The organism is Murinocardiopsis flavida (genome assembly GCF_003014485.1).
Taxonomy (GTDB): Bacteria; Actinomycetota; Actinomycetes; order Streptosporangiales; family Streptosporangiaceae; genus Murinocardiopsis; species Murinocardiopsis flavida.
This window is the reverse complement of the sequence record NZ_PYGA01000018.1, coordinates 1-55,977: the sequence shown is the minus strand read 5'-3', so window position 1 is coordinate 55,977 and position 55,977 is coordinate 1. Positions and strand designations below refer to the sequence as shown.

Here is a 55,977-nt window from a genome sequence, read left to right as displayed (position 1 = left end):
GGATGCCGTGCACGGCGAGCGGGATGACCTCGCCGCCCACCTCGAACGCCTGCACCCCCAGTGTGTCGAGCACCGCCGAGGTGACGTCGCCGCCGCTGGTGTAGAGCCCGGTCGGGAGCGCGTGCGCGCCGAGGTCGCGTTCGATCCCGCGCAGCACCCCCTCGACCAGCTCGGCGATCTGGCGCGGCAGCGCACGCCGGTCCCGTATCGGCAGCTCCACGACGTCGGCGGCCGACCCCGCGGTGCGCAACACCACCAGTTGGGGGAAGCGGGACGCCTCCAGCGCCTCGGCGAGCCGCAGGGCGACCTCGGACCGGTGCCCGGGGTCGGCGCCGAACCGGGCGGCGTCGACGTCGACGAACCGCACCGGGCCCGTGCGGGCCACCGCGTCGAGTTGCCGCCGCGTCAGTTCGGTCGCGCTGCCGACGACGCCCAGCAGCGGGCCGCGGGTCCCGGCCCGGCCGCGGAGCCGCAGTTCGTCGGCCAGCAGCGCGCCGGCCGGGCCGGGGTCGACCGACACCCACACGGTGCCGTCGCGGCGGTGCGCCTCGGCGGCGGCCGCGGCGATGTCGGCGAGGTGCTGCTCGGTGAACGCGTCGCAGACGAGGACGGGTTCGCCGCCTGCCAGCAGGTCGGCGGTGAGCATCGCGTGGGTGATCTGCCGGATGGGCACGTGCCGCACCGGCAGCGCGCTCTGCTGGGCGATGATCTCGGCGACGTCGCTGGTGTGCATGGGGCTCAGCGGGTCGACGGCCAACTCGGTCCGCTCCAGCGGGACGCCGTCGAGGAGTTGCAGTCCGTCGACCGTCACCCGCCCCGAGGCGGGGAACGCCGGGACGAACAGGGCGCGGACCGGGGTCGTGTGCGGCACCCGGTCGCGCACCGCGCGCCAGGCGGCCTCCAGTTCGGCGCCGATGTTGCCGCGCAGGGTGGTGTCGGTGCGCTTGACCACGAGCCCCACCGGCCAGACCGCCTCGATGACGTCGGTCACCAGGTCGGCGGCCTGGTCGGGCGGCAGGTGGCGGCTGTCGAGGTTGGCGATGACGACGTCGTAGTCGGTCATGGCGTCGGCGACGTGTTCGGGCGCGACCGTGCCCACGCGCATCCCGGAGCGCGCGAACCGCGCACCGGTGGCGTTCGCCCCGGTCAGGTCGTCGGCGACGACCAGTACTTCGGCCATGTCGGCACTCCCTTCAGCGCGCTCGTCCAGTGGTGTCCAGTGTCGTCCATCAGCCCAGGATCAGCGCCGCGATGGCGAGCAGGGGCAGCGTCGCGAGCCACAGGACCGTGGTCATCCCGCTCCACATCTTCATCGCCGGGATGCCGGAGAGTCCGGTGAACCGGGTCACGACCCAGAAGTAGCTGTCGTTGAAGTAGGAGAACACGATCGAGCCGGCGCAGGCCGACAGGACCGCGAGTGTGGGGCTCACACCGGCCGCCTCGACGATGGGCGCGCTCAGGGTCGCGGAGGTGATGATGGCGACGGTCCCCGAGCCCTGGGCGACGCGGACGAAGCTGGCGATGAGGAACGGCATGAGGAACATCGGCACCGGCCAGCCGGACACGGCCTCGGCGAGGGCGTCGCCGACACCGGAGCCGCGCAGGACCTCGCCGAACGCGCCGCCCGCCCCGGTGATGAAGACGATCATCCCCGCCGACGCCGCGGCGGCGGTGAGCCAGCCGACCACGGTCGCGCGCTTGGTGCCGCGCGGCGGCAGCAGGTAGACGGCCACCACGAGGCCGATGAGCAGTGCGACGGCGGGTTCGCCGACGACGGCGAAGATCGAGTGGACCCGCGACCCCTCGGCCACCGCCGCGCTGACGGTGTTGCCGATGATCAGCACCAGCGGCAGCAGCAGCGGGATGCTCGCGCGCAGCGGGTTGATGCCGGGGTCGGCCGGTTCGTCGGCGATGTCGCGGCCGCGCACCGTGATGCCCGTGCCGCCGCTGCGCGGCTCGCCGTGCGCCTCGGCGCCGCTCTCGCCCACCGCGACCAGCGACGGGTCGAGCTCGCGCTCCAGCTTCGGACCGATGTAGCGGGCGTAGGCGACCACCACGGGCAGCAGCAGGACGGAGAACACGATCCCGGCGAGGACCACGCTGCCCATGTCGGCGTTGAGCAGGCCGACGGCGGCGAGGGGCCCGGGGGTCGGGGGTACCATGTGGTGGGTGACCGACAGGCCGCCGGCCAGGGCGAGGCTGACCACGACGAGCGGCTTGCCGTACTTGCGGGCGAGCGACTTGGCGAGCGGGTGCAGGATGACGAACCCGGAGTCGCAGAACACGGGGATCGACACGACGGCGCCAGTGGCGGTCATGGCGACGTCCTCGCGGCCCTTGCCCATCATCCGGACGAACATCTTGGCGAGCGCGTCGGCGCCGCCGCTCTCCTCCAGTACCTTGCCGATCATCACGCCGAGCGCGATGACGATGCCGATCCCCGCGAGGGTGCTGCCGAACCCGTCGGTGATCATGGTGAGCAGCTCGGCCGGCGGGACCCCGGCGATCATGCCGGTGACCATCGCCCCGGCGAGCAGGCCGATGAACGCGTCCAACCGGGACCAGAGGATCACGGCGACGACGGCGGCGACGCCGAGCAGCAGCGCGCCTATCAGGTGCAATTCCATCGGGTACGGCCTTTCGGGGAACTGTGCGGCGGATCGGCCCGTGCCGCCGGGGCGGCGGCCCTGCGCAAACGAGCAGGGGTTACGGGGAGGTGCGGGGCGGGAGGACGACGGACTCGCACTGGGGGTCCGCGTCGAGCGCCGCGCGTGCGTCGTCGCTGATCGCGCTGTCGGTGACCAGCGTGTAGGGGCCGGGGATCAGGGCCCAGTGGTGGAACGGGGCCGCGCCGACCTTGGCGGAGTCGGTGACCAGGACGGTCCGCCGGGCGCTGCGCATCAGCAGCTCCTTGAGGCCGCCGATCTCGGGGTTCGGGCAGTTCAGCCCGCGCCCCGGATCCAGCCCGTCGACCCCGACGAACACGATGTCGGCCGTGACCCGTTCGAGGACGGCGCGGGCGTGGTCGCCGACGAGGGAGCCGCGCCGGCGGCGGAGGCGGCCGCCGACCACGGTCAGGTCGACCCCCTCGGCGTGCTGGAGCGCGATCATCGGGCCCATGCCGTTGGTGATGACGGCGAGCCCGCTGCGCTCCGCCAGCCGCTCGGCGATGAACGTGGTGGTGCTCCCGGCGTCGAGGATGACGACGTGGTCGTCGTCCACGAGCCCGGCGGCGTGGTCGGCGATGGCGCGCTTGGCAGGGGCGTTGCGCCGCTGCTTGTCGGTCCAGGACAGCTCGGCGGCACCGGCCGGGACCGGCACCGCGCCCCCGTGGGTGCGCACCACCCGGCCCGCCTGCTCGAGCTCGGTGAGCGCGCGCCGCACGGTCGACGGGCTGATCTCCAGGAGGACCGCGAGGTCCTCGACCCGTTGCACGCCGTCGACCACGGCGTCGAACAGGCGCTCATACCGTGCCATGGCCACTTCCGCCTAGATTGAGCAGTTCAACGCGCCCATAATGACTGAAATGAGCAGTTAACGCAACAGTAATCCCAGATGAACGCCATCAGTGCGCGAAATGCGCACGGGGCGTGGGGATGCGAGATGCCCGAGGATGCCGGGTGCGCAGGGATGCCGGGTGCGCGGGAATCCGGGCGGTGCTCGGAGGCCGGGCGGTGCGCGCAGCGGGGGCGCGGATGCGCGCGGATGCGCGGCGTGACGAGGGCACAGCGAGGCGGGGCGCGGGGCGACGGGCGGCGCTCAACGGCGCGAGCGCAGCCCCAGGCCCGCCAGCGCCGCCGCGGCGCACAGCGATGCGACATAGGCGACGACCCCGTGCCAGCCGAACCGGTCGTAGCACAGCCCGCCGATCCAGCCGAACACGCTGGACCCCAGGTAGTACGCCAGCGTGTACAGCGCCGCCGCCTGCGCGCGCACACCGGGCGCCGCGCGGCGGCCGACCCACGCCGACGAGGTGGTGTGCGCGGCGAAGAAGAAGAACGTGAACAGCAGCAGGCCGACGGCGACCGCCCACAGCGAGCCCGCCAGCAGGACGGCCGCGCACAGCGCCATCGCCGCGACCGCGCCCAGCAGCACGGCGTGGCGGCCCACCCGCTCGATGACCCTGCCGGTCAGCGAGGAGCTGAGCGTGCCCGCCAGGTAGGCGAGGAACAGCAGCGCGACGACCGTCTGCGACAGGTCGAACGGCGGCCCGAGGACGCGGAATCCCAGGTAGTTGTACACCGTCACGAAGGCACCCATGAGCAGCAGCGCCTGAGCGTACAGAGCGAGCAGCCCCGTGTCGGAGAGCGCGGCCCCCACTCGGCGCGCGAGCCCCGGGCCGGCGGTGGTGCGGCGCCGGAATCCGTGCGCCTGCGGGATGGCGACGACGAACACGGCCAGCGCGGCCAGGCCGAGCAGGCCGTCGGCGCCGACACCCCAGCGCCAGCCCGCGACGTCGGCGACCGCCCCTGCGAGCAGCCGCCCGCTCATCCCGCCGATAGTGTTGCCCGCGATGTGGAACCCCGCCGCGCGGCCCAGGTCCGCCGGGTGGATCTCCTCGGCGAGGTAGGCCATCGCCACAGCGGGCAGTCCGCCCAGCGCCGCGCCCTGCACGGCGCGGATCAGCAGCAGCAGCCACAGCTCCGGCGCGAACGGGGCAGCGAGGCCCAGCAGCGTCGACACCACCAGGGACGCCGTCATGATCCGGGCCCGCCCGAAGCGGTCCGCCAGCCCGCTCCACACCACGACGAACGCCGCCAGCCCGCCGGTCCCGAAGGAGACCGTGAGGGCGGTCTGCGCCGCCGAGGCGTCGAAGGTCAGCGCGAGCGAGGGGAGCAGCGCCTGCACCGAGTACAACTGGGCGAACGTCGAGATGCCCGCCGCCGTCATAGCGATCACGACGCGGCGGTACGCCGCGTCGCCCGCCCGGTGGCCGCGCCACTCCCCGGCCGCCGAGGGCGCACTCGATCCGCTCATCACCATGACCGTAGGAAACGCGCTTTCATGCGTCCAATACATGAGTTCGCACAGACGCATACTGTTCTGTATGACCTCAGCTCAGAGTCATGACGACGGGCCGTTCACGGGGCGCGATCCGGGCGGCATCCTCGCACCGCGGCTCCGCGTGTTCGAGGCTGTCGCGCGCACCGAGCACATCACCCGCGCAGCGGAGGAACTGGGACTCCCGCAGCCCACCGTCAGCAGGGCGCTGGCGCGGATCCAGCGCGAACTGGGCCTGGCGCTCATCGAGCGCACCGGCCGCGGCGTCCGGCTGACCCGGGCGGGCAGGACCCTGCTCCCCTACGTCCGCCGCGCCCTCAAGGAGCTGGCCGCCGGCGGCGCCCAGCTCACCGACCCCGACACGGGCACGGTGACGCTGGCGTTCCTGCCGACGCTCGGCGCCGAGGTGGTCCCGTCCCTCATCCGCGCGTTCCGCGCCGACCACCCGCAGGTCCGCTTCAGCCTGCGGCAGGAGGTCTGGGGTTCGGCGGTGCGCAGCCTCCGCGAAGGCGGCGTCGACCTCGCGCTCACCTCGCCGGTGCCGACCGAGCGCGGACTGTCGGTGCGGGTACTGCACACGCAGCCGCTCGTGCTCGTTGTCCCGGCCGGGCACCCGCTGGCGCGCGCCGAAGAGACGCCGATCTCCGCTGTGGGCACCGACCAGCTCATCGCGCTGAACCGGGGCCGCGGCATCCGGCACCTGACCGACGGCCTCTTCCACCGGGCCGGGCTGGAGCCCAGGATCGCCTTCGAGACCGACGAGGTGGGCACCGTGCGCGGCCTCGTCGCCGCGGGACTGGGGGTCGCCGTGCTCGCCGCCCGGCCCCACTCCCCCCTCCCGGGAACGGTCGAGCTGCGCATCACCGATCCGGGCGCCGAGCGCTCCATCGGTGTCGTGTGGCACCCGTACGAGGGCGAGCCGGCGACCGTCGCGTCGTTCCGCGCCTTCGTCCTCGCCGAGGGCGAACGCCTCGTCGCCGGCGGCCTCGCATGAACCGCGCCAACGGACCTGCACGCCTCCGCACCGACGCAGACCACCCGGCATGACCTCCGGCTTCGACGACCGCCGGAGAACCGGGTCCGCAGCAGCGACGGCCGAAGCACATCCTCTGAGTCGACTGCCGGACCGGTGCCCTGGGCAATCGTTGGGCCGCCTGCGGGACCGGCACTCCGGCCGGTTCCCTCAGTCGAGGGGGACCACTGCGCCCTCGCGTACGCTGCGCAGCGCCGCCTCGATCACCGCGATGCCGTGCACGACCTCGTGCAGGTTGACGGGCAGCGGGTCGCCCTCGCCGACCGCCTCCCTGACCGCGGCGTAGAACGCCGGGTAGTCGCCGCGCTCGGAATGCACCCGGTGCAGGTCGCCGTCCGTTCCCGCGAGGCCCCACCGCTCCTCCGGTTCGACGCCCCAGTCGTCGCCGCCCGGCCGCTCCCCTGCCCCCAGGCGGGCCTCCTGGGAGTCGAGGCCGTGGACGGTGTAGGCGCCCTTGTCGCCGAGCGCCCGAAAGCGCGGCCCGAGCTGCGCGGCGAGCGCGCTCATCCACAGGTGCGAGCGGACACCGCCGCGGTGGCGCAGGGCGAGGAACGCGTCGTCGTCCGCGCCGCCCCGGAGCGCGTCGACCTCGGCGTAGACGCTCGCGACCGGCCCGAACAGGTTCACGGCCTGGTCGATGAGGTGCGGACCGAGGTCGTAGAGGATCCCGCCGCCCTCGTCGGCGCCGCCCTGCTCCCGCCAGGTGTCCTTGGCGTGCGGCCGCCACCGCTCGAACCGCGACTCGAACCGGTGCACGCGCCCCAGCGCGCCGTCGTCGATGAGCCGCCACACGGTGAGGAAGTCGGAGTCCCACCGGCGGTTCTGGAACACGGTGAGGACCTGGCCGAGGCTGTCCGCGAGGTCGGCCAGCTCCGCCGCGTCGGCCGAGGTGACGGCGAACGGCTTGTCCACCACGACCGCCAGGCCCGCCTTCAGCGCGGTGCGCGCCAGCGGCGCGTGCGTGCTGTTGGGGGTGGTGATGACGGCGATCTCGAACTCGCCCGAGCGGCGCCACAGCTCACCGGTGTCGGCGATGACCTCGGTGCCGGGATAGCGCGCCCGCACGGCGGCGGCCCGCCCGGGGTCCCCGGTGACCACGGCGGACAGCCGCAGGCCCGGGGTGGCGTCGATCAGCGGGGCGTGGAAGACCTCGCCGCCCTTGCCGTAGCCGAGGAGGACGACGTGCAGTTCGGGACCTGATCCCGCGCCAGGAGTCATGGCCCCATTATCCAAGCCGCGGGCGCCGCCCCGGAGCGGCCGGGGTCCGCGGCGCGCCGGGCCCGCGGGCGCCGCCGTCCGCGCCGCACCGGACCCGCGGTGGTCGGCGGCCCTGGCGCGCCGGGCGCAGTGGCGTCCGGTGTCCGCGGGGCACCGGGGCCGCCGTCGCCGTCGCCGTCGTCGCAGCAGCGGTCGGACGCGGCGCGCCGGTGCGCCGTCATTCGGGTCCGAAGAGGTGGTTGCGCACGGCGAACAGCGCCGCCTCCATGCGGCTGTGCAGCCGGAGCTTCTCCAGGATGCTGCGAACGTGGTTCTTCACGGTGTTGTCGGAGATGCCCAGCCGCCCGGCGATCCCCCGGTTGCTCAGCCCGCGCGCCACCAGGCGCAGCACCTCGTTCTCGCGCGGTGTCAACTCGGTCCCGGCGTCCTGCGCGCCGGCGCCGCCGCCCGCGGCGGCCAGCTCCGCGAACTCGGCGATGAGCTTGGTCGCCATGGACGGGTCGATGAACGACTGCCCGCGCACCACCGAGCGGACCGAATCGGCCAGCGCCTCCACCGCGACCGTCTTGAGCAGGTAGCCGCTCGCCCCCGCTTTCAGCGCGGCGAACAGGTCCGCCTCCTCGTCGCTGATGGTGAGCATGAGGACCTTGGTCCGCGGCGCCGCCCGGATCACCTCGGCGCACGCCTCGATGCCGTCGACACCGGGCATGCGCACGTCCATGAGGACGACGTCGGGGGCGAGGGCCGCGACCATCCGCACGGCGTGGCCGCCGTCGGCGGCCTGCCCGACGATCTCGATGCCGGGCTCGCCCGCCAGCACCGACGCGAGGCCGCGCCGCAATATGGCGTGGTCGTCGGCGAGCACCACCCGGATCGCGGCCTCCGCAGCGTCCGGAGCCGGCCCATTCACTCCGGGGCCCCTCCCTGCCGTCGGTACCGGTGGCTCCGGCACTCCTGCACAACGTAGAGGGGCCGGGGATGCGGCGGGCGCGAATCGCCGGATCGTCGCGGCAGTCCGGCCTGCGTCGAAACACAACCGTTATACGCGAGATCGCCCGCCGCTGTGGACATCGGGCCGCAAAGGCACTTGCATCAGTCGTCAGAGCCTGGTCTATACCAGCCGACCGGGCCCGCTGGAGGTTTGCACATGCCAATGACTCCGCGCCGCCGCGTCCTGCTCGCGGCGACAATCCCCCTGGTCCTCGTGTCGACCGGCTGCTCATACCTGTCGGGCGGCGGCAGCGCCGCCGACCCCGGCTCCGCCGACTGCAAGGCGTTCTCCGACTGGCAGGGGCACGACGGCAAAACCGTGGAGATCTACGCCTCCATCCGCGACGAGGAGGGCGAGCGGATGCAGGAGGCGTGGCAGAAGTTCTCCGACTGCACCGGGATCACCATCAAGTACGAGGGCAGCGCCGAGTTCGAGGCGCAGATCCAGGTGCGGGTCGACGGCGGCAACGCCCCCGACATCGCGTTCTTCCCCCAACCCGGCCTTCTGGAGCGGTTCGCCGCCGCGGGCGACGCGAAGCCGCTGCCCGACACGGTGCGCAAGCGCGCCGAGGACGGCTACCCGAAGGACTGGCTGTCCTACGCCACCCACGACGGCGAGATGTACGGGACGCCCCTCGGCGCGAACGTGAAGAGCCTCGTCTGGTACTCACCCAAGCTCTTCGCCGAGGAGGGCTACGAGGTCCCGAAGACCTGGGACGCGCTCATCAAGCTCAGCGACAGCATGGCGGACACCGACGTCAAGCCGTGGTGCGCCGGCATCGAGTCGGGCGAGGCCACCGGGTGGCCGGCCACCGACTGGGTGGAGAACGTGATGCTGCGCGAGAACGGCCCCGAGGTCTACGACCAGTGGGTGGCGCACGAGATCCCGTTCGACGACCCCAAGGTGGAGAAGGCGCTCGACCGGGTCGACGGGATCTGGCGCAACCCCGACTATGTCAACGCGGGCTTCGGCGACGTCAAGAGCATCGTCACCACCTCGTCGCAGGACGCGGGGCTGCCCGTCGCCGAGCAGAAGTGCGGCATGCACCTGATGGGCACGTTCTACGCGGCCAACTGGTCGGAGGACACCGAGATCGCCGAGGACGGCGACGTGTTCGCGTTCAACCTGCCGCCCATCGACGAGTCGGTCGGCACCCCGGTGCTGGGCGGCGGCGAGTTCACCGCGGCGTTCGCCGAGCGGCCCGAGGTCGTCGCCGTCCAGGAGTACCTGGCGACCGTCGACTACGCCGACCGGCGCGCCCAGGCCGGTTCCTGGTTCTCCGCGCACCAGGACCTCGACCTGAAAGCGCTGAAGAACCCCAACGACCGGCTCGCGGCGGAACTGCTGCGCGACCCCGACACCGTGTTCCGCTGGGACGGCGCCGACATCATGCCGGCGGCCGTGGGATCGGGGACCTTCTGGAAGGGCATGACGAACTGGCTCAACGGCGACGATACCGGCGAGGTGCTGACGTACGTCGAGAAGTCCTGGCCCGAGTAGCCGATACGGGGCGGGCGCACGGTCGGCGACCGCGCGCCCGCCCCGGGCCGGGGCCGTGTGCGACACCGCCGCCCCGGCCGCCCATTGCCACGCTCGACCGCGCGCCGCCGGCGCACGACTCCTGAGGAACCCATGGGTTTCGACATTCTGCTGGAACTCCCCAAGCTGCTCTGGCTGGTCATCGGCATCGCGGCGTTCATGGCCGTCATCGGTGTGCTGCTGGTGCTGGTCGACCGGGGGCCCAAGACGCGCCGCGACCACTGGCAGGCGCTGTGCTTCCTCGGCCCGGCGGCGCTGCTCCTCCTGGTGGGGCTCGTCTACCCGGTGATCCGCACGACCTTCCTGTCGTTCATGAACGGCCCCAGCACCGCGTGGGTGGGGTTCGACAACTACGTCTGGATGTTCACCCAGCCCGAGATCCTGGTGGTCCTCGGCAACACCCTGCTGTGGGTGCTGCTCGCGCCGCTGCTGGCGACGGGGATCGGGCTGACCTACGCGGTCCTGGTCGACCGCGCGCGCTACGAGTCCTTCGCGAAGTCGCTGATCTTCCTGCCGATGGCGATCTCCTTCGTCGGCGCCGGGATCATCTGGAAGTTCGTCTACGCCTACCGGCAGGCCGAGACCGACCAGATCGGGCTGCTCAACCAGGCCGTGGTGTGGGCCGGCGGCGAACCCCGGCAGTGGCTGCTCGAAGGCCCCCTGAACACCCTGCTGCTGATCGTGGTCCTGGTGTGGATCCAGGCCGGGTTCGCCATGGTGGTGCAGTCGGCCGCCATCAAGGCGATCCCCGCCGAACTCGTGGAGGCCGCGCGCATCGACGGGGTCAACGGGTGGCAGCTCTTCTGGCACATCACCCTGCCGAGCATCTGGCCGACGGTGATGGTCGTGCTCATCACCATCTCCGTGCAGACCCTGAAGGTGTTCGACATCGTGCGCACCATGACGGGCGGCAACTTCGACACCTCCGTCATGGCGAACGAGATGTACAACCAGGCGTTCCGCTACAACGAGTACGGCAAGGGGTCCGCGCTGGCCGTGTTCCTGTTCGTGCTCGTGGTGCCGCTCGTCGCGGTGCAGATCCGGAACAACCGACGCAGCAGGGAGACCCAGTGAGCAGCCCGGACCCGCGCCCGCCCGCGACGGCGGCGACCCGGCCCCGCGGCACCGCCGTCGGGCGGGTCGGCGCGCGCCTGTCGACCCGTGCCGCCTCGGCCGTCGCCGTGGTGATCGCCGTGCTGTGGACAGTGCCGACCGCCGGCCTGCTGATCTCGTCGTTCCGCCCGGAGCAGCAGATCAAGACCACGGGCTGGTGGACGTTCTTCACGTCGCCCGAGACGACCCTGCGCAACTACCAGGAGGTGCTGTTCGGCCGCCCGTCGTCCGGGCAGCTCGCCAGCTATTTCATCAACTCGTTCAGCATCGCCGTGCCGACCATGGTGTTCGTGGTGACCCTCGCCGCGCTCGCCGCCTACGCGCTCGCGTGGATGGACTTCCCCGGCCGCGACTGGATCTTCGTCGGGATCTTCGCCCTCCAGGTCGTGCCGTTGCAGATGGCGCTCGTCCCGCTGCTGACCCTGTTCTCGCAGGGGCTGGTGGTCGGCGGGGTGCAGGTGCTCCCGGCGTGGGACCTCCAGGGCGCGTTCCAGTTCACCCAGGTGTGGATCCCGCACACCATCTTCGGCCTGCCGCTGGGGATCTTCCTGATGCACAACTTCATCTCGCAGCTCCCCCGCAGCCTCATCGACGCCGCCCGGGTCGACGGCGCCGGGCACGGCCAGATCTTCCGGTCCATCGTGCTTCCGCTGACCGTGCCCGCGCTGGTGTCGCTGTCGATCTTCCAGTTCCTGTGGGTGTGGAACGACCTGCTGGTGGCGCTGATCTTCGCCGGCGGCAGCGTCGAGGTCGCCCCGCTGACCGCGAGGCTCGCCGAGATGGCGGGCACCCGCGGCAACGAGTGGCAGCGCCTCACCGCGGGCGCGTTCGTGTCGATGGTGGTGCCGCTGATCGTGTTCTTCTCGTTGCAGCGCTACTTCGTCCGCGGCCTGCTCGCGGGGAGCATGAAGGGCTAGAGAGGACCGGGCGGGTGCGGGCGGGCGCGGGCAGGCGCGGGCAGGCGCGGGCGCGCTCAGTCGACCAGCCCGGCCTGGTAGGCGATGACGACGAGCTGGGCGCGATCGCGCGCGTGCAGCTTCACCATCGCCCGGCTGACATGGGTGCGGGCGGTCGCCGGGCTGACCACCAGCCGCTCGGCGATCTCGTCGTTGGTGAGGCCCTCGCCGACCAGCGCGAGGACCTCGCGTTCGCGGTCGGTGAGCCGGGCCAGCTCCGGCCGCGGGCGCCGGACCTGGCCCGGCCGGGCCGTGAACGACGCGATGACCCTGCGGGTCACCGACGGCGACAGCAGCGACCCGCCGTCGGCGGCGAGCCGCACCGCGCGCAGCAGGTCGTCGGGGTGGCTGTCCTTGATGAGGAACCCGGCGGCGCCGGCGCGCAACGCGTCGAAGACGTACTCGTCCAGCTCGAAGGTGGTGAGGACGACGACCCGCACCGCCGCCAGCGCCTCGTCGGCGGCGATCTCGCGCAGGGCGGCGATGCCGTTCAGGACGGGCATCCGCACGTCCATCAGCACGACATCGGGTTTGCGGGCGCGCACCAGGTCGACCGCCTGGCGGCCGTCGGCCGCCTCGCCCGCCAATTCCAGGTCGTCCTCGGCCTCGATGAGGACCCGCAGGCCCATGCGGACCAGCGCCTGGTCGTCGGCTATCGCCACCCGGATCGTCACTGCGTCTCCTCAGCCTCCCCGCTGGTCGGCGGGGTGTCCGGTGGCCGGCTCACCGAGTCGTCGGGCCGCCCGCGCCCCCACCACGCGGTGGTGGTGGCCCGTTCGTGCGCCGGGAGCGGGAGCTCGGCGCGGACGCGGAACCCGTGGTCGGGTCGCGGCCCCGCGTAGAGCGTGCCGCCGACGGCTCGGGCGCGCTCGCGCATGCCCAGGATCCCATTACCCTCGCGCGGCGCGCCACCCTGCAACGGCGCGCCGTCGTCGGTGATCTCCACGACGAGGCGGTCGTCGCCGTGCACGATCCGGACGTCGGCGGTTGCGCCGGGGGCGTGCCGGGTGACGTTGGTCAGCGCCTCCTGGATGATGCGGTACGCGGCGTGGTCCACCGCAGCGGGCAGCTCGCGCTCGGCAAGGGAGTCCGGGCCGCCCGACGGGCGGTGCGGTGCGCCCTCGGTGCGGACGGTGGCCTGCCTGCCCGCCGAGCCCAGCGCGGACACCAGGTCGTCCAGCCGGTCCAGGCCGGGGAGCGGGGCGTCGCGGTCCTCGGGCCCGGGGTCGCGGAACACCGCGAGCGTGCCGCGCAGCTCCTCCAGCGCGTCCTTGCTGGTGCGCCTGATCGCCTCAAGGGAGGTCTCGACCTGGTCGGGGCGCTTGTGCAGGACGTGCAGCGCGACACCGGCCTGCATGGTGATGACCGAGAGGCTGTGGCCGACGACGTCGTGCACCTCCCTGGCGATGCGCAGGCGCTCCTCGAACGCGTAGCTTTGCAGCTCCTGTTCCCGTTCGCGGCGCGCCGCCTCGGCGCGGGTGCGCCGCACCGCACCGAACGCCGCGGGCGCCAGTGTGAAGGCGAGGCTGAAGGCGAACCCGCTGTAGGTCTGGGAGGCGAACGCCCCCAGATAGGGCTGGTCGGCCGATGCGGCGACGAGCATCGGGGCGAGCAGCACCGCCCAGGTCGCCCACGTGCGCAGGGGCACGACCGCCGACAGGGCGAGCAGCGCCAGCGCCGGGCCGACCAGGACGGGCCCGAGCGTGCCGCCGAACAGGAGGTAGCCCGCCGTGCCGATGACGGCGGCCGCGAACGCCGAACGCGGCCACAGCCTGCGCACGACGATGGCCACCACCAACAGCAGCACGAAGACGTAGACGGGCCAGGGCAGCTCCCACGGCGACGGGCCGCCCTGGCCGGCGGCGCCGGGGTCGGCCCACGGCGGGCCGTCGGGCTGATCGGGCGAATCGGCCGGTGCGGGCCCCCACTTCGTCGGGGACGCGTGCACGGCGGCCGCCACCAGCGAGATGAAACCGATGAGCAGCGCCAAGGGGATGTTGAACAGCACCGACCGGAAGCCGCCGCGTGCACGCGCACCGGGCACCGCTCTCACCCCCTCCCATAGCCGAGGACGGCCCACCGCGCGACCCCGATTGGTCGACCATAGCCCTGACGATCGGCGGGAGGCGTCCGCCGAAACGCGTAGCGCCACTACCGCGCCCCGCGTAGCCGAAGATCAGCGCCCGCGGTGACGACGTGCGTAGGGGTGAGCGGCGACGCTGTTGTCCATGGGCACCGCACTGAACACATCGCTCGCCGTCGTCATGGCGGCGCCACCCGAGTGGGGCGGCCGGCACGGCCCTCCCTGGGGTGCCGGCCCGCCTCCGTTCCAACCTGTCATGGGAGTCCTCATGTGCCTGATCCTGCTGCTGCTCCTCGGAACAGCCTTCTTCCTGATCCGCAAGGGCATGGGCAAGGGCCGCCCGCCGTGGGTGACCGGTCCCGAAGCGCCGGAGACGGTCGCCAAGCGGGTGCTGTCCGAGCGCTTCGCCAAGGGCGACATCACGACCGAGGAGTTCATGGAGCGCGCCAGCGTGCTCAACTGGACGCCGGGGTCGGACGGTCCCGCCAACGGCAAGAAGCGGTAGCCCCCGCGGGCACCGCACCCGGGGCACGGCGCACGCGCCGTGCCCCGGCACGCGCGTTCTGCGGCGATCATGCGGAATCGGGTCTCTCCACCGAGCGTGGAGTTGCGGTTTCTCGGAGTCCGCCCGATGGGCCTACTCCCGATTCTCCGCCGCGAACGCCTGGGCGACGGCGAGGCTGTCCTCGTAGACATGGTGCCGGGTGACGAGGCCGTCCTCGACAGTGAGGTGCAGAGCGAACCGCGCGTGATACGCACGTCCTGTGGACCGGGCGGTCTGCCGGATCACGCCGAGCACGACCGCGTGGTCTCCGTCGACGAGGACGCGTTCGACCTCGGTCGCCACATCCTCCGGCACGTGGTGGTCGGCGAGTTCGCGATAGTGCGCGGCCGCGTCGGCCCGGGTGGAGCGGTGCCGGATCCACGGTGTGGCGGCGCGTCCGTGCTCGGCCTCGGGCCAGTCGAGCTTCCAGTCGCCCTGCTCGGCATACAGTTCGGCTATGCGCTCGGGGTCGCCCTCGCCGATCCGGCGCAGCAGCTCCTCGACCACCGTGCGCGTTTTCGCTGGTGCGGCTATGGACATGATCGACCTTTCCGTTCTGGCCCGGGTCCTCCGTCGCGGGGGCCCGCCAACCCTTCCAGGGCAGGCGCTCCGCGGCGATTACCCCCGGGGTAATGGGCGCCGGGACCGACCGAGGACGCGGTCCCGGCACGGCGCGCGCCGTGCCCCGGCACGCGCGTTCTGCGGCGATCATGCGGAATCGAGTCTCTCCACCGAGCGTGGAGTTGCGGTTTCCGCCGAAAATCCCCCGCAGTCGAAGGACCCGCTCTCCGCAGGGTCGGTGCAAAGAGCGGCGTACTTCTAGTCCTTCTAGTCCTTCAGTTCGTGGTCGACGTCGCGGAGGGTGCCGGCGATCTTGGCGACCTGCTTGCCGCTCAGCGCGCCCTTCACCCCGGTGTGCACGTCGATGATCAGGATCCGGCTGCCCTTGCCGTCGGGGACCGCCACGGTGTGGACCTGCGCGGTGGCGGGGTCGCAGCCCTTCTCCTCGATCTTCACCTTGACGTCGACGACCGTGTGGTGGCCCTTGAGCCCGTTCGCCTTGAACGACTTCACCGAACGGGTGCTCACGACGGGTTTGCCGGTCTTGGTGGTGTAGGCGGCGAGGGCCCAGTCCTGGCCGACGCCCTCGCCCATCGTCTTGGTGTCGTCGGAGTCGGTGATGCCGCGGGTGCCCAACTCGGCGAGCGAGCGGTGCTTGCACTTGTACCCGTCGCGGTACCCGGCGGTGCCGCTCATGCTGGTGACCTCGCCGGTTTCGTCGTCCTCCCAGCCGCGCATGGCGCCCGGTGAGCCGACGACCCAGCCCGTGTCCTTGGGGACCTCGTAGATCAGGCCGTACTTGGTGGACCGGACCTGCTGCCAGCCGTCCTCGACCAGCGCCTCCTCGGGCGACTCCGACGGCTCCGGCTCGGTGGTCTCGGGTGCGGGGGTGGCGGTCTGGGCTGGCGACGCCGGCGACGGCGGGACGGCCTGCACGGACTCCTTGCGCAGCGTGACCACCACCACCGCGACCGCGATGATGAGCACGGCGATGAGCACGATGGCGAGGACCGCCACCATGATCGGGCTGATGCCCCCGGGCGGGCGGCCCTGGCCGGACGGCGGGTACGGGCCGCCGCCATAGCCGGGCGGCTGCCCCCCGTAACCGGGCGGGTTCGCCCCATAGCCCCCGGGGGGACCCCACTGACCGTCCTGCTGGTTTCCTCCAGGCCAACTCACGGGCCCGACTTTAGAGCACGCCTCCCACCGCTGCGAAGGGGCGACCGGCGCGCGCGGATCCGCCACCGCGACGGACGTGCACGGTGCGTGTCCGTGTGGTCACTGAGGGCCGTGCAGTGCGGTGCGGGCCGCCTCCATCGCCGTGGTGCGGTAGGCCGCCCCGAACAAGCAGACGTGCACGAGAAGCGGGTGGAGCTGGTGCAAGGCGATGCGGGTGCGCCAGCCGGACGCCAGCGGCGCCGCGTGGTTGTAGGCGTCGCGCACCCTGTCCAGATGTGGCAAGCCGAACAGGGAGAGCATGGCGAGGTCGGCCTCGCGGTGGCCGCCGTGCGCGGCGGGGTCGACGATGGTGGCGCCGCCCTCGTGCCAGAGCACGTTGCCGTTCCACAGGTCGCCGTGGATGCGCGCGGGCGGTTCGGGCGTGCCGGCGAGCACCTCGACGGCGTCCATGACCTTCTCCACGATCCGGCAGTCGGCCGGGGTGAGGGCGCCGCGGTCGGCGGCGCGGCGGAGGTAGGGCTCCAGGCGCTGCTCGGCGTAGAACCGCGGCCAGGACGCCGACTGGGTGTTGTCGAGCGGCAGCGGCCCGATGTAGCCGTTCCAGCTCGCGCCGAACGCGTCGGCTCCGGCGGTGTGCATGGCGGCGAGCTGGTGGCCGAGCTGCTCGGCCGCCTCCGGGCCGGGTTCGGTCTGCTCGATCCAGGAGGTGACTAGCGTGTGGGAGTCCCAGCCCACGACCTCGGGCACCGGCGAGCCGAAGGACCGCCCGAGCCAGTCGAGCCCGAGCGCCTCGGCGCGGAACGGGCCGGCGGACCCGAACTCGGCGCTCTCGCGCGCGAGCGCCTTGACGAACAAGGAGGTCCCCCCTTCGACCTCGACCCGGTACAGCTCCCAGGCGTGGCTGGTGCCCAGGGGGAACTCAGCGGTGACCTCGCGGCCGCTCAGCTCGGCGACTCGACTGGCGACGGGCTCCACGCTGGCGCTCCTCCTCGGGGGGTTGCGGGACGGGGGCGGTGCGGCGGGGTTCAGCGGGCGGGGCCGAGAAGGGCGGCGAGGTCGTCGGTGAGGCCCTTCGCCGCGGCGTCGACCATGGAGAGGACGGCGGCGAAGCCGTCGTCGCCGCCGTAGTAGGGGTCGGGCACCTCGGGGTTCGGGCCGAGTCCCGGCGCGAACGCGCGGAACAGCCGCACCCGCTCCTGCGCGGTCTCGGGGTCGGGCGCGAGCGCGCGCAGGTCGTCGAGGTTGTCGAGGTCCATGGCGAGGAAGAGGTCGCGCGAGCCGTACCACTCGGGGTCGAACCGGCGCGCCACGTGCTCGGTGCCGTAGCCGTGCATGCGCAGCGCCGATGCGGCCCGCGGGTCCATGGGTGCGCCGATGTGCCAGCTGCCGGTGCCGGAGCTGTCGATGCGCACCGCCGAACCGAGCCCGGCGCGCGCCGTTTCGACGCGCAGGACCTGCTCGGCGATCGGCGAACGGCAGATGTTGCCGAGGCAGACGACGCAGATGCGGTAAGGGCCGGCGGGATCACGCGGTTGCGGCAGGCTCATGGGGCCAACGGTAGCCCAGTGCGCGGCCCGGCTCCCGGAGTACGGCGCCCGTGGCGCGGATCGGGCCCGTCCCGGCGGCGCGCGCCGCCGGGGCGGTGCGGCCGTCCTACCCCTTGGGCAGCCGGACCACGGTCACGAAGAAGTCGTCGATCTGCCGCACCACCTGGATGAACTGGTCGAAGTCGACCGGTTTCGCGACGTAGGCGTTGGCGTGCAGCTGGTAGCTCTTCAGGATGTCCTCCTCGGCTTCGGAGGTCGTGAGCACCACTATGGGGATGGCCGAGAGGTTCGCGTCCTTCTTGACCTCGGCCAGCACCTCGCGGCCGTCTTTGCGGGGGAGGTTGAGGTCGAGCAGGATCAGGTGCGGGCGCGGGACGTCGGCGAACTCGCCCTCGCGGCGGAGGAAGCGCAGCGCCTCGACGCCGTCGGAGACCACGTGCAGGCGGTTGCCCACCTTGTGCTCCTCGAACGCCTCCTTGGTCATGAGGACATCGCCGGGGTCGTCCTCGACCAGCAGCACCTCAATGGGTTGCACCATCGTGACCTCGCTCAATTCCTCAGACCTTCTCGTCCTGCCCGGCGGCCTCGGCCGGATCTGCGGCCGAGGCGGCGGAGTCCGCCCCGGCACCGTCGTCGGGTGCGGCATCGACGGGCAGCGACCAGCAGATGCGGGTCCCCGTCTGCTCGGGATCCGCCCGCTCACCCAACCAGATGCGCCCCCCGTGGAACTCCACGATCTTCTTGCACATGGCGAGGCCGATGCCCGTGCCGCTGTACTTGTCGCGGGTGTGCAACCGTTGGAAGATCACGAAGATCCGGTCGGCGTACTGCTTCTCGATGCCGATCCCATTATCAGCACAGCAGAACACCCATTCGTCCTTCTCGCGTTCGACGCTGATGTGGACTTTCGGCGGATGGTCGCCGCGGAACTTGACGGCGTTGCCGATGAGGTTGAAGAACACCTGGGTGAGCAGGGTGCGGTCGCCGGTGACGGTGGGCAGGTGGTCGGTGGTGACGACGGCGCCCACCTCGTCCAGCCGGGTCTCCAGGCTGCTCAGGGCGTCGTCGTAGGCGGTGCCGAGGTCGACGGTGCGGAAGTTCTTGGTGCGCCCCACCCGCGAGAACGCGAGCAGGTCGTTGATGAGGGTCTGCATCCGCTTGGCGCCCTCGACCGCGAAGTCGATGTAGGAGTCGGCGCGCTCGTCGAGCTGCCCGTGGTAGCGGCGCTGGAGCAATTGGCAGAAGCTGGCCACCTTGCGCAGGGGTTCCTGGAGGTCGTGCGACGCGACGTAGGCGAACTGCTCCAGTTCCATGTTGGAGCGGCGCAGCTCCTCGGTCTGGCGCCCCAGCAGCTCCGACTGCTCCTGGAGGGTGCGCCGGGCGGTGCGGACCTCGTGCAGGTCGCTGACGATGCGCGCGCGCATGCCCTCGACGTCGCGGCCCACGCGGTGGATCTCGGGCGGCGCTTGCAGCTCGATGCGGTGCGCGTAGAACCCGTCGGACACCTGCTGGAGGTGGCGCCCGAGCTCGTCGAGCGGGCGCAGCACCCAGTGCTGCAACATCACCCACAGGAACACGCACAGGACCACGACGACCACGCCGACCAGGCCGAGCAGCGCGATGAGCTGCTGGGTGGCCCGGCCGAGGCCGTCCTCGGCCGTCGCGAGCTCGTGGTCGATGCGCAGCTCCGCCTTGTCGGCGGCCTCGCGCAGGTCGTTGAAGCGCTCGCGGCCGAGCCGGTACTGGGCGGCGCTCACCTTGTCGCCGCGCTCGACCTCGGCGACGACCGGGACGGCGAAGTCCTCGTGCCACGCCTCCCCCGCCGCCAGGAGGTCCCGGACGTCGGCGTTGATGTCGGTGTTGTCGCCGGCGAGCCCTTCGAGACGCTCCCGGCTCAGCTCCAGCGACGACCGGCCCTCGCGGTAGGGGTCGAGGAACTCGGTTTCGCCGGTGATGGCGTAGCCGCGGACGCCGTTCTCCTGGTTGAGGTAGGCCGCGAGGGTCTGCTGGACGGCGCTCTGCGCGGGGGTGAGCTGCTCGACCTGGCGCATCATGGCGTCGCGAGCGGTCAGCGCCGACCCGGTGATGGTCGCGACCAGGGCCATGAGCACCACCCCGACGGCGGCGAGGAGCACAGTGACGCGGCGGCGCAGCGACCAGGGGCGCAGCAGCCCCGTGGCGGCGGGCGGCGCGGCGGTCTCGGCGGCGTCCGGCGCCTTGGCGTCGTCGGCGGTCGCAGCGGGTTTGGTCGCAGTGGGATCGGACCGGCTCACCGCTGGGCGCCGTGGGTGATGAGGAGCATCGCGACGTCGTCCTGGAGCGGCCCGCCGTTGCGGGCCTCGACCTGGTCGATGAGGCGTTCGGGGAGATCGCGGATCGCGGAACCGTCGCTGAGCGTCCCGGTGAGGATGCGCCGCAGGCCGGCGACCCCGATCCGCTCGGGCGGGGTGTCGTAGGCATCGACCAGGCCGTCGGTGTAGAACATCACGGTCGCCCCGCGCGGCAGGGCGAACTCCTCGACGGGGTCGTCGGGCTCGGGGTACACGCCGAGCGGGGGCCGGGGCGAGGCGGGCAGCTCGGTGACCACGCCGTTGTCGATCATCAGCGGCGGCGGGTGGCCCAGCAGCCGGATGCGCGCGGTCTCGCTGCCGGTGTCGAGGCTGGCCTGGCAGAGGGTGGCGTACATCTCCTCCTGGGCGCGCTCGCTGATGAGGATCTCCTCCAGCGCCGGGAGGACGGCCTCCTCGCGCACACCGCCCATGACAAGGGCCCGCCAGCCGATGCGCAGGCAGACGCCGAGCGCGGCCTCGTCGGGGCCGTGCCCGCTGACGTCGCCGATGAGGACGTGCGTGGTGCCGTCCTTCTCGACGGCGTCGTAGAAGTCGCCGCCGACCAGGGAGCGCTTGCGCCCGGGCCGGTAGAACGCGCTGTGGACCAGCGGGGAGCGGTCGAGCAGCACCTGCGGCAGCAGGCCGCGCTCCAGGCGGAGGTTCTCGCGGGCGTAGAGCTGGGCCTGGTGCAGTTGGCGGGCGTTCTCGTCGGAGCGCTTGCGCTCGATGGAGTACCGCAGGCTGCGTGCCAGCAGCGAACCGTCGACGTTGCCCTTGACCAGGTAGTCCTGTGCGCCGGCCGCGAGCGCGGCGATGCCTTCGTGTTCGTCGTCGTGCCCGGTGAGCACCACCACGGCCGCCGATTCGGCGCCGGTGAGGACCTCGCGCAGGACGCCCAGCCCTGTGGCGTCGGGCAGGTTGAGGTCGAGCAGCACGCAGCCGCGGAACCCGCGCAGGTAGGGACGTGCGGCGTCGAGGGACGCCACCCAGGTGATGCTGCTGTTGAGCGGGGTGTCGGCGAGTAGCTCCTCGACCAGGAACGCGTCCTGCGGGTCGTCCTCGACCAGCAGGATCTCGATGGTGTCGGGGCCCGCGGCGGCGCCGGAGCCGGCCGCCGCGGAGGCGGGTCCGGCGCCCATGGCGAAGTGGCCCGCTGCCGAGACATCCGTCATAGCGGCGCGGTCGTGCTCAGTTCTGCTGGTATCCACACATCGCCTCTACGTCGACCGGTTCCTCTGCCTCGGTGCCCGCCGCGCCGCCGGGAGCCCTGCCCGCCCGAGCGGGGCCGCGCCGTGCGGAGGGGCGATGAGGCCTACCCGCGTGCGGGTTGCGGCGGGCGGCCGCGAACGGCCCGGTTCTGCACAATCCCCCTGCTTACCCCCTGCGGCCGAACGGATCGTGCGGGACGCGCCTGGGGTCGACCCGGGCGGTGTACCGCACCCCCAACTCCACCGGTTCGACCACACCGGCACCTTCCACCGCACGGGTGCGGCGCAAGCCAGGATACCGATCCCCGCCGCGGCCGCCCGCAGCCCCGCACTGCGTGGCCGCATCCGGCTTTTTGGAATCACTGCCGGGAACCCCGCCGGGAACCCCGCCACCGCGGCGGCGGAACCCGGCTATGCGGGCGCGCCGCTCGCGGTTCTCACCGGGGTTCTGACAGTGTGTCGTCACCCACTTGACACCGGTCCCCCACTTGCTGACATCATGTCAGTACGATGTCCGGCAATGGAACGGCCATCCGCTTTTCGCACGGTACGTCCCACCGCAAGGGGAGGCTCCCGACCGTGAGCACCGGCACGACCGACGCGGAACCGGCCCTGTTCTCCGAGCGGCTCAAGGCCGCCACCTGGGGGCTGCACGAGGCCGCCGAGAACCACGGGTTCACCGACTCCCTCCTCGCGGGCACCCTGCCGCGCGAGGACTACACCGCGCTGGTCGCCCAGCACTACTTCGCCTACGCGGCGCTGGAGGACGTCGGCCGCGAACTCGCCGACGACCCCGTCGCCGGGCCGTTCCTCATCCCCGAGCTGTTCCGGCTGCCCGCGCTGCGGCGCGACCTCGCCCTGCTCCTCGGCCCCAACTGGCACTCCCGGATCGAGGCCACCCGCGCCACCGGCGAGTACGCGGCGCGCATCAGGGCCACCGCCCAGTGGCCGGCCGGCTACGTCGCCCACCACTACACCCGCTACATCGGCGACCTCTCCGGCGGCCAGTTCATCCGCAAGGCCGTCCGGGCCGCCTACGGGTTCGGCGACGGCGACGGCGCTTCGTTCTACGACTTCGCCGCGATCGGGAGCCTGCCGAAGTTCAAGAACCGCTACCGCGCCCTGCTCGACTCCCTGCCCGTCGAAGCGGCCGAGCAGGAGCGGGTCATCGCCGAGACCCGAGCGGCCTACCGCTGCAACATCGAGGTCTTCGCCGACCTCGGCAGGGCGCGCAGCGCGGTCTGAGCGGCCGCCGGGCCGGGCGTGCCACCATGGGGGCATGCCCAAGATCTCGGCCCCGACCATCGCCGCCCACCGCGCGCAGACCCGCGAGCGGATCGTCGCGGCGGTCGCCGAGCTCACCCGCACGCAGGGCATCGACGAGATCTCCATGACCGACGTCGCCGCCGAGGCGGGCATCACCCGCACGGCGCTGTACAACTACTTCCCCGACAAGCCGGCCCTGCTGCTCGCGTTCACCGACCAGGTCACCACCGACATCATGGCGCGCTACACCGAGGAGCTGCCGCGCCACTCCTCGGCGGCCCAGCGCCTCGCCGCGTTCGTCCGGTTCCAGATCGAGGGGATCGTCGAGCACCCGCACCCGGCGGCGGCCGAGCTGGGGGCGAGCCTGGGGCCGGCCGCCTACCAGGCGCTCGCCGACCACGTGGCGCCCATGCAGCGGATGCTCGCCGCGATCCTCACCGAAGGCGCCGCCGAGGGCGAGTTCCGCACCGTGCCGGCCGAGAGCGCCGCGAAGCTGGTCCTGGCGATGATCGGCGCGCAGCGGCTCCCGCTGCTGCGCGGGGAGGCCACGCTCGCCGAGGCGCACACGCTCGTCACGGAGTTCACCCTCCGGGCGCTCGGGGTCGACACCGGCACCGCGACCCGCGCCACCGAAGCCGGTTTCGCTACACAGAGTCAGACAAAGTAACTCGAAGTAGTAGTTCTCGGACACGCCCGGCGTTCGCGGTACTTCTCCCGCCGAATGCGCCTGCCGTGCGCCAGAATCGGGCACCGTCGGATCCCGCGACCCCCCGAAGGAATCCAGGTGTCCCTCGCACTGCTCGCCCTCGGTGCCGTGTTCGTCGCCATCGCGATGTTCAACCGCGTCCCCGCCGTCCTCACCCCGAGCGCGACCGCGCCGACCCGGCAGGGCGCCCGCCTGGCCCTGGTGCCGGCCCGCCTCACCGAAGCCGGCCGCGCCGCGGTGACGACGCTCGGCGGCAGCATCGCCATCGTGGCGTTCTTCCTCGCCCTGTCGGGACTCTGACGGCCGCCCGCCGGGGGCGGCGCGCTCACCGGGCCCGGTTCACGGCGACCGGAGGCGGCGCCGCAGCACGCCCACGGCGCCGCTGATGGCCAGCGCCCCGGCGAGCGCGACCCCGGCCGAGACCGCCTCGGCGCGGAACCTGCGGCGCCGTGCGTCGGCCGCGGCGCGCACCCGCTGCTCGGCGGAGAACGGGCCGGCGCACTGGACGGGGTCGAGTTCGAGGTCGCGCCACCGCGCCGACCACCGCACCGGGACGCGCAGCGGAGCGGTGCGCCGGCCGGGGCCGTCGGGCAGCGGGACGTCGGCGACATCGCGCGAGGTGCGCGACTTCAGGCGGAGGCCGTCGAGGCCGCGCCGCGGCGCGGCACCGCCCAGCAGCTTCGGCAGCGGGCCGTCGTACCAGAGGTCGCCGGGCGCGCTGCGGATCAGCTCGGCGAGGAGCTGGGCGCACGCACGGGCGTCGCCCATGGCGGTGTGCTGCCCGGTGGGCCAGTGCCCGCTCAGGGTGTGGCTGGCGCGCGGCAGCGAGTAGCGCGGCAGGTCGATCTGCGCGCGCAGCGTGCGCAGGGTGCAGAGCCCCGGCAGGCCCGACCGCAGACCCAGCGGCCCGAACTCGGCGGCGAGGAACCGCTCCTCGAAGTCGAGGTTGTGCCCGACGACGACCGCTCCGGAGAGCATGGTGGCGAGCGGCTCGACGATGTCGGCCGCGGTGGGCGCGCCCACGAGGTCGCTGGGCTCGATGGCGTGGAACTCCTGGCCGGAGATCGGCGCGCCGGGGTCGACCAGGGTGCTGAACTCGGCGAGCACGGTGCCGTCGCCCGCCATGCGGACCACGGCGATCTCGCAGACCCGCGCGCCTTGGGCGGGGTCGAGGCCGGTGGTCTCGACGTCGACCACCGCGTAGTGGAGGTCGCGGGCGCGCAGCCCCGTGCGGGCGCGGGTGAGCGCCCCCGTGCGCAGCCCCCACGTGCCGGGGGCCGCCCGGCCGCGCCTCGCATCGCGTGCCGCGTGTCCCGCTCGGTGACCCACCGCGTGACCCACTCCGTGGCCTTTCCGCTCGCCTCGCCGCCGACCGGGGTCCGGGCCGCGCGAGCCGCGCGGGCCCGGGCGCCGCACCGCGGCCTCATGATCCATCGGGCCCGACCCTATCCGCCGGTGCCGACACCCGGGCCCGGTCGGCGGCGCCGACCGGCGGACCGCACATTCCGGATGAACAGTGACGAACGACGACAACGGCAACTATCCTCGGCATCGCGGCCCGAGGGGGTACCCCCGCACCACCCGCCACACCAGGGGCCGCCCCCGCTACGGACAGGGAGCCCACCATGACCGACCGCCCACTCCCGTCCCACGTACCCGTGGCAGAAGTGGTCCGCTCCGGTTTCCGCGAGGGTGTGCACTACGGCTCGGTCGCCGGACTGTCGGCGGCCGGCGAGCTCGACTACGCCCGCGGCGGGGTCGAGGCGCCGATGCTGCCCCGCTCCTCCGCGAAGCCCTTCCAGGCGCTGGCGTGCCTGCGCGCGGGCGCACCGCTCTCCGGCGCGGCGCTCGCCATCGCCGCGGGGAGCCACACCGGCACCGACGCCCACGTCGAGACCGTCGAGAAGATCCTGCGCGACTCCGGTATCGACGCCTCGGCACTGGGCTGCCCGCCCGACCGGCCGCTCGACCCGGTGGCGCGCACCGCGCTGCGCGCGGCCGGCGCCGGGCCGGCCCGCGTCCGGATGAACTGCTCCGGCAAGCACGCCGCGATGCTCGCCGCCTGCGTCCGGCAGGGCTGGAGCACGGCCGACTACCTCGACCCCGAGCACCCGCTCCAACTGCTGGTGCGCGCGACCATCGAGGAGCTGTGCGGCGAGACCGTGGCGCACACCACCGTCGACGGCTGCGGCGCCCCGCAGTTCGCGATATCGCTGCTGGGCCTCGCGCGGGGCATGCGGGCCATGGCGCTGGCGCCGCCCGACGGCGACGCGGCCGCGGTGCTGCGCGCCATGCGCGAGCACCCCGCCTCCGTCGCCGGCGAGGGCCGCGACGACACCGTCCTGATGCGGCGGCTGCCCGGGGTGAGCGCGAAGTCCGGCGCCGAGGGGGTCATCGTGATGACGTCCGCCGACGGCCGGACCACCGCCGTCAAGATCAGCGACGGCGACCCGCTGACCCGCTCCCGCACGATGGTGGCGCTCACCGCGATGGCGGCACTGGGCGTCGACACCGCGCCGGCGGCCGAGCTCACGCGCGGCGCCGTCCTCGGCAAGGGCGAGCCGGTCGGCGAGATCCGCCCGATCTGAGGGGCCCGGACCCGGGCATGGCAGACTGCGCCGGGTTGTTGTGGTTGAACGGGCGAGGAAAGCGGAGGACACGGGGATGCGCAATGTCGTCATCGCGGGCGGGGGCATGGCCGCCCTGCACACGGCCGAGGCGCTGCGCGAGGCGGGCTTCGACGGCACGGTGACGATGGTCGGCGACGAAGCCGCGCACCCCTACTCCCGTCCGCCGCTGTCCAAGGAGGTCCTGACCGGCAAGGGCTCGCCCAAGAGCACCGAGCTGCGCACCGACGCCGAGTTCGCGGCCCTCGACGTCGACCTGCGGCTCGGCGCGCGGGCGCACCGGCTGCTGCCCGCGGAGCGGGCCGTCGAACTGGCCGACGGCAGCACGCTCGCCGCGGACCGGGTGGTCGTCGCCACCGGCGCCCGGGCGCACCGCCCCGGCACCGGACTCGACGGCGTCCACACCCTGCGGACGATCGCCGACGCCGAGGCGGTCCGCTCCGGGTTCGAGGCCGGCGGCCGGGTGGTCGTCGTCGGCGCCGGGTTCATCGGCGCCGAGGTCGCCGCGAGTGCCCGCGCGCTCGGCCTGGAGGTCACCCTGATCGAGGCGGCGGCGACCCCGCTGCTGCGGGCCGTCGACCCGCGGGTCGGGTCGGTCCTGTCCGAACTCCACCGCGACAACGGCGTCGACCTCCGCCTGGGGGTCGGGGTCACCGGTTTCGAGGGCGACGGGCGGGTCGAGCGCGTGCGCCTCGCCGACGGTTCGGCGGTCGAGGCGTCCCTGGTGGTCGCGGGGCTCGGCGTGCGGCTGAACACCGAATGGCTCGCCGGGTCGGGGGTGGCCCTTGACGCCGACGGGGCCGTGCGCTGCGACGAGTTCTGCGAGAGCAGCGTCCCCGGTGTCTACGCCGCCGGCGACCTCGCGAGCTGGCCGCACCCGCGCTACGGCGGCCGGGTGCGCCTGGAGCACTGGACCAACGCCGGAGAGCAGGCCGCCGCGGCGGTGCACAACCTGCTCGCGGGCGAGGGCGCGCGGCGCCCCTACACCCCGGTGCCCTACTTCTGGTCCGACCAGTACGGCATGAAGATCCAGCTGCTGGGCCGCGCGGCGCCGGCCGACACCGTGGAGTTCGTCCACGGCTCCCCGGAGGACCGCAAGTTCGTCGCGTTCCTCGGCACCGGCGGCATGCTCACCGGCGTGCTGGGCCTGCGCTCCACACCGAAGGTCATGCGGCACCGCGCGCTGCTCGCGGAGCCCACCACCTGGGCGGACGCGCTGGCGCGGGTGCGCGGCTGACGCACCCGCGCCGGTCCGCAGCGGCGGTCCGCCGGAGCGGGCGCCGCCGCCGGACCGCGCTCAGCCCTCGACGCTGATCGCCTGCTTCGGGCACATCCGCGCGGCCTCCTCGACCTTCGCCCGCAGCGCCTCGGGCGGTTCCTCCTGGAGGACGTAGAGGAAGTCGTCGTCGCGCACCTCGAACACGGTGGGCTCGATGCCCATGCACACCGCGTTGCTCTCGCACTGGTCGAAATCGACGTTCACCCGCATCCTTGGGCCCTTTCGCGCGTTGTCGGTCCTGCTCGCCGCTGCCGACCCTAGCCCCGCCGGGGGCGCGGAACCGGCGGTCACGCCCGCGATTCTCAGGCGTCGGCGAACCGGTCGGTCGCCTCGATGAGCCGGTGCAGGATGCCGGGCTCGGCGGCGGAGTGCCCGGCGTCGTCGACGAGGTGGAACTCCGCCTCGGGCCAGGCCCGGTGCAGGTCGAACGCCGTCTTCGCCGGGGTGCACACGTCGTAGCGGCCCTGCACGATGACGCCGGGGATGTCGCGCAGCCGCCCCGCGTTCTCGATGAGCTGGCCCGGGCTGAAGTACCCGCCGTGCACGAAGAAGTGGTTCTCGATGCGGGCGAAGGCGAGCGCGAAGTCGGGTTCGGCGTGGACCGCGCGCACGTCCTTGTCGGGCAGCAGGGTGACCGTGGAGCCCTCCCAGACGCTCCACGCGGTCGCCGCGCGCCGCCGCACCTCCGGGTCCGCCGAGTTCAACCGCTCGGCGTAGGCGCCGATGAGGTCCTCGCGCTCCGCCTCGGGGATGGGGGCGAGGTAGGACTCCCACAGGTCGGGGAAGAGGAAGGAGGCCCCGCTCTGGTAGAACCAGCGCACCTCCTCGTTGCGCAGCGTGAAGATCCCGCGCAGGATCAGTTCGGTGACCCGCTCGGGGTGCTCCTGTGCGTAGGCGAGCGCGAGCGCGCTGCCCCACGACCCGCCGAACACCTGCCAGCGCTCCGCTCCGGTCAGCACGCGCAGCCGCTCGATGTCCGAGACCAGCGTCCAGGTGGTGTTGGTCTGGAGGTCGGCGTCCATGCGGCTGGCGTGGGGCGTGCTCCGGCCGCAGTTGCGCTGGTCGAACAGCAGGATCCGGTACCGCTCGGGATCGAACAGCCGCCGGTGCGCCGGGGAGCAGCCGGCGCCGGGGCCGCCGTGCAGGAACACCACGGGCTTTCCGGCGGGGTTGCCGGAGAGCTCCCAGTAGATCCGGTGCCCGTCACCGACATCGAGCATGCCGCTGTCGTAGGGCTCGATCGGCGGGTACTGCGTACGCATGGCGGGGCGCCCTTCTGCAAGACGTGGCTCGTGGTTCGTTGTGCGCCCGGTCGCGGGTACAGCGCAGCGGGGTAGGCCGGTGCGCGGCGGTGCGGCCGGGCCCGATCTCCGGTGGGGCGAAGGTCGGCGCGCACGGCCGGGGTCTTCCGCACCCCGGCCGACGGAAGGCTAGATCCGGGCTAACAACTCCGGCTTCTTCATCGGGGACTCTGCTCGGGTGCTCGCGTCGGCGCCGCGCCCGCCCGCGGAGCCCGCGGCCGTACGGGCACGCAGCGGGCCGGGGTGCGTGCGGCCGGTCCCGCATCGGGCGGCGGGGCCGCCGGCACCGCGCGCAAGGCGGGGGGCGATCCGGCCGGCGCCGTGCGGTCCGATGCGCGATGGCGGCGTGCGGTGGGATGTGCGGGGGGCGGCGGGGCGGGCGGTGCCCGCGGCCGGGCACGCGCCCGAGGTCCTGAGCGGCGTGTCGGAGCGTCGATCCGCCGGGCGGCGGCGTCGGCCGACCGCACCATCGAATCGCCACGACACCTGATCCGCGCGCAACTCGTCCATCGGCCAACATCCTAGGACGCATTCGCACAGCGATCCTCTGATCACCAGCCGATCGGATGACTCGATTCGGCTACCTTTCGGCGACGGCGCCCGGCGCGCGCGGGCACCGGCCCCGGCAGCGGGCGCCCCACCTGGCACATCGGCACCATCCTTCTCGGTTAGAGTGACCGCAGTCACAGATCCCAAGCGGAGGTGCGCCCGTGCCGAGTCCGTCCGCCCAGTCCTTCCGGGCAGCCCGCGACCTGCTCCTCGACCTGCGCGAGGACCATCCGCGCGCGGCGGCCGAGTTCACCTGGCCGGTGCTGGAGGAGTTCAACTGGGCGCTCGACCACTTCGACGCGGCGGCGGCCGAGCACCCCGACCGCCCCGCGCTGCGCATCGTCGACCCTGACGGCTCCGAGACCGCGCTGACCTACGCGGAGCTGGCGCGGCGCTCCGGGCAGCTCGCCAACTGGCTGCGCGCCCAGGGGGTGCACCGCGGCGACCGCGTCCTGCTGATGCTCGGCAACCAGGTCGAGCTGTGGGAGACCACCCTCGCCGCCATCAAGCTCGGTGCCGTGATCATCCCGGCGACCACCCTGCTCGACGGCGCCGACCTCGCCGACCGCCTGGAGCGCGGCCAGGTGGCGCACGTCGTCACCAACGCGGCCGAGACCGCCAAGTTCGACCACCCCGCGATCGCGGCGACCGGGGGGCATTGGACCCGCATCTCCGTGGGGATGGTGCAGGGCTGGCTCGACTACAGCGACTCCCTGCACACCGCCCCTGACTTCGCGCCCGACGGCCCCACCCGGGCCGACGACCCGCTGCTGCTGTACTTCACCTCCGGCACCACGGCGCGGCCGAAGCTGGTCGAGCACACCCACACGTCCTACCCGGTGGGCCACCTGTCCACGATGTACTGGGTGGGGATCACGCCGGGCGACGTCCACCTCAACATCTCCTCGCCCGGCTGGGCCAAGCACGCGTGGAGCAACGTGTTCGCGCCGTGGAACGCGCAGGCGACCGTGCTGATCGTGAACCAGGAGCGCTTCGACGCCGCGCGCCTGCTGGCGCAGATCGCCCGCTGCGGGGTCGACACGTTCTGCGCCCCGCCCACGGTGTGGCGGATGCTGATCCAGGCCGACCTCGGCGCGTGGTCCGTGCCGATCCGCGAGGCCGTCGCCGCGGGCGAGCCGCTGAACCCCGAGGTCATCGAGCAGGTGCGGCGGGCGTGGGGCATCACGGTGCGCGACGGGTTCGGCCAGACCGAGACCACCGCGCAGGTCGGCAACCCGCCCGGCCAGGAGGTGCGGCCCGGGTCCATGGGGCGGCCCCTGCCCGGGTTCACCATCGTGCTCGAGGACCCGGTCAGCGGAGAACCCGCCGAGCAGGGCGAACTCTGCGTCGACCTGGCCGGGGACCCGGTGGCGCTGATGACCGGCTACCGCGACAGCGAGGAGCGCACCGCGCAGGCCATGCGCAACGGGCGCTACCACACGGGCGACATCGCGTCCCGCGACGGCGACGGCTACATCACCTACATCGGGCGCACCGACGACGTCTTCAAGGCGTCCGACTACCGCATCTCGCCGTTCGAGCTGGAGAGCGTGCTCATCGAGCACCCCGCCGTCGCCGAGGCCGCGGTGGTGCCGTCGCCCGACCCGGTGCGGCTCGCGGTCCCCAAGGCCTACATCACCCTCGCCGAAGGCGTCGCACCCGACTCCGCGACCGCGCGCGCCATCCTCGGCTACGCCCGCGAGCACCTGGTGCCCTACAAGCGGGTCCGCCGGCTGGAGTTCGCGGAGCTGCCCAAGACCATCTCCGGCAAGATCCGCCGCGTGCAGCTCCGGGGCGCCGAGGACGACCGCGGCCCGGTCCACGACGGCGCGCGCAACACCGGCGAGTTCTGGGAGGAGGACTTCCCGGGGCTGAAGGACTGACTCCCGGGCCTGAAGGACTGAAAGGACCCGGGCGCGCGCACCGGGTCGGCCGTGAGCAGCATGTTCCTCGCCACACCGCGGCCCCCGACCCCCACCGTTCACACCCTGCGGCGTTAGGGTTTCCATCGGTGAGCCCTATACCCGGGGCGATGAGGGGAAACGGATCCATGCCGAGCACCAATGACACCAGGGTCGACAGCTACCAGCCGCTGGTCGCCCCGCAGGACCTGCTGGCGGAGCTCCCCATGGGGCCCGAGCGCAGCGGACTGGTCGAGGAGGCGCGCGCCGAGGTCAAGGGCGTCCTCGACGGCACAGACGACCGCCTGGTGGTGATCGTCGGGCCCTGCTCGGTGCACGACACCGAAGCGGCCCTCGACTACGCGCACCGGCTCAAGGCGCTCATCCCCTCGGTCAGCGGCGAACTGTGCGTCGTCATGCGCGTGTACTTCGAGAAGCCGCGCACCACGCTGGGCTGGAAGGGCCTCATCAACGACCCCGGGCTCGACGGCAGCTACGACGTCCAGCGGGGCCTGCGCACCGCCCGCGCCCTGCTGCTCGACATCAACGCGCTCGGGGTCCCCGCCGGCACCGAGTTCCTCGACCCCATCACCCCGCAGTACATCGCCGACGCGGTGAGCTGGGGCGCCATCGGCGCCCGCACCACGGAGAGCCAGGTGCACCGCCAGCTCGGCAGCGGGCTCAGCATGCCGGTCGGCTTCAAGAACGGCACCGACGGCGACGTCCAGGTGGCGGTCGACGCGTGCGGGGCCTCCGCCGCGTCGCACACCTTCTTCGGCGTCGACCCCGCCGGCGCCGGGTCGGTGGTCACCACCTCCGGCAACCCCGACTGCCACCTGATCCTGCGCGGCGGCCGCTCCGGCCCCAACTACGGCACCGCGAACGTCGCCGCGGCGCTCGACGCCGTCGGCGCCAACGGCCTCCCCCGGCGGCTCATGGTCGACGCCAGCCACGCCAACAGCGGCAAGGACCACCGCCGCCAGCCCGCCGTGGCCGCCGCCGTCGCCGCCCAGGTCGCCGAGGGGCAGCACGGCGTCATCGGCGTCATGCTGGAGAGCTTCATCGAGGAGGGCGCGCAGAAGCTCGGCGCCCCCGACGCCCTCACCTACGGCCAGTCCATCACCGACGGCTGCATGGGCTGGGACACCACCGAAGACGTCCTCGCGGGGCTGGCCGAGGCGGTGCGCAGCCGCCGCAAGAGCGCAGGCCAGGCCTGACCCCGGGCGGATACCCCGCCGTAGCGCCGGACGTCTCGGGCGCTCGCTGCTAGGCTTGACGCCAAGTCATCGACCCCGGTCGGGAGAGTGTCCGCGCAGCCAGCGCGGACCGCCGAAGGAGCAATTCCTCCCCACGAACCTCTCAGGCGCTGCGGACCGCCCGGGCGAGACCACTCTGGAAAGCAGGAGTGCGAACTCCTCGCCGAAGGTGCAAGCCGCGCTCGTGCGGTGAAGCTCTCAGGCTCCAATGACAGAGGGGGAGGATGGACGAGGGCGCGCCGCGCCCTCGGCACCGGAGTCCAACCGGATCCGGTCGGCGGGCCCCGCGCGCCGGGCGGGCCCATACGTCCATCCGAACGTCTCCCTCATCCACGGAGTGCCAATGCCAGCCGACCCCCGCACAACGCCGCTGCACGAGGTCCACAAGCGTCTCGGTGCGAACCTGGTCGACTTCGCCGGGTGGGTCATGCCGCTGCGGTACGGCAGCGAGACCACCGAGCACCAGGCCGTCCGCGAGACCGCGGGGCTGTTCGACCTCTCGCACATGGGCGAGATCCACGTCGCCGGCCCGCAGGCCGCGGAGTTCCTCGACTACGCCCTGGTGGGGTACCTGTCGAAGGTCACGGTCGGCCGGGCCCGCTACACCATGATCACCGACGCCGACGGCGGGGTCCTCGACGACATCATCGTCTACCGCCTCGCCGAGGACGACTACCTCGTGGTCGCCAACGCCGCCAACAGCAGCACCGTGCTCGCGGCACTGGCCGACCGGGTCACCGGCTTCGAGGCCACCGTCGAGGACCGCTCCGCCGACTACGCCCTCATCGCCGTGCAAGGGCCCAAGGCGGTCGACATCCTCGCGCCGCTCACCGACGCCGACCTCGCCGCCATCAAGTACTACGCCGGCTACTCCCACACCGTCGCCGGGTGCGCCGTCCTGCTCGCCCGCACCGGCTACACCGGCGAGGACGGCTTCGAGATCTTCGCCGACCCCGGCGACGCCGCCCGCGTCTGGGAGGCCCTCACCGAGTCCGGTGCGGCGCACGGCCTGCGCCCCGCCGGCCTGTCGGCGCGCGACACGCTGCGCCTGGAGGCCGGCATGCCGCTGTACGGCAACGAGCTGAGCACCGACATCACCCCCTTCGAGGCGGGGCTGGGCCGGGTCGTGAAGCTGGAGAAGCCGGGCGACTTCGTGGGGCGCGCGGCGCTCGCCGCGCGCGCCGAGAGCGGCCCCCGCCGCGTCCTCGTCGGCCTGCGCGGGCGCGGCCGCCGGGTCCCCCGCCAGGGCCACACCGTCCTGCGCGACGGCGTCCCCGTGGGGACCGTCACCAGCGGCGCGCCGTCGCCCACACTCGGCGCGCCCATCGCCATGGCGTCCGTCGACGCCGCGACCGACCTCACCTCCGGCGCCTTCGCGGTCGACGTGCGGGGCCGCGCCGAAGACGCCGACCTTGTCGAGCTGCCGTTCTACGACAGGAACCGCTGAAAGCGGCCCACGGATCCCGGTCGGCGCGCCCCGGCCCGCCGACCGGAACTGCAAGGAACGGTGCGGACGCCCGGGTCCGCACCGGCCCCGGAGCCCCGGGGCGCGAACGAGGCGAGGCGGCCGGTGAGCGGCCGCCGCACAACGGAAGAGTCCTGGAGCATACCTTGAGCGTTCCCGCGGAGCTGGGTTACACCAACGAGCACGAATGGGTGGCCGTTGCCGACGGCGTCGCCACCGTCGGCATCACCTCCTACGCCGCCGAGGCGCTGGGCGACATCGTCTACGTCGAACCGCCGGAGGTGGGTGCGACCCTGACCGCCGGCGACACCTGCGGCGAGGTCGAGTCCACCAAGTCGGTGAGCGACCTGTACTCCCCCGTGGACGGCGAGGTGGTCGACGTCAACCGGGCCGCGGTCGACGAACCCGAGGTCATCGGGTCCGACCCGTTCGGCCAGGGCTGGCTGTTCAAGGTGGAGCTCTCCGGAGACCCCGCCGACCTCCTGACACCCGAGCAGTACACCACCCTGACCGAAGGCGAGGGCTGAGCACATGACCGCCGACACCACACCTACGGCCAGCCACCAGAGCGAGCTCCTCAACCGCCCGCTGGCGCAGCTCGACCCCGAGGTCGCCGCGGCCCTCGACGCCGAGCTCGGCCGCCAGCGCGACACACTCGAAATGATCGCCTCGGAGAACTTCGCGCCGCAGGCGGTGCTGGAGGCCCAGGGCACGGTCCTCACCAACAAGTACGCCGAGGGCTACCCCGGCCGCCGCTACTACGGCGGCTGCGAGCACGTCGACGTCGTCGAGCAGCTCGCCATCGACCGCGCCAAGGCGCTGTTCGGCGCCGAGCACGCCAACGTCCAGCCCCACTCGGGCGCCCAGGCCAACACCGCGGTGTACTTCGCGATGCTGAAGCCCGGCGACACCATCCTTGGCCTGGACCTCGCCCACGGCGGGCACCTCACCCACGGCATGCGCATCAACTACTCCGGCAAGATCCTCAACGCCGTGGCCTACCACGTGCGCGACGACGACGGCACCGTCGACTACGAGGAGGTCGAGAAGCTCGCCGAGGAGCACCGGCCGAAGATGATCGTCGCGGGGTGGTCGGCGTACCCGCGCCAGCTCGACTTCGCGCGGTTCCGCCGCATCGCCGACCAGGTCGGCGCGCTCCTCCTGGTCGACATGGCGCACTTCGCCGGGCTGGTCGCCGCCGGGCTGCACCCCAACCCGGTGCCCCACGCCGACATCGTCACCACCACCACCCACAAGACCCTGGGCGGGCCCCGCGGCGGGCTGATCCTCGCCAAGGAGGAGTACGGCAAGAAGATCAACTCCGCGGTGTTCCCCGGGATGCAGGGCGGGCCGCTGGAGCACGTCATCGCCGCCAAGGCCGTGGCGCTGAAGATCGCGGCCGGCGAGGAGTTCGCCGACCGCCAGCGCCGCACCGTGTCCGGCGCGAAGATCCTCGCCGAGCGGCTGACCCGGCCCGACACCACCGAGGTCGGCGTCAGCGTGCTGACCGGCGGCACCGACGTCCACCTGGTCCTGGTCGACCTGGTGAACTCGGAGCTCAACGGGCAGCAGGCCGAGGACCGGCTGCACGAGATCGGCATCACGGTCAACCGCAACGCCGTGCCCAACGACCCGCGGCCGCCCATGGTCACCTCGGGCCTGCGGATCGGCACACCGGCGCTCGCGACCCGCGGCTTCGGCGACGACGACTTCACCGAGGTCGCCGACATCATCGCCGCGGCGCTCAAGCCCGACTACGACGCCGCCGCGCTGGGCGCCCGGGTCCGGGCGCTCACCGCCAAGCACCCGCTGTACCCGGGCATCTGATCGACCTGCGGCCCGCGCGCGGGCCGCAGTGGTGCCGCGGGCTCCCGGTCGGCCCGGCGGCCGGGTCCGCGCACCGCCCCGATGCGGGCGGCGCGCGGACCCGGCCCCTCCGCCGTCCACCCACTCTGCGCGTACCGAGGAGGGCAGGATCATGGCCATCAGCGTCTTCGAACTCTTCACCATCGGCATCGGACCGTCCAGTTCGCACACCGTCGGCCCGATGCGGGCGGCCCGCACCTTCGTCGACGGGCTGCGCGACTCCGGTGTCCTGCCCGCCGTCGCGGGTGTGCGCGCGGAGCTGTACGGTTCGCTGGCGCTCACCGGCAAGGGCCACGGCAGCGACACCGCCGTCATCCTCGGCCTGCTCGGCGAGACCCCGGAGGGCGTCGACATCGACTCCGTGCCGCAGCTGCTCGGCGCGGTGTCGGACGGCCTCCTGCTGCGGCTCGGCGGCGAGCACGACATCCGCTTCGACCCCGCGGAGCACGTGGACTTCCGCCGCAAGGAGCACCTGCCCGGACACCCCAACGGGATGCGCTTCGTCGCCTGGGACGCCGCGGGCGCCGAACTGCGGGCCCGCGTCTACTACTCGGTGGGCGGCGGGTTCGTCGTGGACGAGCTGGCGGCGGGCGCCGACCGCATCACCGTCGACGACACCCCGCGGCCCTACCCGTTCGCCACCGCCGCCGAACTCCTCCAGATCTGCCGCGACACCGGCATGTCCATCAGTTCGGTGATGCTCGCCAACGAGCAGGCGTTCGGCCGCACCCCCGAGGAGATCCGCAGCGGGCTGCTCGCCATCTGGGCGGCGATGCGGCGGTGCGTGCGGCGCGGCGTGATCACCGAGGGCACCCTGCCCGGCGGCCTGAAGGTGCCGCGCCGCGCCCCGCGGCTGTACCGCCAGCTCGGCGGGTACTGCGACGAGGACGGGATGCTGTCGCCGGGCGCCTCCGTCGACCCCGACCCCATGCGCGGCAGCGACTGGATCACCCTCTACGCGCTCGCCGTCAACGAGGAGAACGCGGCCGGCGGCCGGGTGGTCACCGCGCCGACCAACGGCGCGGCCGGGATCATCCCCGCGGTCCTGCACTACTACGGGCACTTCACGTCGGGCGCCGGCGACGACGGCGTCGTCCGGTTCCTGCTCGCCGCCGGCGCCATCGGCATCCTGTTCAAGGAGAACGCGTCGATCTCCGGCGCCGAGGTGGGCTGCCAGGGCGAGGTGGGGTCGGCGTCGTCGATGGCGGCCGGCGGGTTCGCCGAGGCGCTCGGCGGCACCCCCGCCCAGGTGGAGAACGCCGCCGAGATCGCCATGGAGCACAATCTCGGCCTGACCTGCGACCCGATCGGCGGCCTGGTGCAGGTGCCGTGCATCGAGCGCAACGCGCTGGCGTCGGTGAAGGCCATCAGCGCCACCAAGATCGCCCTGCGCGGTGACGGCACCCACTTCGTCAGCCTCGACAAGGTCATCAAGACCATGCGCGACACCGGCCGCGACATGATGGACAAATACAAGGAGACCAGCCGCGGTGGCCTCGCCGTCAACGTCATCGAATGCTGAACCGCCCGATCCGCGCCATGGCGCCGGAGAACTCGCCGCAATGGCGGATCACGTATGGGCGGAACCGTTCGATTGGCCGAGGTTCGACGGCACCGGCGAACTACCGACCAGTACTGAGATCACCGAGGCCGTAGCCGAAGGCGCAGCCGTCCCGGAACGCGATCAGCGGGAGCGGTAGGCGTTGGATCGGTGCTCGATAGCCACTACGGTCACGATCTTTTCGACGTCGTCGATCTCGTACATGACGCGGTACGCACCGCGTCGAGCGGAACGAATACCCTCGTAGGGGGCAGGAGGAGCATTTTTGCCGAGCCGATGCGGGTTCTCCGACAGCGTGGTCGTGATGAACTCGTACACGGCCGTCGCCACTTTCTCCAGGAGGCGGCCGGCAAGCGTCCGGGCCGCGGGCCCCGCGATGATCAGCCGGTAGGACGGTGGGTCCGCCCGGTTCACGATTCGCGCTTCCGCTTCGCCATCAGCGCCGCCAGGTCGTCGGCGCCGAGGACGTCACCGGCGGCGACCGCTGCACGGGATTCGGCCAATTGCCGCATCGCGTCGGGGTTCGCGAGTACGTCCAAGGTCTCTTCGAGTGCCGCCAGATCATCGGGAGAGATGAGCACGGCAGCCGCTGCCCCATTGCGGGTGATGGTGACTCGCTCGTGTGTACGCTCAATGTCCTCGACAAGCTCGGACAAGCGGTTGCGCACTTCGGTCAGCGGCATCGTGGTCATGGACCCATGATGCCGATAACCGGCGCGGTCTACGTACAGAAGACCGCCGTCGGCTCAGGCGCCGATGAGGGTCATGACTCCTACCAGGACGCTCACGCCCAGCAGGATGAAGCCCCAGAACTGCATCGGGACGAAGAACAGGGTGTGGGCGTTGCGGTACATCACCGGCTGGCCCGTGCCGGGGTGGAAGCCGGGCCGCGGGGCGTTCAGGCGCTGCCCGACGAAGAAGACCGCGATCCCCGCCGCCGCGAGGCCGAGCGCCACACCGAGGGGCGCCAGCTCCGGTCCGAGGAACGACTCGGCGGTGAGCCCGCTGGGCACCGCGAACAGGCCCGCGATCAGGACGACGAGAATTCCCCAGCCACGCCAGATGATCATGTTTTCGCCTTATTGGTTCGGGTTGCGACGGCATGATCGTATCGGTACCCGCGGCGGGGTTTAGCCGTATCCGGAGGGTTCTCCGGGCACGCGCCGCACCGGTCCGCCCGGCGTCCCACGGGCCGCCGAGGGGGCCCGCTGCGGGGGCCCGGTGCGGGCCGCCGCGGGGGTCCTGGCGCGGCCCCACGCGGACCCCGGTCAGGCCAGTTCGCGGCGGGGGTTCTTGGGCGGGGCCGTCATGGACATCCGGATCACCGCCGGCAGCCGGTCCACCTCCAGCGATCCGCGCAGCTGCTCGATCGCCTCGCCGCGGCACCGCCGCCACACGTCCGCGACGTCGGCGTCGGCGTTCAGGGTGAGGTCCAGCCGCACACTGGGGTCGTGCCGCGACTCGGCCAGGTTCGCGCGGACCCTGCGCACACCTGGATATCGGCCCACCTGCTCCTCCAGTGCGCCGCGCGCGACAGCGGCCGGCATCTCGATGGTGCCCGGCGCCGCCTCGGTCTCCATGCGCAGCCGCCCCACGGTGTCCGTGCCGCCCAATGCGGTCAGCCAGCGCAGGGCCAGCAGCGCGACGATGATCGCCGCCGCCGCGAGCGCGTAGGGCGCCCAGGGCCGCCCCAGCCACGCCGCCACCGGGCCGCCGAACAGTTCGGCGCGCGCGGGTCCCGCCCCGAACACGCCGGCCCCCACTGCCAGCGCGGCGGCGCCCGCCGCGATGAGGACCAGCCCGACCAGGGCCAGCACGATCCGGTTGACGCGCGCGGGCCCGCGCGCACTGTCGCCCGCCGCCATCGCCGTCACGCCTTGGAGAACGTGATCCGGGCGCGGACCGTGAAGGTGCGCAGGGGGTCCAGCTCCGCGAGCCGCCGCTGCACCGCGGCGCCGACGGCATCGCGCATCCCCGGGGCGCCGCGCAGGTGGGTGGTCGCGCGCACCGTCACCCGGCGGCGCCCCACACGGACGTGCGCGTGGCGCACCCCGTCGACGTCGCGTGCCGCCGCGGCGAGCGCGCGGCGTAGGCCCGGCCGCGACAGGCCCACGACGAGCTCCGGGTCGTCGGTACGCAGCGGCAGGTGGCCGCCGCTCCCGGGGACGAGGGCCAGCCCGAGCAGCACGAGGCCGATCACCGCGAGCACCGCCGAGGCGATCCGCACGCCCGGCTCGTTCCAGCGGGCGCCGCCCGCGTAGTCCGCGGCGCGGTCGAGTGCGACGACTCGCAGCGGGCTGCCGACCAGCGCGGAGATGACCTCCGTGGCGGCGAGCACCGCGATGACGGCGACGACCGCGCCGACGAGGAACGCCGGCCATGAGCGACGGGGGCGGAAGGTGTGCACGGCCGTCCGGCGCGCCTTCCGGGAGGTGCCCGGATCGGGCCGGCGTACGGCGTCCTCGACAGTGGTCATCCCTGCTTCGCCCCTCACTGCTGCTCCGGGGACCCGGTACCGGTCCCGTGTCCGTTGCGGCCGCCGCGCCGCAGCGCGGGCGTCGCGGGTGTCACCGGGTGCGCCCGGCCGGTACCAGCTCGCCGATCTCGATGTCGATGTGCTGCACGGTCATCCCGGTGCAGTGCTCCACCCGCCGCCGCACGTGCTCGCGCACCTCGCGCGCCGTACTGCGCAGCGGGGCCGGGTAGTGGAGCGCGATCACCAGCCGCAGGGCGATGCGCGACCCGCTCACCCGCGCATGGGCGCGCGCCGGGACCCGGCCGCCGACGACCAGCCCGCCCAGCCGCCCCGACAGCCCCCGGGTGCCCTCGACCTCGGACACGGCGCGCGCCGCGATCCTGGCGACCACCCGTTCGGGGACGACGGTCCGCCCCCGGCCGGACACCGCCTCCGGCGGGTCGCGCTGCTCCGGGACCGGCCGGACGGGGACCGCGGTCGAACTCATCGCCGGGCCGCCTAACCGCGCCGGGTGAACAGTTCGGCGAGGTCGATCTCGCCCTCGTACGCCCGGCCGACCAGGAATCCGACGACCCCCAGCACCAGGACGAGCGCGAACGCCCCGAACCCGCCGAAGTACGCCGCCAACCCGAGTACCGACCCGAAGGCCAGCCCTGCGATCGACCACATGGCCCTCACCCCTCATCCGTTCCTGTCCTCGGCCGGCGCCGCACGCCGCCCGTCCAACGCGGCCGCCGGCCCGGCAGGGGCGGTGCCCGCCGCTCGGCGCGCATGCCCGCCGCCCGCACCGCGTCAGCGCCCCGCACCGCCGCGCTCGGCCGCCGGCGCCGCGGGCCCGCCGTCCTGCGGCGCGCCCGCCACGACGTCCTCGACGGACACGTGGATCGCGCGGTCCGGCACCAGGGGTGCCAGCGCCGCGCGGATCCGCGCGGTGACGCCGGGGATCGGGTGGCCGAACCACACGACCACGCCGACCTGCACGCTGTCGGCGCGCAGCGCCACGCCGTCCAGCCGCCCGCCGGGCAGCGGCGTGGCGACGGTGCCGAAGGCGCCGGCGGAGAGGCCGGCGACGCCGACGACCCCCCGCACCGTCGCCGCGATCTCCGCGCCGAGGTCGGCCTCGGTGTCCGCGGCGCTCATTGCACCCGCGGTTCGGCGGACTCGTCGTCGCCGGAGTCGTCGTCGGGCAGGTGGATGTCGTCCACGCTGATGTTGACCTCGGTGACCTCCAGCCCCGTCATCCGCTCGATCCCGGTGATGACGTTGCGCCGCACCGCACCGGCCAGATCGGGGATGGACACGCCGTACTCCACCACGAGCTGGATGTCGACGGCGGTCTGGCGCTCGCCGACCTCGACGCTGACGCCGCGCGCGACCGTGCTGGTGGTGCCGCCGCCCCCGGGCATGCGGTCGCGCACGGCGCCGAAGGCGCGGGCCGCGCCGCCGCCCATCTCGTAGACGCCGCCGACCTCGCGGGCCGCCATGCCGGCCACCTTCGCGACGACATGGTCGGCGATCGAGGTGCGGCCGCTGGAGGTGACGAGGTCGCGCGACTTGCCGCCCTGGCCCCCGCTGCTCGACCCGGTGTCGCGGGCCTCCGGAACCCTGGCTTCCTTGGCGCTGGTATTGGTGCTGGTGTCTGTCATGTCCGACTCCCCTGTGTCGAGGCGCGGTGCGCCGGTCGGGCGGTGCGGCCCGCCGCACGCCGCCGGGCCCCCGGTGCGGGGGCCCGGCGCGCGGAGCGGCCCGCGCGCGGGCGGGCGCGCGGGGTCACTTCTTCTTGAAGGCGCCCTTCACCTTCTCGGCCGCGTCGGACGCCTTGTCCTTGGCGCGCTCGGCGGCGTCCTTGGCGTCCGCCTTCGCCTGGTCGAGCTTTCCCTCGCGCTCCAGGCCCTTGTCGCCGGCCGCCTTGCCGGCGCCCTCCTTCGCCTTGCCCGCCGCGTCCTCGAAGCGGTTGCCGAAGTCGCCCATCGCTGCCTCCGTTCGTCGCCCCCGCGAAGGGGCACCGGGTGACCCGCCGCGCGCTCGGCCGCGCCCCGGACTCCGGGGCCGCGCCGTGCGCCGCGGCAGCGCGGCCCATGGCCGCATTGGCGGGGACGCCCGGCGGCCGCGCGGCCCCGCGGCAGCGCAGGACCGCATCACCCACCGCACGTACCCGTGAACACAATGTAACTTAATGATCACTGTCCGTGTTCAATTTCCGGTTCGTCGCGCCGCGTCCGATGTCGGAACGCGCCGGTACCGCGGCAAGACGGGAGAAAAGCGGCGGGCGCGGCCGGGCGCGCCGCAGCGGGTCAGGGGTCTGGGAGTCAGGCGGGTCTGGGGGTCAGGCGGGTCAGCGGGTCAGCGGAACACCACGGTCTTCGCGCCGTTCAGCAGCACCCGGCGCTCGGCGTGCCAGTTGACGGCGCGCGCCAGCGCCTGCGACTCGAGGTCGCGCCCCATCGCCGCCAACTGCTCCGGGCTGGAGCCGTGGTCGACCCGGGCGACCTCCTGCTCGATGATGGGCCCCTCGTCGAGGTCGGCCGTGACGTAGTGGGCGGTGGCGCCGATGAGCTTCACCCCGCGCGCGTGGGCCTGGTGGTAGGGGCGGGCGCCCTTGAACCCGGGCAGGAACGAGTGGTGGATGTTGATGACCTTGCCCGGCAACTTCTCGCACAGGTCCGCCGACAGCACCTGCATGTACCGGGCCAGCACCACCAGGTCGATGTCCTGGGCGGCGACCAACTCCAGCAGCCGCGCCTCCTGCCGCTCCTTGGTCTCGGGGCGCACCGGCAGGTGGTGGAAGTCGAGGTCGTAGGAGCGCGCCAGGTATTCGAGATCGGGGTGGTTCGACACCACACCGGCGATCTCGGCGTGCAGCAGGCCGCTTCGCTGCCGGTACAGCAGGTCGTTCAGGCAGTGCCCGAACCGCGACACCATCAGCAGCACCCGGGGGCGGACGTCGCACCGCCGCAGGTCCCACTCCATGGCGAACTCCGCCGCGAGCGGCGCGAACGCCCCGCGCAGGGCGTCCTCGCCGACCCCGTCCACCCCGCCCGGACCGCCCTCCGCCGCGAACTGCATGCGCAGGAAGAAGCGCCCCGTGTAGTGGTCGCCGAACTGCTGGCTCTCCGTGATGTTGCACCCGTGCCCGGCGAGCAGGTTCGCCACCCCCGCGACGATGCCGCGGGTATCGGGGCACGACAGGGTCAGCACGAACTCGGGACCGCTCGCGGCGGGGTTCTGCGCGGCACACATGGACGGGCACTCCGGGAGGTCGGCGGACAGGCCGGCACCGGGGTCGCCCCGCAGGCCACGGCATTGGCCACCAGGATATCCGGCCCCAGCGCCCCTCACCGCGAGACCACCGGACATGAATCCGATTCACGACCTGTGGGATGCTCACGCCATGAGCACCAGCGAACGCGCCCGCCTGGAAACGGCAACCGCCGGGCTCAGCGCCCCTTTCGCCGTCGTCGACCTCGACGCGTTCCGCGGCAACGCCGCCGACCTCGTCCGCCGCGCCAACGGCACCCCCATCCGGCTCGCCAGCAAGTCGGTGCGCTGCCGGCACCTGATCCGCGCGGCCCTCGCACACCCCGGCTTCGCGGGGATCATGGCGTACACCCTGCCCGAGGCGCTGTGGCTGGCCGGCGCCGACGGCGACGAACCGCTCAGCGACGACATCCTCGTGGCCTACCCGACCACCGACACCAGCGCCATCGCCCGCCTGGCGGCCGACCCCCGCGCGGCGGCGTCCATCACCCTCATGGTGGACCACCCCGCCCACCTCGACCTCATCGCCCGCGCCGCACCCGACCCGGTGCGCCCCCTGCGGCTCTGCATCGACGTCGACACCAGCTGGCAGCCCCTCGGCCCGCGGCTGCGCATCGGCGCGCACCGCTCCCCCGTGCGCAGCCCCGCCCAGGCCGCCCGCCTCGCCCGCGCCATCACCCGGCGCCCCGGCGTCGAACTCGACGGGCTCATGGCGTACGAGGCGCAGATCGCCGGTGTCGGCGACCTGCCGCCCGGCAATCCCGCCTACGGCCGCTTCCTGCGCGCCGTCCAACGCCGCTCGCGCCGCGAGCTCGCCCACCGCCGCGCGGCGATCGTCCGTGCCGTCCGCGCGGTCGCCGACCTCCGGTTCGTCAACGGCGGCGGCACCGGCAGCCTGCACACCACCAGCCGCGAACGCGCCGTCACCGAGGTCGCCGCCGGGTCGGGGCTCTACCACCCGCGGCTGTTCGACCACTACAGCGCATTCACGGGACGCCCGGCCGCCCTGTTCGCGCTGCCGATCGTGCGGCGCCCCGCCAGGGGGGCCGCCACCGCGCTGGGCGGCGGCTACCTCGCCTCCGGGACCGGCGACCCCGACCGGCTCCCCCAGCCCTACCTGCCGGCCGGCCTGTCCTACAGCTCCACCCAAGGCGCCGGCGAGGTGCAGACGCCGCTGCTCGGCGCCGCGGCCGAAGGCCTCGAGATCGGCGACCTGGTGTGGCTGCGCCACGCCAAGGCCGGGGAACTGTGCGAGCACTTCCCGACACTGCACCTCGTCGAAGGCGACCGGGTGACCGCCGCGGTCCCCACCTACCGGGGCGAGGGCCGGACCTTCCTGTGACCCCCCGGACCCGGTGGCCCCCGAGCCCTCCGACGAACGACCCCCGGCGGCCCTGAAAAGGGCCGCCGGGGGTCGTTCGTCGGACCACGCGGCCGGACGCCGGGTCGGCGGGTCTCAGCGGCGCTTCGCCCGCTTCCGCCAGGCGATCACCAGGCCGACCGTGACCACCAGGCCGACACCCACGCCGACCAGGACGGCCTCGGGCGGGATCGGGCCGCGGGTCGAATAGGTCGAGACGACCTCTTCGTCACCACGGAGCCGGACGCTGCCCTCGGGCGGCTCGATGACGTGGCTGTCGAGGCGCACCGCGGTCGACCCCGTGACCAGCGCACGGGCCTCGCCCACGAGCTGGTCGCCGGCGTCGAGGACGCGGTGCCACCCGCGGCGCGCGACGTTCTTGGGGCTGGTCCGATCGACCAGCTCATCGATCGACCAGGCCAGCCGCTGCTGAGTACGCTCTATCTCAGCCTGCACATTCGCCGGGTCGCGGCGCTCCCCCGCAGGGTCGCGTTCCTCCATACGGTGGTCCCTTCCACTACCCCAGGGTCGCCTGGGAGGAGCCGCCGGCCGCACTCTCCGCGCGGTCGGCCCCCGCAGACGGGCGCGTGAGGTTCAGCGCGCCTTCGATGCCGTCCACCACACGGAAGAAGTCGTGCGTGGACAGCCACAGTTTATAGACGATCGCGACCTCGAACGCGATCAGCAAAACACCCATGGGGATGGTGATCCACGCGATCGCGCCCGGCGCCACCGCCCCGGCCAGCGGCGCGATGATGAACACCGCCGCCTGGAACTCGATGCCGCTCACCAGGTGCGTGCGCACCCGCCGCACCCGGAGGAACTCCCAGAACCACTGGTACCACGGGAACCGGTCGCGGAACTCCTTGTGCAGGTCGACCTTTGGCAGCCGGACATCGGGCTGCTTGCCGGCGTCGCGGTCGGAGCGGCTCTCGCGCTCCATCTGGGTCCGCAGCATCTGATCCAGCACGGAGATGCCGTGGCGCAGCACCGCCTGCTCGCCGGCGTCGCTCATGGGGCGCCCGGCACCCTCGGGGCCGATCGGTTCGGCCGCGGGGTCGGCCGGCTCCAGCATCGACAGGGTGGCCCGCGCCCGCTCCAGCACGCCGGCGACGTGCGACCGCATCTCCCGCCGGATCTTGTAGACCTGCAAGGCGTTGAGATACCGCAGCATGTCGAGGAAGACCACGACCAGCGCCAGCCACACGAAGAGGACCTCGCCGGTGGCGACGTACTGGCCGCCCATCAGCGCGATGGCGCACACCAGCACCCGGAACCGGTCGAAGACGTAGTCCATCCACGACCCGAACAGCGACTCGGAGTCGGTGAGGCGCGCGAGCTTGCCGTCCATGCAGTCGAGCAGGAAGCACGCGTAGTACAGGACCGCGCCGAGCACCAGCAGCTGCCACCAGCCGAACGCGAAGCACGCCGCGGCGCCGAGGCCGAACAGCAGGGCCGCGGTCGTCAACTGGCTCGGCGTGATCGAGGTGCGGTTGGCGACCAGCCGCACCAGTCGCAGCGCCAGCGGATCGACCATCCACACGGTCCACCAGGAATCGCGCGTCTTGCAGGTGCGCTCCCTGACTTCAGCCAATGTGAATGCGGCCATTGTTGTCGGACTCCAAAATCGCGAAGCGGTGTGTGCTCCGGCCGGTCGGCGGCTGACGACGCGGGGGTGGTGACGCATGAGTCTACGCACACGTGGTCGCCCGCATGAACGGGCCCGCTCTCCCCGACTCGGCCAAGAATAGGGGCATTTGGCGTACCCCGAGCGCAGAAGGGCCGCGAACGGGCCGCGTCCCGGCCGAAAGCGCGGCCCACGACGCCGTGTGGGCAAGGGATCCGGCTCCCGGTGCGGCGCCCCGCACACCGACCTCGCCCCCGGCCCCGACACCGCCCCGCACCCGCCCGCGGGCCCACCCCCGCCGTGACTAGGCTGGACCCCGCGAAACAACGGCCCCCGCACCGACCTTCGACGAGGAGACCCAGTGAGCGCCACCGACGGCCGACTCGAACCGGGCGACACCGCCCCCGACTTCACCCTCGACGACGCCGACGGCACCCCCGTCCGCCTCAGCGAGGTGCTGAAGGCCGGCGGCAACCGCGTCGTCCTGTACTTCTACCCGGCCGCGATGACCCCGGGCTGCACGACCCAGGCCTGCGACTTCCGCGACAACTTCCGCGACTTCGACAAGGCCGGGCTGACCGTCCTCGGCGTCTCCCCGGACAGCCCCGCCAAGCTCGCCGAGTTCCGCGACAAGGAGGGCCTCACCTTCCCCCTGCTCGCCGACCCGGACAAGGAGGCGCTGCGCGCCTACGGGGCGTTCGGCGAGAAGAAGAACTACGGCAAGGTCGTCCAAGGGGTCATCCGGTCCACGTTCGTCATCAACGCCGACGGCACGGTCGACAAGGCGTACTACAACGTGAAGGCCACCGGCCACGTCGACCGCATCAAGCGCGACCTCGGGGTGTGAACCGCCGGTCGGGCGCCGCTCTCGCGGGGCGCCCCGCGAGAGCGGCGCCCGACCGCGGAAACCGCTAGCATGAGGCGCGTCAAAGGGCCGTAGCCCAACCGGTAGGAGGCACAGAGTTTAGGTCTCTGCCAGTGCGGGTTCGAATCCCGTCGGCCCTACCAGCGCGAGAGGCGCGGGGATCCCATCCTCGCGCCTCATCACCGTGTCAGCGGGGCTCTGTGCCAGTGGGACGTGTCAGCGTGCCCCGGCCGCTCAGCCGCCGATGCGGAACAGCAGCGCCCACAGGATCAGCGCCAGCAGCGCCACCACCGCCACGACGACCCCGATCACCATGGGGCTCGGCTTCTTGCGCCCGCCATGGCGCCCACTGCTGGTCAGGCCGATCGTGTCGGTCGACTCCCTGATGGAGGTCAGCAGGTGGTTGACCGACTCGGGGCGGTGCTCGCGCATGCGCTCCTGGAGGGACGACACCGAGTCGTGCAGCTCGGAGACCGACTCCTTCACGTTGTGGCGGAGCACGCTGGCGCCCGCCCGGAAGTGCTCCCGCGCGGTGTGGTCCAACCGGTCGTCGCCGGACTGGTCCGGTTCGTCGCCGGAGTCGCCGCCGGATTCCTCGGCGGTGTCGGAGCCGTCGTCGGCCGCGCCCTCAGGGGCGGCCGGAGGGTCGTCGTCGCCCGCACCGGGCGCGGGTACCAGCGGGGCCGGCGGCGCCGACTCGGCAGCGGACTTCGCCGCCGACTCGGGGCTGGTCTCCGGCGCCCACGGCGCGAGAGCGGCGATGCGCAGCATCTTCTCGGCGTTGTCGCCGGTGAGCCGGTCCTCGGGCTTCACGTGCAGCAGACCGGCCAGCACCGGGGCGAGCGCCCCTGCGTGCTCGGCCGGCGCCGGTTCGTCGAGCTCGTCGCCCCGCAGGATGGCGATGTAGCCCTTGCGGTTGTACGGCGGGTGGCCCTCGACCGCGGCGTACAGCGTGGCGCCCAGCGACCACAGGTCCGACGCCGGGCCCACGGGCCCGGCCTTCGCACGCTCCGGCGGGATGTAGGACGGCGACCCCACGATGCGCCCCGAACTGGTCAGCGCGGACTCACCGGTCCAGGCCGCCAGCCCGAAGTCGGTGAGGACGACCCGCCCCTCCTCGCTGATCATCACGTTCTCGGGCTTCACATCGCGGTGGATGATGCCTTCGTCGTGCGCCGCCTTCAGCGCGCCGATGAGCTGCATGCCGATCTCGGCGACCCGCGGGTACGGCAGCGGCCCCGCCACCTCGATGATCTCCTGGAGGGTGCGCGCCACCAGGAACTCCATGACGATCCACGGGCGGTCGTCCTCGTTCACGACGTCGAGGACGGTGACCACGCTCGGATGCGCCAGCTTGGCGGCGACCCGCGCCTCGCGGGTGGTGCGGCGCAGCAGCGACTCGCGTTCGGCCTCGCTGAGGTCGGTGGGCAGCCGCAGCTCCTTGACCGCGACCTCGCGGTCGAGGACGAGGTCGGTCGCCCGCCACACCGTGCCGACGCCGCCGCGCGCCACCTCGGCGTCGAACTTGTAGCGGCCCGCGAGGACCCGCTCCTCGGGAGCGGCCTCCAGGGTGGCCGGGCGCGCCGAATCGGGCGGCGTCGCCGCCGCCGAGTCGGCCTGGGGTTCATCGATGGAGGACACGGCTTCTACTGCGTCAGATCACGGGCCACGGTGGCCTCCTGCGGAGTCTTACGGGGGCTAGCGCGCCAAACGGTGGACGGATCACTCGTTATATCAGCTAAAGCGGAGGTCGGAGGGGGTACTTGCACGATCAGGACCACTTAGCTTCGGTTTCGTTATCTGTTTCTGTCAAGACCCGCGCATACGGCGCCGGTCATCCCCAAATGGTCTAGCCGCCACAGGGAGGGTTAAAACCGGCTCAACCCCACAGAGTCTCGGGGTCGCGCACCTCGACCGGGCCGACGTCCAGGTCCTCCAGCGACCCGCGCAACTCGCCGGCGTCGCCCGCGACGATGATGACCGCCTCCTCCGGGCGGAGGTAGCGCTCCGCCGCCGCGTGCAGCTCCTCGGCCGTCAGCCGCTCGTACCCGGCGCGCAGGCGGTCGACGTGGTCCTCGGGGAGGTCGTGCACGACGATCTCCACGAGCGCGGACGCCAGCGCCCGCGACGTCGAGTACGCCACCGGCAGCCCCACCGTGTTCGACTCCTTCACCGAGGTCAGCTCGCCCTCGTTCGCGCCGTCGGAGCGCAGGCGCTCGATCTCGGCGAGCGTCGTGCTGATCGAGTGCGCCGTGGTGGGCGCCTCGACCTGGGTGCTGATGTAGAACACCCCGGCGTCGCGGCGCAGGTCGAACCGGCACCCCACACCGTAGGTGTAGCCGAGCCGCTCGCGCAGCTCCATGTTGAGCCGGGAGTTGAACATGCCGCCGAGGACCTCGCCCGCGCTCTCGGCCGGCACCAGGTCGATCTCGGCGCGCGACGGGGCGCGGTGCGCGAGCACCAGCGCCGACTGCACCGAACCCGGCCTGTCGAGCACCACGATGCGGGGCCGCTCGCCGTCGCCCGTGCCGGGGGCCGCGACCGGCTGCGCCACAGCGGGCGCCGCGTCGCCGAACACCGTCCGGCCCAGCGCCTCGAGGTCCACACCGGCGAGGTCGCCGACCACGACAAGGGTTCCCGCGACCGACGCGATGGTCGACGTGTGGAAGTCCGCGACGGACTCCGGGGTGAGCGCCCGCAGCCGCGCCGGGCCGCCGCCCAGCGGGGTGGCGTAGCGGCCACTGAACAACTGCCCGCCGATGGAGCGGGCCGCCAGCGTCGACGCCATGGAGTTCTCCAGCGCGAACCGCTCCACCAGCTGGTCGCGGCGCCGCACGACGTCGTCGGCGCGCAGCGCCGGTGTGCGCAGCGCCTCGGCGAACAGCGCCGTGGCGTCGGTGATGCGGTTCACCGGGGCGTCGACACCGGTGACGAAGGAGTCCCAGCTCACCCGGCACGCCCACTCGGCGCCGTGGCGCTCCAGCGCCGGTGCGAGCGAGCTGTCGCCGAGGATGCCGTCCTCCAGCGCCTCCCCCGTGAGGGTGGCGACACCCATGCGGTCCAGCGGCTCCGCGGCCCCGCCGGAGCGCTGCACGAGCCGCACCGACGCGTAGAGCTGCCCGGGGACGTCGATGGCGACGACGGTCCCGCCGCCGACCTGGACCCGGCGCGGCCTTGGGAACGTGTAGGGCTTCGGGGCACCGGGCACGGGGCGGGACTGGAGCATGTGGACTGCGACTCTCTCTTCGGCGTCGGATCGGCGTCGGGTGATGGGGCTGGGCGGCGGGGCCGGACTCAGGAGTCGGCGGCGGCGCCGTCGGCGGACTCGTCGGCGGAGTCGTCCTCCGCAGGCGGCGAGAAGCGCACGGCGAGGCGGTTCTCCGCGGTGAGGAGCCGCTTGGCGAAGCCGGCGACCTCATCGGGGGTGATGCCGTTCCAGCGCTGCGGCCAGGTGTAGGCGAGCGCGGGGTCGTCGAACAGCTGCGTGCAGCTCCCGATGGTGTCGGCGAGCCCGCTCGGGCCGGAGATGGATTGCAGGTGGTCGCGTTCGAGGACCGCCCGCGCCCGCTCCAGCTCCTCCTCGGTGACGCCCTCGGCGAGGCGCTCGATCTCCTCCAGGATGGCGGATTCGAGCTCGTCGCCGCCGATCCCGTCGCGCGCGATGGCGCTGACGAGGAACAGGCTCGGTGTGTAGCGGAACGGCAGGATGTCGGCCGCCGAGCCGCCGTCGTCGACGGCCAGGCCGCGTTCGACCACCAGCCGCCGGTACAGCCTGCTGCCCTGCCCCTGGCCGAGAACGGCCGAGGCGAGGTGCATGACGTCGAACTCGCGCCCGCCGTACTCGCCGACGCGGAACCCCAGGAAGACGGCCGGCGCGGGCACAGCGGCCGTGACCGAGTCGACAACGGGGCCGCCGATGGGGCCGGCCAGGGTCGGGTCGGGCGCCGTGGCCGCCTCGGGCCGCGCCGGGATCCCGCCGAAGTAGCGTTCGGCGCGGTCGCGGACGTCGTCGGGGTCGAGGTCGCTGACGACCGTCAGCACGAGGTTGTCGGGGCCGTAGTGGCGCTCGTGGAACGCCAGGACGTAGGAGAGGTCGGCGGCGTCGAGGTCGGCCATCGAACCGATGGTCGGGTGGTGGTACGGGTGGCCCTCGGGGTACCCGAGCCGCAGGATGCGTTCCAGCGCGGTGCCGTACGGCACGTTGTCGTAGCGCTGGCGGCGCTCGTTCTTCACAACGTCGCGCTGGTTGTCGAGGACCTCCTGGGTCATGCCCTCGCGGAGCGTGGCGAGGCGGTCGGCCTCCAGCCACAGGACGAGGTCGAGCGCGTGCTCGGGCACGGTCTCGTAGTAGTTGGTGCGGTCCGTGGACGTCGAGGCGTTGATCTCGCCGCCGAGCCGCTCGACGGCGTCGAAGTGCTCGCCCTTGGACACCGTGCCGCTGCCCTGGAACATCAAGTGCTCGAACAGGTGCGCGAACCCGGTCTTGCCGGGCACCTCGTGCCGCGAACCGACCCCGTACCAGAGATTGACCGCCGCCACTTGCCCCGTGGCGGCCGGTGCGGTCACCAGGCGCAGACCGTTCCCGAGCGTGTACCGCCTGATCTGCTCCGCCGCGCTGATGGTCGCCACCAGTCCCTGCACCCCTACCTCACGCTCGCTGGTCACCGCCTGACAAGTGAGCCTATGCCCTCGTGCGCGCCCGTGCGCACCCGACCGGGCGATCGCCGCCCGCTCCGCCCGCCACCGCAGGGCACCGGCGGGGCCGCGGGAGCGGCGTGGGCGGGATCACGACCGGCGCCACACGTCGCGCTTCGCGGGAACGGGCAGCGTGATGTCGTCGCCCCAGTCGGAGAACCGCAGGTCGACGTGGCCGGGGCCCTCGTCGGTGTCCATCTGGACGAGGACGGCGACCGGCAGGTAGTCGTCGTCGACCCACACCGTGAACGCGATATCGCGTACGCCCTGGGCGTAGAGGTCCTGCAACACCCGCCACGCCCCTCCCTTGCCGCTGACGTGGCCCATGCCCTCGACCACCGGGAACTCCGCCCGGTACCCGCGGCCGCGGACGCCTTCGACGGTGCGCGGCCCCGCCGGCACCAGGTCGCTCGCCCCCGCGATCATGCTCCAGTCGCGGATGCCCGACACCGCCCTGATGACCTCGGCGTACAGTGCCCGCGGTTCCGGCGGGTCCTCGAAGTCGGCCCGGGAGCGCCGCACCCACGACTTCCCCTTGGGCATGTCCTCTGTCGTCGGGGGTTTGAGGTAGAACGCGCTGTCCTCCGCAACGGCGCGCGCGGAGTAGTCGCCCCCGCCGCGGGCGCGCATGTCGAGGTCCACGGCGAAGTCGACCCGCTCCTCGGAGCGGAACGCGTAGCCGCCGGACGCCTCGGCCCGGCGCATCCCGTTCAGCGAAGCCGTGGCGTCGAAGTTGGCCGTGGCCCGGGTGAGGACCGCCTTCTCGATGACGGCCACCAGGTCCGCGGGTTTGCCGGGCTCACTGCCCGGAACGTCGATTTCGGTATCGGGGTCGCCGTCGACCCGACCGCCCCCGCCCGACCCGGCCCCCGAATCGCCGCCCTTGCCGCCGCCCTGCCCGCTGCCGTTGCCGCCGCCGTTTCCATCGCTGCCGCCGTCGCCACCGCCGGAGCCCCCGGGGCCGTCCGGCTCCCCTGAGGGCGCCCGGGACGGCGACGCCGACCCGCCGGGCGAACCGGGGTCCTCCCCCGGATCCGAACTCGGGGCCGTGGTGGAAGGGCCCTCCGGCCCGCCTTGGAGCTCCTGCACACACCCCTGAGCAGCCCACATGACGACACCGGCGGTAACGGCCGCCACCAACGCCTTCTGACCCATAGCAGGATTCTGCCCACAGACGCCCGCAAAGCCACGCGAACCGGGAAAACCCCGGCCGATCGATACCGCCCGCGGCGTACCGGGTTCAGGCGCCGAAGCGCCGGGGTCTGCCATCGAAGCGCGCGTACCGCCGCCGCACACCGGGGATCATGCCGCGCCACACCGGCCGCCACACCCATCCGGGCAGGAGCGGGCCGCGTTCTTCGTGCGAGATCCGGGCGCGGCGGTGTCCGATCCAGCCGACGGAACCGGAGTCGTAGCGGGTCCTGTACTCCACGGCGCACACGTGGCGGACACTCTTGTACCCGTAGTGCGCGGGGACGACCAGCCGCACCGGTGCGCCCTCATCCGGCGAAAGGGGCTCGCCGTGGAGGGTGTCGGCGAGCAGCACGTCATCGGCGAGGGCGTCATCGAGCCGCAGGCAGCTGCGGTACCCGTCGAGTCCGGTGAAGACGACCCATGCGCACTTGGGGTGGGGCTCCACCCGCTGCGCGAGCCATTCGTGCACAGCGGCGAACGGCACTCCGCCCCATTCGAGCCCTGTGGCGCTCCACGTCGTCACGCAGTGGAGGTCGCTCCGCTGCGCGGACCGCCGTCCGGGCAGCGCCAGCACCTCCGCGACGGCCACCTGCATGGGCGCCCGCACGGTGCCGCCCACCGTGATCACCGGACGATCGGGGACGACCGGGCGCACCGCGGCGAACTGCGGCAGCCCGAAACGGCGCAGTGGGGCACCGCTCTGGCCGGGCGGCAGCGGCCCCTGCCTCTCCTCGGCCATGACGCCCTCCGAACTCACTGCCGGGTCTGCGACGAAACTGCGGCGGGGACGTTCCCGCTTGGGTGCTATGGGGGTGGGTGCGATCCGGCCGGATCGCACCCACCCCGCAGCGGATCCTACTCGGCGGCCTTCAGCCGCTGCTCGGTGGCGACGAGGCGCACGCAGATCGCGAGCCCTTCCACAGCGGCCGCCACATCACCGAGGGCGGGGTAGGTGGGGGCGACGCGGATCGTGCGGTCGGCGGGGTCGTCGCCGTACGGGTGGGTGGCGCCGGCCGGGGTCAGCGCGATCCCCGCCGCGGCGGCCCGGCTCACGACCTGCCCCGCGCATCCCTCAGGCACGTCGAGGCTGACGAAGTAGCCCCCCAAAGGCTTCGACCAGGACGCCAGCCCGGTACCGCCCAGCTGCTCGCTGAGGATCCGCTCGACGGCGTCGAACTTCGGCCGGATGATGGCGCGGTGCCGAGCCATGTGCGCGCGCAGCCCGTCCTCGTCGCGGAGGAACTTCAGGTGGCGGAGGTGGTTGAGCTTGTCCGGGCCGATGGTGCGCTTGGCCGTGCACCCGAGATACCAGGCGACGTTGTCCGGTGCGGAACCGAAGAACGCGACACCGGAACCCGCCAGCGTCACCTTCGAGGTCGAACCGAACACCAGCGCGCGATCGGTGTTGCCGCTCGCCGCGCAGGCCGCGAGGATGTCGGCGATCTGCACAGCGTCCTCGGTGAGATCGTGCACCGCGTAGGCGTTGTCCCAGAAGATCCGGAAGTCGGGAGCCGCCGTCGGCATCCCGGCGAGCCGTCGCACGGTCTCGTCGCTGTAGGTGGTGCCATCGGGGTTGCTGTACTTCGGGACGCACCAGATCCCCTTGATCTGCGCGTCACCGGCGACCAACTCCTCGACGACCGCCATGTCCGGCCCGTCGGGCGTCATCGGGACCGGGATCATCTCGATGCCGAAGCGCTCGCACAGTGCGAAATGGCGGTCATAGCCCGGGACAGGACAGAGGAACGCGACCCTGGGCTCGTCCGCCCACCGGCGGACGGCACCCGGCACGGGGCTGAGGAGCGCGTGGACGATGCTGTCGTGCATCAGCGCGAGGCTGGAGTTGTCCGACGCGACGAGCTGCTCGGCGGGCACCTGCAACGGCCCGCTGAAGATCTCCCGCAGTTCGCGCAGGCCCTGGAGCCCGCCGTAGTTCCGGCAGTCGGTGCCGTCGGGGGCGGTGTACTCGCCGTTCGGGAGGGTCAGCAGGTCAGCGGCAAGGTCGAGTTGCTCCGGCGCTGGTTTGCCCCTGGTGAGGTCCAAGGAGAGACCGCGCCCGACAAGGGCGTCGTAGTCGCGAAGCGCGCGGTCGTACTGGGCGGTCAGCTCGCTCGGGTCCGGAGTCGTCACGGGAATAGCACTTCCTCGGTGGTGGCATCGGGGGCCATGTCAGTGGATGCGCCGAAGGATACAAGGTCAGAGCCCACCACCCGCAGCCGATACCGCCAACGCGCAGCCGATACCGCTAGCGCGCGACCGACCCCGCTAACGCGCAGTCGGCACCAGCCAAGACGAGGTATCCCCCGTGTCCCACCGACCTGCATCGCGCGCACCCTCTGCCGGGCAAGGTGCCAGCTCTGCCGGGCGAGCTGCCAGTCGAGCGAAAAGCAACAACGGCGGGCGGGCTCCCGAACCCCGGCGGCATCGAACCGGACGCGCGATGGCGCGGAGTCCCGCTCGCCTTCCGGTGCGCGTCGACCACCGTGAGCGCGGGCGAGGGCAGCCGATGAGGGCCGAGGCCCGCCGCTCGAAACCCCGACAACGATGAGCCCTTCACGGCGACCAATGCGTCGAACCGAGAAGGGACGAGCCGGGACCATGCCGCAGGGCCCTGCAAGTGTCCGCCACGGCACGTCACGAAGCGAGGGATCAGATGCCTGTCACCACTCCCGGACGCTTGGCGCCCCTGCCAACGAGGGCGGGGCTGGCCGTCGCCGCGCTGTGCGCGGTCGTCGCCTGCGGCAACGGCTCAACGACCGGGACCAAGGAACCATGCACCCTGATCGGAGCTCCGAAGGGAGTGTCGGTCACCATCGCAGAGCGTCATGCGGCCGATGTGTCCACCGCGACCATGACAGTGTGCTGGGACGGCTCCTGCAAGGAACCCGATATCCGTCTCCACACCTCGACTTCGCCCGGCCCCGCACAGTGCGACGACGGGGTGTGCGTCTCACGCGCATCTCCGACCGGCGACCTCAACGGATTCGCGGATGTCGAGGACCTACCCACCAAACCCGTGGAAGTACGCCTGGTCCTCTTTGACACCAACGGTTCAGAGCTGATGGACGACCGCGTCACGGTCACACCGTCGATGAAGCGTCCCAACGGCGACCACTGCCCGCCAGGCGGCCCGAATGCCGGCGTTTCCGTCGAAGACGGCGCCCTCCGCAAACCGGACTGACCAGGAGTTCATGCGTTAGGGAGTCCGTCCCCACTCCCTCCGCACAACAAAAAAAGGGGGGCGCCCCACGGCACCCCCCACAACCCACAAACCCGCACAACAAAAAGAAGCGGGCAACCCCCACAGGGGTCGCCCGCTCCAAAAAGATGTCCGGCGGCGACCTACTCTCCCACCCCGCACCATGGAGGCAGTACCATCGGCGCTGGAAAGCTTAACGACCGGGTTCGAAATGGGACCGGGT

General features: G+C 72.8%; 56 protein-coding genes, 1 tRNA gene, 1 rRNA gene and 1 riboswitch (1 of these 59 only partly in view). Of the genes, 20 read left to right on the top strand and 38 right to left on the bottom strand.

All coding sequences use genetic code 11. From position 1 onward, the window contains the following. The 4 genes from CLV63_RS23215 to CLV63_RS23200 all read right to left on the bottom strand — a co-directional run. On the bottom strand, positions 1-1,180 hold the 5' portion of the coding sequence (locus CLV63_RS23215) for a four-carbon acid sugar kinase family protein (RefSeq protein WP_106585310.1). Its footprint begins 161 nt before the window's first position; the window shows 1,180 of its 1,341 coding nt (coding positions 1-1,180); the start codon lies at positions 1,178-1,180; the stop codon falls past the left edge of the window. A gap of 49 nt (positions 1,181-1,229) precedes the next feature. Further along, positions 1,230-2,627 carry a GntP family permease gene (locus tag CLV63_RS23210; RefSeq protein WP_106585309.1) on the bottom strand — a complete coding sequence of 466 codons (1,398 nt, stop codon included), beginning with the start codon at positions 2,625-2,627 and terminating at the stop codon, positions 1,230-1,232. 79 nt (positions 2,628-2,706) lie between these two features. After that, complete coding sequence (locus tag CLV63_RS23205; RefSeq protein WP_106585308.1) at positions 2,707-3,477, bottom strand: DeoR/GlpR family DNA-binding transcription regulator; 771 nt, start codon at positions 3,475-3,477, stop codon at positions 2,707-2,709. A 282-nt stretch (positions 3,478-3,759) separates the two neighbouring features. Beyond that, positions 3,760-4,983 carry an MFS transporter gene (locus tag CLV63_RS23200; RefSeq protein ID WP_394339803.1) on the bottom strand — a complete coding sequence of 408 codons (1,224 nt, stop codon included), beginning with the start codon at positions 4,981-4,983 and terminating at the stop codon, positions 3,760-3,762. 64 nt (positions 4,984-5,047) lie between these two features. Between CLV63_RS23200 and CLV63_RS23195 the strand changes: the two genes are divergently transcribed. Continuing rightward, positions 5,048-5,995, top strand: coding sequence for a LysR family transcriptional regulator (locus CLV63_RS23195; RefSeq protein ID WP_106585307.1), 948 nt, complete (start codon positions 5,048-5,050; stop codon positions 5,993-5,995). Between the two features lie 189 nt (positions 5,996-6,184). Here the strand turns inward: CLV63_RS23195 and CLV63_RS23190 are convergent, their stop codons facing one another. Next, the gene (locus CLV63_RS23190) at positions 6,185-7,252 is read right to left on the bottom strand and encodes a Gfo/Idh/MocA family oxidoreductase (protein WP_106585306.1); all 1,068 of its coding nucleotides are present in this window, start codon (positions 7,250-7,252) and stop codon (positions 6,185-6,187) included. Positions 7,253-7,469: 217 nt separating this feature from the next. After that, positions 7,470-8,162 (bottom strand): response regulator, encoded by a 693-nt coding sequence (locus tag CLV63_RS23185; protein WP_106585305.1) that lies wholly within the window; start codon positions 8,160-8,162, stop codon positions 7,470-7,472. A gap of 237 nt (positions 8,163-8,399) precedes the next feature. Between CLV63_RS23185 and CLV63_RS23180 the strand changes: the two genes are divergently transcribed. The 3 genes from CLV63_RS23180 to CLV63_RS23170 all read left to right on the top strand — a co-directional run bounded on the left by CLV63_RS23180 (position 8,400) and on the right by CLV63_RS23170 (position 11,812). Beyond that, positions 8,400-9,743: an ABC transporter substrate-binding protein gene (locus tag CLV63_RS23180; protein ID WP_106585304.1), complete on the top strand. Its 1,344-nt coding sequence runs from the start codon at positions 8,400-8,402 to the stop codon at positions 9,741-9,743. A 132-nt stretch (positions 9,744-9,875) separates the two neighbouring features. Next, the gene (locus CLV63_RS23175) at positions 9,876-10,856 is read left to right on the top strand and encodes a carbohydrate ABC transporter permease (protein WP_106585303.1); all 981 of its coding nucleotides are present in this window, start codon (positions 9,876-9,878) and stop codon (positions 10,854-10,856) included. Then, positions 10,853-11,812, top strand: a complete 960-nt coding sequence (locus tag CLV63_RS23170) for a carbohydrate ABC transporter permease (RefSeq protein WP_106585302.1) — start codon at positions 10,853-10,855, stop codon at positions 11,810-11,812. The genes CLV63_RS23175 and CLV63_RS23170 overlap by 4 nt, the downstream gene beginning before the upstream one ends. A gap of 56 nt (positions 11,813-11,868) precedes the next feature. Here CLV63_RS23170 and CLV63_RS23165 read toward each other — a convergent pair whose 3' ends face one another. Together CLV63_RS23165 and CLV63_RS23160 are read right to left on the bottom strand one after the other, a co-directional pair. Continuing rightward, complete coding sequence (locus CLV63_RS23165) at positions 11,869-12,525, bottom strand: response regulator transcription factor (RefSeq protein ID WP_106585301.1); 657 nt, start codon at positions 12,523-12,525, stop codon at positions 11,869-11,871. Further along, complete coding sequence (locus tag CLV63_RS23160; RefSeq protein ID WP_170134301.1) at positions 12,522-13,895, bottom strand: sensor histidine kinase; 1,374 nt, start codon at positions 13,893-13,895, stop codon at positions 12,522-12,524. The genes CLV63_RS23165 and CLV63_RS23160 overlap by 4 nt, the downstream gene beginning before the upstream one ends. A gap of 184 nt (positions 13,896-14,079) precedes the next feature. Between CLV63_RS23160 and CLV63_RS23155 the strand changes: the two genes are divergently transcribed. Further along, positions 14,080-14,439 carry an SHOCT domain-containing protein gene (locus CLV63_RS23155; RefSeq protein WP_245929000.1) on the top strand — a complete coding sequence of 120 codons (360 nt, stop codon included), beginning with the start codon at positions 14,080-14,082 and terminating at the stop codon, positions 14,437-14,439. 132 nt (positions 14,440-14,571) lie between these two features. On the opposite strand, the gene CLV63_RS23150 is transcribed toward CLV63_RS23155, so the two are convergent. The 7 genes from CLV63_RS23150 to CLV63_RS23120 form a co-directional block, all read right to left on the bottom strand. Beyond that, a complete protein-coding gene (locus CLV63_RS23150) occupies positions 14,572-15,018 on the bottom strand; it encodes a nuclear transport factor 2 family protein (RefSeq protein ID WP_106585300.1) in 447 nt (148 codons plus the stop codon). 288 nt (positions 15,019-15,306) lie between these two features. Beyond that, the gene (locus CLV63_RS23145; protein ID WP_146165634.1) at positions 15,307-16,218 is read right to left on the bottom strand and encodes a hypothetical protein; all 912 of its coding nucleotides are present in this window, start codon (positions 16,216-16,218) and stop codon (positions 15,307-15,309) included. A gap of 99 nt (positions 16,219-16,317) precedes the next feature. After that, positions 16,318-17,193 carry a fructosamine kinase family protein gene (locus tag CLV63_RS23140; protein ID WP_106585298.1) on the bottom strand — a complete coding sequence of 292 codons (876 nt, stop codon included), beginning with the start codon at positions 17,191-17,193 and terminating at the stop codon, positions 16,318-16,320. Between the two features lie 50 nt (positions 17,194-17,243). Beyond that, on the bottom strand, positions 17,244-17,765 hold the full coding sequence (locus CLV63_RS23135; protein WP_106585297.1) for a low molecular weight protein-tyrosine-phosphatase: 522 nt from the start codon (positions 17,763-17,765) through the stop codon (positions 17,244-17,246). Between the two features lie 106 nt (positions 17,766-17,871). Further along, positions 17,872-18,303 (bottom strand): response regulator, encoded by a 432-nt coding sequence (locus tag CLV63_RS23130; protein ID WP_170134306.1) that lies wholly within the window; start codon positions 18,301-18,303, stop codon positions 17,872-17,874. A gap of 19 nt (positions 18,304-18,322) precedes the next feature. Then, entirely contained in the window at positions 18,323-19,933 is a 1,611-nt protein-coding gene (locus CLV63_RS23125; RefSeq protein WP_245929004.1) for a sensor histidine kinase, read from the bottom strand. Between the two features lie 101 nt (positions 19,934-20,034). Continuing rightward, entirely contained in the window at positions 20,035-21,267 is a 1,233-nt protein-coding gene (locus tag CLV63_RS23120; RefSeq protein ID WP_211301435.1) for a PP2C family protein-serine/threonine phosphatase, read from the bottom strand. A gap of 615 nt (positions 21,268-21,882) precedes the next feature. On the opposite strand from CLV63_RS23120, the gene CLV63_RS23115 reads away from it, so the two are divergent. The 3 genes from CLV63_RS23115 (at position 21,883) to CLV63_RS23105 (ending at position 23,575) form a co-directional block, all read left to right on the top strand. Beyond that, a complete protein-coding gene (locus CLV63_RS23115; RefSeq protein ID WP_245928999.1) occupies positions 21,883-22,548 on the top strand; it encodes a biliverdin-producing heme oxygenase in 666 nt (221 codons plus the stop codon). 34 nt (positions 22,549-22,582) lie between these two features. Beyond that, on the top strand, positions 22,583-23,236 hold the full coding sequence (locus CLV63_RS23110) for a TetR/AcrR family transcriptional regulator (protein WP_106585295.1): 654 nt from the start codon (positions 22,583-22,585) through the stop codon (positions 23,234-23,236). A gap of 117 nt (positions 23,237-23,353) precedes the next feature. Beyond that, the gene (locus CLV63_RS23105; RefSeq protein WP_106585294.1) at positions 23,354-23,575 is read left to right on the top strand and encodes a hypothetical protein; all 222 of its coding nucleotides are present in this window, start codon (positions 23,354-23,356) and stop codon (positions 23,573-23,575) included. A gap of 39 nt (positions 23,576-23,614) precedes the next feature. Here CLV63_RS23105 and CLV63_RS23100 read toward each other — a convergent pair whose 3' ends face one another. After that, complete coding sequence (locus CLV63_RS23100; protein WP_449288805.1) at positions 23,615-24,535, bottom strand: 3'-5' exonuclease; 921 nt, start codon at positions 24,533-24,535, stop codon at positions 23,615-23,617. Between the two features lie 365 nt (positions 24,536-24,900). On the opposite strand from CLV63_RS23100, the gene CLV63_RS23095 reads away from it, so the two are divergent. Continuing rightward, on the top strand, positions 24,901-25,863 hold the full coding sequence (locus CLV63_RS23095; protein ID WP_106585292.1) for an asparaginase: 963 nt from the start codon (positions 24,901-24,903) through the stop codon (positions 25,861-25,863). A 76-nt stretch (positions 25,864-25,939) separates the two neighbouring features. Then, positions 25,940-27,139 carry an NAD(P)/FAD-dependent oxidoreductase gene (locus CLV63_RS23090; protein WP_106585291.1) on the top strand — a complete coding sequence of 400 codons (1,200 nt, stop codon included), beginning with the start codon at positions 25,940-25,942 and terminating at the stop codon, positions 27,137-27,139. Between the two features lie 60 nt (positions 27,140-27,199). Here CLV63_RS23090 and CLV63_RS23085 read toward each other — a convergent pair whose 3' ends face one another. Together CLV63_RS23085 and pip are read right to left on the bottom strand one after the other, a co-directional pair. Continuing rightward, positions 27,200-27,391: a ferredoxin gene (locus tag CLV63_RS23085; RefSeq protein ID WP_106585290.1), complete on the bottom strand. Its 192-nt coding sequence runs from the start codon at positions 27,389-27,391 to the stop codon at positions 27,200-27,202. Positions 27,392-27,483: 92 nt separating this feature from the next. Then, positions 27,484-28,443: a prolyl aminopeptidase gene (pip, locus tag CLV63_RS23080; protein ID WP_106585289.1), complete on the bottom strand. Its 960-nt coding sequence runs from the start codon at positions 28,441-28,443 to the stop codon at positions 27,484-27,486. A gap of 749 nt (positions 28,444-29,192) precedes the next feature. Here pip and CLV63_RS23075 point away from each other — a divergent pair. From CLV63_RS23075 to CLV63_RS23050, 6 genes are all read left to right on the top strand, one after another. Next, positions 29,193-30,914 (top strand): AMP-binding protein, encoded by a 1,722-nt coding sequence (locus tag CLV63_RS23075; RefSeq protein ID WP_106585288.1) that lies wholly within the window; start codon positions 29,193-29,195, stop codon positions 30,912-30,914. A 167-nt stretch (positions 30,915-31,081) separates the two neighbouring features. After that, the gene (locus CLV63_RS23070; protein WP_106585287.1) at positions 31,082-32,149 is read left to right on the top strand and encodes a 3-deoxy-7-phosphoheptulonate synthase; all 1,068 of its coding nucleotides are present in this window, start codon (positions 31,082-31,084) and stop codon (positions 32,147-32,149) included. Between the two features lie 165 nt (positions 32,150-32,314). Then, positions 32,315-32,413, top strand: a riboswitch (glycine riboswitch). 118 nt (positions 32,414-32,531) lie between these two features. Then, entirely contained in the window at positions 32,532-33,635 is a 1,104-nt protein-coding gene (gcvT, locus tag CLV63_RS23065) for a glycine cleavage system aminomethyltransferase GcvT (RefSeq protein WP_106585286.1), read from the top strand. A 164-nt stretch (positions 33,636-33,799) separates the two neighbouring features. Continuing rightward, positions 33,800-34,180, top strand: a complete 381-nt coding sequence (gcvH, locus tag CLV63_RS23060) for a glycine cleavage system protein GcvH (RefSeq protein ID WP_106585285.1) — start codon at positions 33,800-33,802, stop codon at positions 34,178-34,180. Positions 34,181-34,184: 4 nt separating this feature from the next. After that, positions 34,185-35,480, top strand: a complete 1,296-nt coding sequence (locus CLV63_RS23055) for a serine hydroxymethyltransferase (protein ID WP_106585284.1) — start codon at positions 34,185-34,187, stop codon at positions 35,478-35,480. Positions 35,481-35,631: 151 nt separating this feature from the next. Continuing rightward, positions 35,632-37,041, top strand: coding sequence for an L-serine ammonia-lyase (locus CLV63_RS23050; protein WP_106585283.1), 1,410 nt, complete (start codon positions 35,632-35,634; stop codon positions 37,039-37,041). Positions 37,042-37,203: 162 nt separating this feature from the next. Here CLV63_RS23050 and CLV63_RS23045 read toward each other — a convergent pair whose 3' ends face one another. From CLV63_RS23045 to purU, 11 genes are all read right to left on the bottom strand, one after another. Further along, on the bottom strand, positions 37,204-37,494 hold the full coding sequence (locus CLV63_RS23045) for a type II toxin-antitoxin system RelE family toxin (RefSeq protein ID WP_245928997.1): 291 nt from the start codon (positions 37,492-37,494) through the stop codon (positions 37,204-37,206). Continuing rightward, on the bottom strand, positions 37,491-37,772 hold the full coding sequence (locus tag CLV63_RS23040) for a type II toxin-antitoxin system Phd/YefM family antitoxin (RefSeq protein WP_106585282.1): 282 nt from the start codon (positions 37,770-37,772) through the stop codon (positions 37,491-37,493). Before CLV63_RS23040 ends, CLV63_RS23045 begins: the two co-directional genes overlap by 4 nt. A gap of 54 nt (positions 37,773-37,826) precedes the next feature. Then, entirely contained in the window at positions 37,827-38,150 is a 324-nt protein-coding gene (locus CLV63_RS23035) for a hypothetical protein (RefSeq protein ID WP_106585281.1), read from the bottom strand. A 198-nt stretch (positions 38,151-38,348) separates the two neighbouring features. Next, positions 38,349-38,945 (bottom strand): alkaline shock response membrane anchor protein AmaP, encoded by a 597-nt coding sequence (locus tag CLV63_RS23030; protein ID WP_106585280.1) that lies wholly within the window; start codon positions 38,943-38,945, stop codon positions 38,349-38,351. Between the two features lie 5 nt (positions 38,946-38,950). Next, positions 38,951-39,556, bottom strand: coding sequence for a DUF6286 domain-containing protein (locus tag CLV63_RS23025; protein WP_106585279.1), 606 nt, complete (start codon positions 39,554-39,556; stop codon positions 38,951-38,953). A 91-nt stretch (positions 39,557-39,647) separates the two neighbouring features. Continuing rightward, positions 39,648-40,043: an Asp23/Gls24 family envelope stress response protein gene (locus CLV63_RS23020; RefSeq protein ID WP_106585278.1), complete on the bottom strand. Its 396-nt coding sequence runs from the start codon at positions 40,041-40,043 to the stop codon at positions 39,648-39,650. Between the two features lie 11 nt (positions 40,044-40,054). Further along, positions 40,055-40,225: a hypothetical protein gene (locus CLV63_RS33700; RefSeq protein ID WP_170134300.1), complete on the bottom strand. Its 171-nt coding sequence runs from the start codon at positions 40,223-40,225 to the stop codon at positions 40,055-40,057. A gap of 123 nt (positions 40,226-40,348) precedes the next feature. Next, the gene (locus tag CLV63_RS23015) at positions 40,349-40,696 is read right to left on the bottom strand and encodes a hypothetical protein (protein WP_245928996.1); all 348 of its coding nucleotides are present in this window, start codon (positions 40,694-40,696) and stop codon (positions 40,349-40,351) included. After that, complete coding sequence (locus tag CLV63_RS23010; protein ID WP_106585277.1) at positions 40,693-41,202, bottom strand: Asp23/Gls24 family envelope stress response protein; 510 nt, start codon at positions 41,200-41,202, stop codon at positions 40,693-40,695. The genes CLV63_RS23015 and CLV63_RS23010 overlap by 4 nt, the downstream gene beginning before the upstream one ends. 124 nt (positions 41,203-41,326) lie before the next feature. Then, entirely contained in the window at positions 41,327-41,527 is a 201-nt protein-coding gene (locus CLV63_RS23005) for a CsbD family protein (protein WP_106585276.1), read from the bottom strand. Positions 41,528-41,899: 372 nt separating this feature from the next. Next, positions 41,900-42,796, bottom strand: a complete 897-nt coding sequence (purU, locus tag CLV63_RS23000; RefSeq protein WP_106585275.1) for a formyltetrahydrofolate deformylase — start codon at positions 42,794-42,796, stop codon at positions 41,900-41,902. Between the two features lie 151 nt (positions 42,797-42,947). Here purU and CLV63_RS22995 point away from each other — a divergent pair, with 151 nt between their 5' ends. Next, on the top strand, positions 42,948-44,156 hold the full coding sequence (locus CLV63_RS22995) for an amino acid deaminase/aldolase (RefSeq protein ID WP_106585274.1): 1,209 nt from the start codon (positions 42,948-42,950) through the stop codon (positions 44,154-44,156). A 114-nt stretch (positions 44,157-44,270) separates the two neighbouring features. On the opposite strand, the gene CLV63_RS22990 is transcribed toward CLV63_RS22995, so the two are convergent. Together CLV63_RS22990 and CLV63_RS22985 are read right to left on the bottom strand one after the other, a co-directional pair. Continuing rightward, on the bottom strand, positions 44,271-44,675 hold the full coding sequence (locus tag CLV63_RS22990) for a DUF3618 domain-containing protein (RefSeq protein ID WP_106585273.1): 405 nt from the start codon (positions 44,673-44,675) through the stop codon (positions 44,271-44,273). A 16-nt stretch (positions 44,676-44,691) separates the two neighbouring features. Further along, positions 44,692-45,783, bottom strand: a complete 1,092-nt coding sequence (locus CLV63_RS22985; protein WP_106585272.1) for a CDP-alcohol phosphatidyltransferase family protein — start codon at positions 45,781-45,783, stop codon at positions 44,692-44,694. Between the two features lie 379 nt (positions 45,784-46,162). On the opposite strand from CLV63_RS22985, the gene bcp reads away from it, so the two are divergent. Together bcp and CLV63_RS22975 are read left to right on the top strand one after the other, a co-directional pair. After that, a complete protein-coding gene (gene bcp / locus CLV63_RS22980) occupies positions 46,163-46,648 on the top strand; it encodes a thioredoxin-dependent thiol peroxidase (protein ID WP_106585271.1) in 486 nt (161 codons plus the stop codon). A gap of 83 nt (positions 46,649-46,731) precedes the next feature. After that, a tRNA-Leu gene (locus CLV63_RS22975) sits at positions 46,732-46,809 on the top strand. 91 nt (positions 46,810-46,900) lie between these two features. Here the strand turns inward: CLV63_RS22975 and CLV63_RS22970 are convergent. From CLV63_RS22970 to CLV63_RS22945, 6 genes are all read right to left on the bottom strand, one after another. After that, positions 46,901-48,307, bottom strand: coding sequence for a serine/threonine-protein kinase (locus CLV63_RS22970; protein WP_245928995.1), 1,407 nt, complete (start codon positions 48,305-48,307; stop codon positions 46,901-46,903). A gap of 238 nt (positions 48,308-48,545) precedes the next feature. Beyond that, positions 48,546-49,892 (bottom strand): M16 family metallopeptidase, encoded by a 1,347-nt coding sequence (locus tag CLV63_RS22965; RefSeq protein ID WP_106585270.1) that lies wholly within the window; start codon positions 49,890-49,892, stop codon positions 48,546-48,548. 68 nt (positions 49,893-49,960) lie between these two features. Next, positions 49,961-51,295 (bottom strand): M16 family metallopeptidase, encoded by a 1,335-nt coding sequence (locus CLV63_RS22960; RefSeq protein ID WP_106585382.1) that lies wholly within the window; start codon positions 51,293-51,295, stop codon positions 49,961-49,963. A 156-nt stretch (positions 51,296-51,451) separates the two neighbouring features. After that, positions 51,452-52,516 (bottom strand): hypothetical protein, encoded by a 1,065-nt coding sequence (locus CLV63_RS22955; protein ID WP_146165633.1) that lies wholly within the window; start codon positions 52,514-52,516, stop codon positions 51,452-51,454. An 85-nt stretch (positions 52,517-52,601) separates the two neighbouring features. Next, positions 52,602-53,294 carry a molybdopterin-dependent oxidoreductase gene (locus tag CLV63_RS22950; protein WP_106585268.1) on the bottom strand — a complete coding sequence of 231 codons (693 nt, stop codon included), beginning with the start codon at positions 53,292-53,294 and terminating at the stop codon, positions 52,602-52,604. Between the two features lie 116 nt (positions 53,295-53,410). After that, on the bottom strand, positions 53,411-54,685 hold the full coding sequence (locus CLV63_RS22945) for an aminotransferase class I/II-fold pyridoxal phosphate-dependent enzyme (protein WP_106585267.1): 1,275 nt from the start codon (positions 54,683-54,685) through the stop codon (positions 53,411-53,413). Positions 54,686-55,355: 670 nt separating this feature from the next. On the opposite strand from CLV63_RS22945, the gene CLV63_RS22940 reads away from it, so the two are divergent. After that, entirely contained in the window at positions 55,356-55,736 is a 381-nt protein-coding gene (locus CLV63_RS22940; protein ID WP_245928994.1) for a hypothetical protein, read from the top strand. A gap of 148 nt (positions 55,737-55,884) precedes the next feature. On the opposite strand, the gene rrf is transcribed toward CLV63_RS22940, so the two are convergent. Then, positions 55,885-55,977 (bottom strand): 5S ribosomal RNA (gene rrf / locus CLV63_RS22935); the annotation flags it as partial.

Coding starts and splice junctions, on each gene's coding strand:
- CLV63_RS23210 (WP_106585309.1), bottom strand. CDS start 2,627: ATGGAATTGCACCTGATAGGCGCGCTGCTGCTCGGCGTCGCCGCCGTC.
- CLV63_RS23205 (WP_106585308.1), bottom strand. CDS start 3,477: ATGGCACGGTATGAGCGCCTGTTCGACGCCGTGGTCGACGGCGTGCAA.
- CLV63_RS23200 (WP_394339803.1), bottom strand. CDS start 4,983: ATGGTGATGAGCGGATCGAGTGCGCCCTCGGCGGCCGGGGAGTGGCGC.
- CLV63_RS23195 (WP_106585307.1), top strand. CDS start 5,048: ATGACCTCAGCTCAGAGTCATGACGACGGGCCGTTCACGGGGCGCGAT.
- CLV63_RS23190 (WP_106585306.1), bottom strand. CDS start 7,252: ATGACTCCTGGCGCGGGATCAGGTCCCGAACTGCACGTCGTCCTCCTC.
- CLV63_RS23180 (WP_106585304.1), top strand. CDS start 8,400: ATGCCAATGACTCCGCGCCGCCGCGTCCTGCTCGCGGCGACAATCCCC.
- CLV63_RS23175 (WP_106585303.1), top strand. CDS start 9,876: ATGGGTTTCGACATTCTGCTGGAACTCCCCAAGCTGCTCTGGCTGGTC.
- CLV63_RS23155 (WP_245929000.1), top strand. CDS start 14,080: ATGGGCACCGCACTGAACACATCGCTCGCCGTCGTCATGGCGGCGCCA.
- CLV63_RS23150 (WP_106585300.1), bottom strand. CDS start 15,018: ATGTCCATAGCCGCACCAGCGAAAACGCGCACGGTGGTCGAGGAGCTG.
- CLV63_RS23135 (WP_106585297.1), bottom strand. CDS start 17,765: ATGAGCCTGCCGCAACCGCGTGATCCCGCCGGCCCTTACCGCATCTGC.
- CLV63_RS23130 (WP_170134306.1), bottom strand. CDS start 18,303: ATGGTGCAACCCATTGAGGTGCTGCTGGTCGAGGACGACCCCGGCGAT.
- CLV63_RS23120 (WP_211301435.1), bottom strand. CDS start 21,267: ATGACGGATGTCTCGGCAGCGGGCCACTTCGCCATGGGCGCCGGACCC.
- CLV63_RS23110 (WP_106585295.1), top strand. CDS start 22,583: ATGCCCAAGATCTCGGCCCCGACCATCGCCGCCCACCGCGCGCAGACC.
- CLV63_RS23095 (WP_106585292.1), top strand. CDS start 24,901: ATGACCGACCGCCCACTCCCGTCCCACGTACCCGTGGCAGAAGTGGTC.
- CLV63_RS23090 (WP_106585291.1), top strand. CDS start 25,940: ATGCGCAATGTCGTCATCGCGGGCGGGGGCATGGCCGCCCTGCACACG.
- CLV63_RS23085 (WP_106585290.1), bottom strand. CDS start 27,391: ATGCGGGTGAACGTCGATTTCGACCAGTGCGAGAGCAACGCGGTGTGC.
- pip (WP_106585289.1), bottom strand. CDS start 28,443: ATGCGTACGCAGTACCCGCCGATCGAGCCCTACGACAGCGGCATGCTC.
- CLV63_RS23070 (WP_106585287.1), top strand. CDS start 31,082: ATGCCGAGCACCAATGACACCAGGGTCGACAGCTACCAGCCGCTGGTC.
- gcvT (WP_106585286.1), top strand. CDS start 32,532: ATGCCAGCCGACCCCCGCACAACGCCGCTGCACGAGGTCCACAAGCGT.
- CLV63_RS23055 (WP_106585284.1), top strand. CDS start 34,185: ATGACCGCCGACACCACACCTACGGCCAGCCACCAGAGCGAGCTCCTC.
- CLV63_RS23050 (WP_106585283.1), top strand. CDS start 35,632: ATGGCCATCAGCGTCTTCGAACTCTTCACCATCGGCATCGGACCGTCC.
- CLV63_RS23040 (WP_106585282.1), bottom strand. CDS start 37,772: ATGACCACGATGCCGCTGACCGAAGTGCGCAACCGCTTGTCCGAGCTT.
- CLV63_RS23035 (WP_106585281.1), bottom strand. CDS start 38,150: ATGATCATCTGGCGTGGCTGGGGAATTCTCGTCGTCCTGATCGCGGGC.
- CLV63_RS23030 (WP_106585280.1), bottom strand. CDS start 38,945: ATGGCGGCGGGCGACAGTGCGCGCGGGCCCGCGCGCGTCAACCGGATC.
- CLV63_RS23025 (WP_106585279.1), bottom strand. CDS start 39,556: ATGACCACTGTCGAGGACGCCGTACGCCGGCCCGATCCGGGCACCTCC.
- CLV63_RS23020 (WP_106585278.1), bottom strand. CDS start 40,043: ATGAGTTCGACCGCGGTCCCCGTCCGGCCGGTCCCGGAGCAGCGCGAC.
- CLV63_RS33700 (WP_170134300.1), bottom strand. CDS start 40,225: ATGTGGTCGATCGCAGGGCTGGCCTTCGGGTCGGTACTCGGGTTGGCG.
- CLV63_RS23015 (WP_245928996.1), bottom strand. CDS start 40,696: ATGAGCGCCGCGGACACCGAGGCCGACCTCGGCGCGGAGATCGCGGCG.
- CLV63_RS23010 (WP_106585277.1), bottom strand. CDS start 41,202: ATGACAGACACCAGCACCAATACCAGCGCCAAGGAAGCCAGGGTTCCG.
- CLV63_RS23005 (WP_106585276.1), bottom strand. CDS start 41,527: ATGGGCGACTTCGGCAACCGCTTCGAGGACGCGGCGGGCAAGGCGAAG.
- purU (WP_106585275.1), bottom strand. CDS start 42,796: ATGTGTGCCGCGCAGAACCCCGCCGCGAGCGGTCCCGAGTTCGTGCTG.
- CLV63_RS22995 (WP_106585274.1), top strand. CDS start 42,948: ATGAGCACCAGCGAACGCGCCCGCCTGGAAACGGCAACCGCCGGGCTC.
- CLV63_RS22990 (WP_106585273.1), bottom strand. CDS start 44,675: ATGGAGGAACGCGACCCTGCGGGGGAGCGCCGCGACCCGGCGAATGTG.
- CLV63_RS22985 (WP_106585272.1), bottom strand. CDS start 45,783: ATGGCCGCATTCACATTGGCTGAAGTCAGGGAGCGCACCTGCAAGACG.
- CLV63_RS22965 (WP_106585270.1), bottom strand. CDS start 49,892: ATGCTCCAGTCCCGCCCCGTGCCCGGTGCCCCGAAGCCCTACACGTTC.
- CLV63_RS22955 (WP_146165633.1), bottom strand. CDS start 52,516: ATGGGTCAGAAGGCGTTGGTGGCGGCCGTTACCGCCGGTGTCGTCATG.
- CLV63_RS22950 (WP_106585268.1), bottom strand. CDS start 53,294: ATGGCCGAGGAGAGGCAGGGGCCGCTGCCGCCCGGCCAGAGCGGTGCC.